General features: G+C 59.0%; 46 protein-coding genes and 2 riboswitches (1 of these 48 running past the window's edge). Of the genes, 25 read left to right on the top strand and 21 right to left on the bottom strand.

The annotated features are described in order from the left end of the window. Nucleotides 1-244: 244 nt before the first annotated feature. Both NML54_RS05010 and NML54_RS05015 read right to left on the bottom strand, forming a co-directional pair. Entirely contained in the window at nt 245-1,669 is a 1,425-nt protein-coding gene (locus NML54_RS05010) for an MFS transporter (RefSeq protein WP_254756288.1), read from the bottom strand. Nucleotides 1,670-1,829: 160 nt separating this feature from the next. Further along, nucleotides 1,830-2,063 (bottom strand): DUF4235 domain-containing protein, encoded by a 234-nt coding sequence (locus NML54_RS05015; RefSeq protein ID WP_254756290.1) that lies wholly within the window; start codon nt 2,061-2,063, stop codon nt 1,830-1,832. Between the two features lie 266 nt (nt 2,064-2,329). Then, nucleotides 2,330-2,430, top strand: a riboswitch (TPP riboswitch). Between the two features lie 58 nt (nt 2,431-2,488). Here NML54_RS05015 and NML54_RS05020 point away from each other — a divergent pair. The 3 genes from NML54_RS05020 to NML54_RS05030 all read left to right on the top strand — a co-directional run bounded on the left by NML54_RS05020 (nt 2,489) and on the right by NML54_RS05030 (nt 5,629). Next, on the top strand, nt 2,489-3,121 hold the full coding sequence (locus tag NML54_RS05020) for an ECF transporter S component (protein WP_254756292.1): 633 nt from the start codon (nt 2,489-2,491) through the stop codon (nt 3,119-3,121). A gap of 88 nt (nt 3,122-3,209) precedes the next feature. Further along, nucleotides 3,210-4,835, top strand: coding sequence for an ABC transporter ATP-binding protein (locus NML54_RS05025; RefSeq protein WP_254756294.1), 1,626 nt, complete (start codon nt 3,210-3,212; stop codon nt 4,833-4,835). Next, complete coding sequence (locus NML54_RS05030) at nt 4,832-5,629, top strand: energy-coupling factor transporter transmembrane component T family protein (RefSeq protein ID WP_254756296.1); 798 nt, start codon at nt 4,832-4,834, stop codon at nt 5,627-5,629. Before NML54_RS05025 ends, NML54_RS05030 begins: the two co-directional genes overlap by 4 nt. A gap of 371 nt (nt 5,630-6,000) precedes the next feature. On the opposite strand, the gene NML54_RS05035 is transcribed toward NML54_RS05030, so the two are convergent. From NML54_RS05035 to NML54_RS05075, 9 genes are all read right to left on the bottom strand, one after another. Beyond that, nucleotides 6,001-6,903, bottom strand: coding sequence for an aminotransferase class IV (locus tag NML54_RS05035; RefSeq protein WP_254756298.1), 903 nt, complete (start codon nt 6,901-6,903; stop codon nt 6,001-6,003). Nucleotides 6,904-7,177: 274 nt separating this feature from the next. After that, complete coding sequence (locus NML54_RS05040; RefSeq protein WP_254756300.1) at nt 7,178-8,446, bottom strand: multidrug effflux MFS transporter; 1,269 nt, start codon at nt 8,444-8,446, stop codon at nt 7,178-7,180. Between the two features lie 888 nt (nt 8,447-9,334). After that, on the bottom strand, nt 9,335-10,003 hold the full coding sequence (locus NML54_RS05045) for a nucleoside/nucleotide kinase family protein (protein ID WP_254756302.1): 669 nt from the start codon (nt 10,001-10,003) through the stop codon (nt 9,335-9,337). Beyond that, a complete protein-coding gene (locus NML54_RS05050) occupies nt 10,000-10,491 on the bottom strand; it encodes a low molecular weight protein-tyrosine-phosphatase (RefSeq protein ID WP_254756304.1) in 492 nt (163 codons plus the stop codon). The genes NML54_RS05045 and NML54_RS05050 overlap by 4 nt, the downstream gene beginning before the upstream one ends. Nucleotides 10,492-10,688: 197 nt before the next feature. Then, nucleotides 10,689-12,362 carry a pentapeptide repeat-containing protein gene (locus tag NML54_RS08985; protein WP_254756306.1) on the bottom strand — a complete coding sequence of 558 codons (1,674 nt, stop codon included), beginning with the start codon at nt 12,360-12,362 and terminating at the stop codon, nt 10,689-10,691. A 130-nt stretch (nt 12,363-12,492) separates the two neighbouring features. After that, nucleotides 12,493-14,316, bottom strand: a complete 1,824-nt coding sequence (locus NML54_RS05060) for a pentapeptide repeat-containing protein (RefSeq protein WP_254756308.1) — start codon at nt 14,314-14,316, stop codon at nt 12,493-12,495. A 31-nt stretch (nt 14,317-14,347) separates the two neighbouring features. Continuing rightward, nucleotides 14,348-14,752 carry a hypothetical protein gene (locus NML54_RS05065; protein WP_254756310.1) on the bottom strand — a complete coding sequence of 135 codons (405 nt, stop codon included), beginning with the start codon at nt 14,750-14,752 and terminating at the stop codon, nt 14,348-14,350. Between the two features lie 255 nt (nt 14,753-15,007). Then, the gene (locus NML54_RS05070) at nt 15,008-16,165 is read right to left on the bottom strand and encodes a pentapeptide repeat-containing protein (protein WP_254756312.1); all 1,158 of its coding nucleotides are present in this window, start codon (nt 16,163-16,165) and stop codon (nt 15,008-15,010) included. A gap of 60 nt (nt 16,166-16,225) precedes the next feature. Beyond that, complete coding sequence (locus NML54_RS05075) at nt 16,226-16,825, bottom strand: hypothetical protein (RefSeq protein ID WP_254756314.1); 600 nt, start codon at nt 16,823-16,825, stop codon at nt 16,226-16,228. 842 nt (nt 16,826-17,667) lie between these two features. Here NML54_RS05075 and dnaK point away from each other — a divergent pair. The 4 genes from dnaK (at nt 17,668) to NML54_RS05095 (ending at nt 21,939) form a co-directional block, all read left to right on the top strand. Then, the gene (gene dnaK, locus NML54_RS05080; RefSeq protein WP_254756316.1) at nt 17,668-19,500 is read left to right on the top strand and encodes a molecular chaperone DnaK; all 1,833 of its coding nucleotides are present in this window, start codon (nt 17,668-17,670) and stop codon (nt 19,498-19,500) included. A gap of 2 nt (nt 19,501-19,502) precedes the next feature. Continuing rightward, on the top strand, nt 19,503-20,081 hold the full coding sequence (locus NML54_RS05085; RefSeq protein WP_254756318.1) for a nucleotide exchange factor GrpE: 579 nt from the start codon (nt 19,503-19,505) through the stop codon (nt 20,079-20,081). 355 nt (nt 20,082-20,436) lie between these two features. Then, nucleotides 20,437-21,429 carry a DnaJ domain-containing protein gene (locus NML54_RS05090; RefSeq protein ID WP_254756320.1) on the top strand — a complete coding sequence of 331 codons (993 nt, stop codon included), beginning with the start codon at nt 20,437-20,439 and terminating at the stop codon, nt 21,427-21,429. A gap of 3 nt (nt 21,430-21,432) precedes the next feature. Further along, a complete protein-coding gene (locus NML54_RS05095; protein ID WP_256500239.1) occupies nt 21,433-21,939 on the top strand; it encodes a heat shock protein transcriptional repressor HspR in 507 nt (168 codons plus the stop codon). Between the two features lie 356 nt (nt 21,940-22,295). Here NML54_RS05095 and trmB read toward each other — a convergent pair whose 3' ends face one another. Both trmB and NML54_RS05105 read right to left on the bottom strand, forming a co-directional pair. Beyond that, nucleotides 22,296-23,102: a tRNA (guanosine(46)-N7)-methyltransferase TrmB gene (trmB, locus tag NML54_RS05100; protein ID WP_254756322.1), complete on the bottom strand. Its 807-nt coding sequence runs from the start codon at nt 23,100-23,102 to the stop codon at nt 22,296-22,298. Between the two features lie 206 nt (nt 23,103-23,308). Further along, nucleotides 23,309-23,707 carry a hypothetical protein gene (locus NML54_RS05105; protein WP_254756324.1) on the bottom strand — a complete coding sequence of 133 codons (399 nt, stop codon included), beginning with the start codon at nt 23,705-23,707 and terminating at the stop codon, nt 23,309-23,311. A gap of 502 nt (nt 23,708-24,209) precedes the next feature. On the opposite strand from NML54_RS05105, the gene NML54_RS05110 reads away from it, so the two are divergent. Both NML54_RS05110 and NML54_RS05115 read left to right on the top strand, forming a co-directional pair. Further along, nucleotides 24,210-25,688: an amino acid permease gene (locus tag NML54_RS05110; protein ID WP_254756405.1), complete on the top strand. Its 1,479-nt coding sequence runs from the start codon at nt 24,210-24,212 to the stop codon at nt 25,686-25,688. Nucleotides 25,689-26,136: 448 nt separating this feature from the next. After that, on the top strand, nt 26,137-27,612 hold the full coding sequence (locus NML54_RS05115; protein ID WP_254756325.1) for an amino acid permease: 1,476 nt from the start codon (nt 26,137-26,139) through the stop codon (nt 27,610-27,612). 149 nt (nt 27,613-27,761) lie between these two features. Here NML54_RS05115 and NML54_RS05120 read toward each other — a convergent pair whose 3' ends face one another. After that, nucleotides 27,762-29,444, bottom strand: a complete 1,683-nt coding sequence (locus tag NML54_RS05120) for a dehydrogenase (RefSeq protein WP_254756327.1) — start codon at nt 29,442-29,444, stop codon at nt 27,762-27,764. Between the two features lie 338 nt (nt 29,445-29,782). On the opposite strand from NML54_RS05120, the gene NML54_RS05125 reads away from it, so the two are divergent. Further along, nucleotides 29,783-32,317 carry a helix-hairpin-helix domain-containing protein gene (locus NML54_RS05125; protein ID WP_254756329.1) on the top strand — a complete coding sequence of 845 codons (2,535 nt, stop codon included), beginning with the start codon at nt 29,783-29,785 and terminating at the stop codon, nt 32,315-32,317. 244 nt (nt 32,318-32,561) lie between these two features. On the opposite strand, the gene NML54_RS05130 is transcribed toward NML54_RS05125, so the two are convergent. Both NML54_RS05130 and NML54_RS05135 read right to left on the bottom strand, forming a co-directional pair. Next, complete coding sequence (locus NML54_RS05130) at nt 32,562-33,398, bottom strand: aldo/keto reductase (RefSeq protein WP_254756331.1); 837 nt, start codon at nt 33,396-33,398, stop codon at nt 32,562-32,564. A 199-nt stretch (nt 33,399-33,597) separates the two neighbouring features. Beyond that, nucleotides 33,598-37,836, bottom strand: coding sequence for a DEAD/DEAH box helicase (locus tag NML54_RS05135; protein ID WP_254756407.1), 4,239 nt, complete (start codon nt 37,834-37,836; stop codon nt 33,598-33,600). 242 nt (nt 37,837-38,078) lie between these two features. Further along, nucleotides 38,079-38,213: riboswitch (SAM riboswitch) on the top strand. Nucleotides 38,214-38,248: 35 nt separating this feature from the next. Here NML54_RS05135 and NML54_RS05140 point away from each other — a divergent pair. The 3 genes from NML54_RS05140 (at nt 38,249) to NML54_RS05150 (ending at nt 41,525) form a co-directional block, all read left to right on the top strand. Continuing rightward, a complete protein-coding gene (locus NML54_RS05140; protein ID WP_254756333.1) occupies nt 38,249-38,476 on the top strand; it encodes a nuclease PIN in 228 nt (75 codons plus the stop codon). 10 nt (nt 38,477-38,486) lie between these two features. Then, entirely contained in the window at nt 38,487-38,921 is a 435-nt protein-coding gene (locus NML54_RS05145; RefSeq protein ID WP_254756335.1) for a PIN domain-containing protein, read from the top strand. 129 nt (nt 38,922-39,050) lie between these two features. Then, a complete protein-coding gene (locus tag NML54_RS05150) occupies nt 39,051-41,525 on the top strand; it encodes a cell division protein PerM (RefSeq protein ID WP_254756337.1) in 2,475 nt (824 codons plus the stop codon). Here NML54_RS05150 and NML54_RS05155 read toward each other — a convergent pair. Next, nucleotides 41,522-42,097: a 4-hydroxyphenylpyruvate dioxygenase gene (locus tag NML54_RS05155; protein ID WP_254756339.1), complete on the bottom strand. Its 576-nt coding sequence runs from the start codon at nt 42,095-42,097 to the stop codon at nt 41,522-41,524. The genes NML54_RS05150 and NML54_RS05155 overlap by 4 nt on opposite strands. Before the next feature lie 254 nt (nt 42,098-42,351). Between NML54_RS05155 and purN the strand changes: the two genes are divergently transcribed. From purN to NML54_RS05180, 5 genes are all read left to right on the top strand, one after another. Further along, nucleotides 42,352-42,918 carry a phosphoribosylglycinamide formyltransferase gene (gene purN / locus NML54_RS05160; protein ID WP_254756409.1) on the top strand — a complete coding sequence of 189 codons (567 nt, stop codon included), beginning with the start codon at nt 42,352-42,354 and terminating at the stop codon, nt 42,916-42,918. 214 nt (nt 42,919-43,132) lie between these two features. Then, nucleotides 43,133-44,743 (top strand): bifunctional phosphoribosylaminoimidazolecarboxamide formyltransferase/IMP cyclohydrolase, encoded by a 1,611-nt coding sequence (gene purH / locus NML54_RS05165; protein ID WP_254756341.1) that lies wholly within the window; start codon nt 43,133-43,135, stop codon nt 44,741-44,743. A 296-nt stretch (nt 44,744-45,039) separates the two neighbouring features. Continuing rightward, nucleotides 45,040-45,621, top strand: coding sequence for a TetR/AcrR family transcriptional regulator (locus NML54_RS05170; protein WP_005506809.1), 582 nt, complete (start codon nt 45,040-45,042; stop codon nt 45,619-45,621). Between the two features lie 292 nt (nt 45,622-45,913). Further along, nucleotides 45,914-47,188: a serine hydroxymethyltransferase gene (glyA, locus tag NML54_RS05175; protein ID WP_254756343.1), complete on the top strand. Its 1,275-nt coding sequence runs from the start codon at nt 45,914-45,916 to the stop codon at nt 47,186-47,188. A gap of 207 nt (nt 47,189-47,395) precedes the next feature. Then, nucleotides 47,396-48,274: a bifunctional methylenetetrahydrofolate dehydrogenase/methenyltetrahydrofolate cyclohydrolase gene (locus tag NML54_RS05180; protein WP_254756345.1), complete on the top strand. Its 879-nt coding sequence runs from the start codon at nt 47,396-47,398 to the stop codon at nt 48,272-48,274. Nucleotides 48,275-48,378: 104 nt separating this feature from the next. Here NML54_RS05180 and NML54_RS05185 read toward each other — a convergent pair whose 3' ends face one another. Then, nucleotides 48,379-48,912: a GntR family transcriptional regulator gene (locus NML54_RS05185; protein ID WP_371925792.1), complete on the bottom strand. Its 534-nt coding sequence runs from the start codon at nt 48,910-48,912 to the stop codon at nt 48,379-48,381. A 19-nt stretch (nt 48,913-48,931) separates the two neighbouring features. Next, nucleotides 48,932-49,201, bottom strand: a complete 270-nt coding sequence (locus NML54_RS08990; RefSeq protein WP_371925793.1) for a winged helix-turn-helix domain-containing protein — start codon at nt 49,199-49,201, stop codon at nt 48,932-48,934. An 88-nt stretch (nt 49,202-49,289) separates the two neighbouring features. Here NML54_RS08990 and NML54_RS05195 point away from each other — a divergent pair, with 88 nt between their 5' ends. The 3 genes from NML54_RS05195 to NML54_RS05205 all read left to right on the top strand — a co-directional run bounded on the left by NML54_RS05195 (nt 49,290) and on the right by NML54_RS05205 (nt 51,946). Further along, nucleotides 49,290-50,165, top strand: coding sequence for an exodeoxyribonuclease III (locus NML54_RS05195; protein ID WP_254756347.1), 876 nt, complete (start codon nt 49,290-49,292; stop codon nt 50,163-50,165). An 86-nt stretch (nt 50,166-50,251) separates the two neighbouring features. Next, nucleotides 50,252-51,316: a tryptophan--tRNA ligase gene (gene trpS / locus NML54_RS05200; protein ID WP_254756349.1), complete on the top strand. Its 1,065-nt coding sequence runs from the start codon at nt 50,252-50,254 to the stop codon at nt 51,314-51,316. A 51-nt stretch (nt 51,317-51,367) separates the two neighbouring features. Then, on the top strand, nt 51,368-51,946 hold the full coding sequence (locus tag NML54_RS05205) for a 2'-5' RNA ligase family protein (RefSeq protein WP_254756351.1): 579 nt from the start codon (nt 51,368-51,370) through the stop codon (nt 51,944-51,946). A gap of 104 nt (nt 51,947-52,050) precedes the next feature. Here NML54_RS05205 and NML54_RS05210 read toward each other — a convergent pair whose 3' ends face one another. Then, nucleotides 52,051-52,545, bottom strand: coding sequence for a hypothetical protein (locus tag NML54_RS05210; protein WP_254756353.1), 495 nt, complete (start codon nt 52,543-52,545; stop codon nt 52,051-52,053). A 316-nt stretch (nt 52,546-52,861) separates the two neighbouring features. Beyond that, nucleotides 52,862-53,971, bottom strand: a complete 1,110-nt coding sequence (locus NML54_RS05215; RefSeq protein WP_254756355.1) for a mannose-1-phosphate guanylyltransferase — start codon at nt 53,969-53,971, stop codon at nt 52,862-52,864. Between the two features lie 346 nt (nt 53,972-54,317). On the opposite strand from NML54_RS05215, the gene sdhC reads away from it, so the two are divergent. The 4 genes in view from sdhC to NML54_RS05235 are tightly spaced (at most 51 nt apart) and all read left to right on the top strand, a layout consistent with a single transcriptional unit that may run on beyond the window. Continuing rightward, nucleotides 54,318-54,776: a succinate dehydrogenase, cytochrome b556 subunit gene (gene sdhC, locus NML54_RS05220; RefSeq protein WP_005506819.1), complete on the top strand. Its 459-nt coding sequence runs from the start codon at nt 54,318-54,320 to the stop codon at nt 54,774-54,776. Between the two features lie 3 nt (nt 54,777-54,779). Beyond that, nucleotides 54,780-55,265, top strand: a complete 486-nt coding sequence (locus tag NML54_RS05225; protein ID WP_254756357.1) for a succinate dehydrogenase hydrophobic membrane anchor subunit — start codon at nt 54,780-54,782, stop codon at nt 55,263-55,265. A 51-nt stretch (nt 55,266-55,316) separates the two neighbouring features. Further along, nucleotides 55,317-57,080 carry a succinate dehydrogenase flavoprotein subunit gene (sdhA, locus tag NML54_RS05230; protein ID WP_070614699.1) on the top strand — a complete coding sequence of 588 codons (1,764 nt, stop codon included), beginning with the start codon at nt 55,317-55,319 and terminating at the stop codon, nt 57,078-57,080. A gap of 1 nt (nt 57,081) precedes the next feature. After that, nucleotides 57,082-57,671: the 5' portion of a succinate dehydrogenase iron-sulfur subunit gene (locus NML54_RS05235; RefSeq protein ID WP_005508960.1), read on the top strand. 199 nt of this gene lie beyond the right edge of the window; 590 of the gene's 789 nt are visible here — the first part of the coding sequence; its start codon is at nt 57,082-57,084; its stop codon lies off the right edge, out of view.

Consider the following 57,671-nt stretch of genomic DNA (forward strand, 5'->3'; position numbering starts at 1 on the left):
GACGGGGCCTTACCCCCCCGGGGTTTCACCCCCCGCGCGCGGGGGGGGGGCCCCCCCCCCCCCGTAAATCCCCCCCGGCTCCACCCCCCTTTATAACCCACCGGGGGGGGGGGGGCCCAACAACATTCTTAACCCCGCCCCTCCCTTGTGTATTTGCAAGGTTCCATTCGCGCGGTTGCGTTTGCAGGATTGTGTATGCGGGGTCTGCAGGATTCTTAGCCCCACAACGCCTTACCGGGCAGCCTTACTGGGCGGCCTTGTCGCGGCGCTTCTGCTCGCGGCGAGCCGCACGCACACGTAGCGGACCGGGCGCCTTCACCGGCAGTAGCAGGAGCAGGCCCGCCACCACAACGATTAGAATACCGAGCACACCCCAAATCTGTGCGCCCATGATGCTCACGAACAGGCCGAACAGCATCGGTGCCAGGAAGCTGGTGGCACGACCGGTGGTCGAGTACAGGCCGAACAGTTCACCCTCAGTCCCGGGCTCGGCCAGGCGAGCCAAGAAGGTGCGTGACGCCGACTGTGCCGGGCCCACGAATAGGCACAGCAGCAGGGCGCATATCCAGAACACGCCCGGTTCGGGGAAGAACAGCAACGGGGTAGCCGCCAAGATAATACCGACCAGCGAGATAACAATAATCGCCTTCGGGCCCAGATAGTCATCCAGGTAGCCGCCCAGGATCGCGCCAACCGCAGCGACAGCGCTACCGGCAATACCGAACAGGATCACCTCGGAAGTGCTGAAACCGAACGTGCCCGCCGCAAGAATACCGCCGAACGTAAAAATACCGGACAGACCATCACGGAACACCGCCGAAGCAATCAGGAACCACAGGGTCTGCGAGGACGTCATCTTCAGGCGACGAATCGTGCGCCACAGCGCCTTGTAGGAAGCGAGCAGGCCGCCCTGACGAGCCGGGGAGAGACGCTCCATACCGAGCTCCAGGAAACGTAGCTCGCGGGTGGGCAGCACCTCCGGCAGGAAGCGCTCGCGGGTGCGCATACGCACCAGCAGCGGCAGGCAGAAGATCAAACACCAAGCGGCGGCGAACAGCGCGACCGCACGGATATTCAGGGCGTTATCGGTGGTTAGGCCGAGTACTTCGGGGGTAAGCACAAAACCCCACAGCACCACAGCCAGCGCCAGGATACCGCCAATGTAGCCGGCAGCCCATCCGGCGCCCGAAATCTTACCGATATTCTCCGGGTGGGAGATGCGCGGCAGCACGGCGTTGTAGTTCACGTACGCGAACTCGCTGAACACGCTTGCCGCAGAAATCAGGGTGACACCCAGCCACAGGTACTGCGGGGTGGGCCCCACGAAGAAGCACGCCGCCATCGAACCAACCAACAGTATGGTGTTCACACCGAGCCAGAAGATGCCGCGACCGGACTTGTCGTTACGCTGACCGGTGACCGGCGCCAGGATTGCAATGAGGAAACCGGCAATGGTCAGACCCAATGACAGCGCCGATGAGGTCTCTTCGGGAGAGCCAAAGTAGCTGCTGGTCAGGTACACGGTGAAGATGAAGGTCGTCATAATCGAGTCGAAGCTTGACGAACCAACATCCCACATGACCCAGGACGCGACCGAGCGGCGGCTGTTCGCGTGGTCAACAACCCTACGCGGAGCCTTCGTCTTACGGCGGGGAGAAGAAATAGTCATAGTTGTGCTTTCGGATGCCGAGGTGGCGCTTCAGCGTAGCAGCGGCATGAAACCGGCTGAAGTAGAGCGGGCGTGCTGAAGAAGGAACACCAGGCGGTACGTACCGAGTGGAGATACGTACCGCCTAGTTCATGAACTTTCGCGCGGAAAGCGCAAAGTCTTAGTTGAAGAAACGACGCTGCAGGCGAGCAATACCGAAGCTCACCACAGCACCCACGACGGAGGTCAGAACGGTCCAGAGGATGACCTGACGCAGGGTATCTTCAGACTCGTGGGAAATGGCGGGAGGCTGGTTACCGGTAGCCTTGGCCCAGGCTGCGCCCAGACCCTTACCAACCAGGGCTGCAGCGCCCATGTTGATACCCGCAATAGCAAGCTTAGCGACGGGGTTCATGTGTATCTCCTTAGCTGTATACGATGCGGCGTCCTGCCCGTGAACCCCTTCGGGGTTGGGCGAGAAAAGAGCGCCACTCCCTAGCGTATAGGGTTTAAGGCGTTCGTGCCGCCTTGGAGCCGCTCCGTCCCAAAATTGTACACCGTGCAATTTTGTAATGAGGGCAGAAGAAGAAAACAAAAAGCCGCAAATTGGCGCGAACAGCCAGACACGTCTACAATCGAACCTGGGTTCCCACCCGCACCACAACGGCACGGACAAAGAACCCCAAACGACAGGGGAGCGCCACCGGGGCGCTGAGAGTGCTATGCAGACCCTCGAACCTGATCCGGTTAGTACCGGTGTAGGGAGTCGAATTTCTTCTCAATGCCCTCGTCCAATCAGAGGGCGAGGACATTCCCCTTCCAACGACGGAAGGACCACCAATGTCACAGAACGCAACCCCCGCCTCCCAGGCATCTACCCAGGCAGAAGCGAAGAAGCCGAACCTGCGCTGGCGAGTCAACGAAATCGTTATCGCCGCAGTTATCGCAGTAGCCTGCGCCGTCATCTTCTGGATCTGGGACATCGCAGTCAGCCCCGCCACCAAAACCGCCCTCGTTGCAGCGCCCGAACTCCGCCCCCTCATCGGCGGCGCATGGCTGCTCGGCGGCACCCTCGGCGGCCTGCTCATCCGAAAGCCCGGTGCCGCACTCTTCTGCGAAATCGTCGCTGCCTTCATCTCCGTACTCTTCACCGGCGGTGCATGGAGCGGCGAAATCCTGCTCGCAGGCCTCATCCAGGGTATCGGCGCTGAAGTTGCCTTCGCAATCTTCCGCTACCGCCGCTGGAACGCAACCGTTGCCATCTTCGCTGGTGCACTCTGCGGCCTGTTCATGGGCGGTAACGAAATCTTCATCTACTACCCCGACATGGAACCGGTCAAGGCAATCATCTACGTAGCATGCTCCGTCATCTCCGGCGCAGTCATCGCAGGCTTCCTCGCATGGATTCTCGTGCAGAACCTCGCCAAGACCGGTGTGCTCTCCTCGCTGGCATCCGGCAAGACCCGCCGCTAACCACCAGCAACTAGCTACCAACTAGTCACTCACCACGAGTCACCACTCGGTACACTACAGCAGCCACACAAAAGGCTAAGGAACCATCATGGAAGCAACACCGCGCGGGGCGCGCATCGAGCTCAACAACTTCAGCTGGCACCACCCCGGACGCCCAGAACCCGTCATCAGCGGACTCAACCTCACCATCAACCCCGGTGAAAAAGTACTGCTACTGGGAACCTCCGGCGCCGGCAAATCAACGCTCCTGCACGCCATCGCCGGTGTGCTCCACGATGACGACGGCGAATCCGCCGGCGGCACCATCACCATCAACGGGCAAGCACCCGCCGAAGCACGCGGCACCGCAGGCATGATGCAGCAGGACCCCGAATCCTCCATCGTCATGGCAACCGTCGGCAACGACGTAGCCTTCGGCCCCGAAAACCTGCGCGTACCCCGCGAAGAAATCTGGGGCCGCGTCACCGAAGCCCTCACCGCCGTAGGGCTCAACCACCTGCCCCTCGACCACCCCAGTAGCGCACTGTCCGGCGGACAAAAACAGCGCCTCGGCCTGGCGGGCATCCTCTCGATGCACCCCGGCGCCATGATCCTCGACGAACCCACCGCCAACCTTGACCCCGCCGGCGTGCAGGAAGTACGCGACAGTATTCTTACCGCCGCGCAAGCCACCGGCGCGACCCTGCTCGTCGTAGAACACCGGGTGAGCATCTGGGCACCGCACATGGACCGTATTATCGTGCTCGGCGAAGGCGGCACCATCACCCACGACGGCGCACCCGACACCGTACTCACCGAAGCCCGCCAAGAACTCATCGACGCAGGCGTGTGGATACCCAACTACGTGCCGCGTGTACCGCAGAACGACAGCGATAGCGAACACGGCGAAGCGCTACTGCGCGCCGAAAACCTCAGCATCACCCGCGCACAACCCACCCCCAAACAACGACGCGCACGCCGACGCACCATCAAACGCCTCGGCGACACCCCCGCACCCGCACCCACCGACCTGCCCATACTGCGCAGCGGCATCAACCTCACCCTGCACGCCGGCGAACACCTCAGCGTGCTCGGACCCAACGGCGCCGGCAAATCAACCCTAGCCCTCACCCTTGCAGGGCTACTCACCGCACCCAACGGCACCCTCACCGCCACCGATGCACTGCGCGACCACAACGGCAACAACCACGATAGCGACCAGAGCAGCGGTGGCGAGCGCGCCCACTGGGACATCCCCACCTGGACCCCCGCCCAAATGCTCAGCCGCATCGGCTACGTCTTCCAAGAACCCGAATACCAATTCATCCGCGGAACCGTACGCGAAGAACTCGAACTCGGCCTCCGCCGACACGCCGCACTCATCCGCAACCCCCTCAACGAAGACACCCTCGCAGCCCGCACCAACGAACTCGCAACCCGCCTACGCCTCACCCACCTACTCGACGCCAACCCCTTCACCCTCTCCGGCGGCGAAAAACGCAGGCTCTCCGTCGCCTCCGCACTCGCCACCGCACCCAAAATCCTCATCCTCGACGAACCCACCTTCGGCCAAGACGCACGAACCTGGGCAGAACTCGTCGACCTCATCCGCGAACTCCTCGCAGGCGGCACCGCCGTCATCTCCATCACCCACGACGAAGACTACACCGCCGCACTCGGCGGCAACCATATCACCCTCGAAGCCACCGCAACCCCCGGAAAGGAGAACGCATGAACACCGACTTCTTCGGCACCATCGACCGAACCAGCTACTTCAGCAACCTCAACGCCGGCGTAAAACTCATCGTCTCCTTCACCCTCATCATCGCCGCACTCATCGTGCGTGACCCCCTCACCTCCGGAATCCTCTTCGCCCTCGAACTGCTCGGATTTATCCTCGTCGGATTCCGGCCCGTTAACGTCCTCGCCCGCTTCTGGCCCATCCTCATCGCCGTCATCACCACCGGCTGGTCCGTCGCCATGCTCAGCGCCAAAAGCGGCACCACCATCCTCGACCTCGGCTTCAACAGCATCACCACCGACTCCGCCGCCGTCGGCGCGGCCATGATGATCCGCTCCCTCGCCATGGTCCTACCCACCCTCGCATTCGTACTCACCACCGACCCGACGGACCTGGGTGACTCTCTCGCACAAACCTTCAAACTGCCCTCCCGGTTCGTGCTCGCCACCGTCGCCGCCCTGCGCCTCGTCGGTATTCTCTTCGCCGAATGGAACGCCCTCGGCCAGGCACGACGTGCCCGCGGACTCGGTGCAGGCCAATCCCTCGCCGGACGCGCCCAAACCTTCGGCGGTCAGAGCTTCGCCCTGCTTGTGCAGGCTATCCGCCGCGGCTCCCGTCTCGCCATCACCATGGAGGCGCGCGGCTTCGGCGCAGGCGAACGCACCTGGGCTCGTGTGCCGTCCTATTCGTCGCGTGACATGCACGTGAGCATTGCTGCCGCCGTCATTATCGCTGTTGCGTACGGTGTATCTATTGCGGCGGGTACGATTCAGTTCCTCTGGGGCTAGACCGTTCCGACAGTAGCTTGCGGTTCCGCTTTCGTGGCTCCGCTTGGGAGACGATATTCGCCCTCGTTCCTACAGGGCACCCGCCCTCGCAGAGCTCGGGCACCCTGATGTCACTACGGGCGATACCGTCTTCCCGCGCTGGGATACGTCGCGGGTGCCGCATATTTCCTCCGCGCCTAGCTCCACTTGGGACATGAGTAGGGAGGTGCCCGCACACTTCCTTCGCTCCTACAGGGGCACCCGCCCTCGCAGAGCTCGGGCACCCTGATGTCGCTTCAGGAAGGTAAACGCACCTCCTGCCCTTGACCGTAGACAGCACAAAGGGACGGTATTATCCTCGCTCGGATAATACTGTCCCTTTTTGTACGCGTTTAGCTCTGCTGCGCCAGGTAGTTCAACAGCGTCGCGGTCAGCTCCGGGTCATGTGCCAGCGCCGTGCCGTTCAGGTGAGTCACCGGCGCAATCAGACGCACCGACGAGGCCAACCACACGCCGTCCGACTCAAACAAATCCTGCGGGTAGAGCGGACCGAAGCCCAGCTCCCAGCCAGCCTGGCGTGCCGCCTCGAACACCGCACCCTGCGTGGTGCCGGGCAGGATGCCGTGGCTCGGCTCGGGCGTGTACAGTACCTTCTTGCCGTCCTCAATCTTGGCAACCAGCACCGAGGAGGTGGCGCCCTCCAGCACGCGACGCTCGTCGGTGATGAAGATAGCGTCGTCCGCGCCGCGCTCCTGCACGTACCGTAGGACCGCCATGTTCACCGCGTAGGAGAGGGTCTTCGCACCCGCCAGCAGCCACGGGTAGGCACTGTTGTCCATCGGCTCATGGCCGCGCGGTAGCAGCATCGCCTTCACACCCTCGGTGCGGCGCTTCACAATGGAGGCGGGCACCGGCGACGCCATAATCAGCGTGTACGGGCCCGGCTGCATGGATGTCACCGCCTGCGTGGGGCCGCGCGAAATAATGATCTTCACGATGTGCTCTTCACCCAGCGCAGTCTCGGCACCGGCGGTCGCCTCACGCATGAGGCGCCCCACCGCCGAACGCAGAATCTCGGGTTCCGGGTCGGGCAAATCCAGCATACGCGCCGACGACTCGAGGCGGGACAGGTGCATGCCGAGCTTACGCACGCGGCGGTTGACGGACAGCATGGTCTCGAAGACGCCGTCGCCGCGGGTGAAACCCTGATCATCAACGCTGATGAGGGGCACGGACGGGTCAACGAAGATGCCCTGCGGGTTCTGCTCGTTCAGAAGAATAACGGTACTAGACATAGTCTTATTGTACGTTCGCATCCAGAACCAGCGCGGGATGACGGTACTCGCCCTCGTTCCTACAGCGGCAGATGGACGAGACATGCAGAAGGGGCAGTGCTATCCACGCTCCTACAGAGGCACCCGTCCTCGCTTCGCTTCGGACACCCTGAGGGCGCATCAGGAAAACATGGCAGCCCCTACGCTTCATATACGGGCGCAGCAAAGCCCCGGAAGCACAACCCTTAGCAGGTTGCCCATCCGGGGCTATAGCTACACAAAAATTAGCAACAGGCTAGTGGCCCGCCGCCGGAGCACCCTGACCTTCACCAGCGCCGTGGCTCTCACCGTCTGCCGAGTAATCCGAATCCTTACGCGGCGTAGTCCACAGCACCAGCGCCGTCAGGATTGCGAAACCAAAAATGGAGAAGCCCATCGGCAGGTACTCATGCTCACCGGCAAACGACACCAGCGGCGCCGCCAACGCGCCCAGCAGAGCCTGAACCGTACCCATCACCGCCGAAGCACTACCCGCCATATGGCGCACCTCATTCAGCGCCAACGCCGAAGCATTACCAAAAATCAGGCCGCACGAGCTGGTCAGCAGGAACAGCAGAACCAGGGTCGGCACCAGCGAAATACCGACAAGGAAGCTAACCAACAGCAGCGAAGACACCACCAGCAGGCTCACCACGCCAACATTCACGATGCGGCGCTGCGCCACACGACCAACCAGCTTCGTCGCAATCGCGCTGAACAGCACAATGCCAATCGAGTTCACACCGAACACGATCGTGAACTCAGTCTCGGACAAGCCCATAATCTTCTGCAACACAAACGTCGAACCGGAAATGTACGAGAACAGCGCACCAAACGCGAAGCACATCGTCAGCATGAAACCCAGGTAGCGGCGAATCTTGAAGACCTTCGGCAGCTCCGAGTACACGCTCAGGGCGGTGCCCTGGTAGCGTTCCTCAACCGGCAGGGTCTCCTTAATCACGAAGATCACGCCGAGCATCATGATCGCGGTAATCACACCAAGCACATGGAAAATATGGCGCCAGTTACCCCACGACAGCACCCAGCCACCAAACAGCGGCGCAAGCACCGGCGCGAAGCCGTTAATCATCACCATGATGCCTATGAGCTTAGCGGTCGCCAGACCCTCAGTCGTATCAGCCACGATAGAACGCGCCAACACCGCACCAATCGAACCGGTGAAGCCCATCATGAAACGCGCAAAAATCAGCAGCTCAATATTCGGAGCGAAACCACACGCCACCGTCGCAATAAAGCAGATGACCGCACCGATCAGCAGCGGCTTGCGGCGGCCCGTCTTATCCGACAGCGGACCCACGACCAGCTGGCCGAGCGCCATACCCACCATGAACGCACTCAACGTCAGCGATGCGTTCGTGCTGGTGGTATTCAGGTTCTCAGCGACTGAAGGCAGCGCCGCCAGGTACATGTCCGTAGCGAGCGGTGCGATAGCGGTTAGCAGCGCCAGAACTACGATAAAAATGGGCGATAGCCCGAATGAGGTCTTAGCCGACTTCGAAGACATATGTCTTAGTTTTTCTTTCTGTGTGATGCGCGTGCAACGGCGCCTGCGGCTCTACAAAACATGGATGCGGCGGTACCGCTCCGGGGGTGAGTATGCGCAGGCTAGAAGTACAACTTGTTCACCGTAGCAGAATTGGGCGTGGCTTCGTAAGTTAAATGTTTGATATTTTTTGAGCTGGGTTGGGATGGAGACGGGCTCGCAGATGGTGCGCAGAAGGGGGGTGTTATCCATGCTCCTACAAGGGTTAGGGGAGGGTACGCCACATATTTCCTCCGCGCCTACGCAGGGGCACCCGTCGCACAGACGCTCCGCCTCTCCTTGCTTTGCTACGGAGAGCGTCTGTACGACACCCTGAGGGCGCTTCCGGAAAACGTGGCTACACCCTACGCGTACTGGAGCAAAAGGGCGGTGTTATCCACGCTCCGTTGGAGAGATAACACCGCCCCTTGAGCAGTTTGCTTTAGTTTGCCAATCAGCAACCCCCAGCCCATGTAGAAATATTTGAAAAATATTCTTGAGAAGCATTGCTCGGTGCGACCGCATAACTTACATTGGTCATATCACGCGATACGACCGGAGGGAGCACCTCAGATGCGCAACCACTATTACAAATATTTGCTATGCATCCTGCTGCTCATAGCTTGCGTCTTGCTCGTAATCCTTGCTGTGCTTTCTAACAACAACCCGGGTAACGAAAAAGACGGCACTGCCTCCACACACGCGCCGAGCAATACCTCAACCTACTGGGATAAAGACCGCATGGAATCCGCTAGCCCGGCTCCCATGCCCGAGTAAAACAGCGCCTGAATAAAACTGCCTCTAAATAGCGTAGGGCCCAATGCTTCCAGATACACAAAGCATTGGGCCCTACTGTATTGTAGGCGGCTACTACTGCGCCGCACTGTCGTAGATGAAGTCCACGGTCGCGTAGTCCTCCGGGATTTCGGCGAGTAGCGCCTCCTCCTGCTCCGCCCAGCGTTCCCAATGCGGGCGGAACGTGTCACCGTCACGAGCCATGGCGCGTTCGTAACGCACCTCGTCTGGGACAATGGCGAGAATACGCACCTCGCAGGCGCCCGCAATCGCGCCGACACCCTCACAGATGATGACCTGCGTAGCCGCCGGGTCGACGGTGCGCGCCTCACCGGGGGCGCCCGCCTCCCAATCCCACGGGGTGTAGGTCCCGGCAATACCTTCGGTCAGCTGCACGGACAGCGCGTCCCAAGCCTCCACACCGTCGAAGAGGCCGTCCCAGCCGGGGTAGAAGTCGTCCAGGTGCAGCACGTGCACGCTGTGCCCGGCGGCGGTGAGCTCCTGCTCAAGCTGCGCGGCGAGGCTGGTTTTGCCGGTGCCGCTGCGGCCGTCAATGCCGATGATTAGCGGGATCTGCGCGAAGTCCGCGAGGAACTGCTCACGGAATTCGGTGAATTCGGCGGTGTCCATGTCAAAGTCGTTGCCGATGCCGTGCTCCAGGCGCAACATGTCTTTGCAGAGCTCCAGGATTTCGGTGGTGCCGGTGACGCGGCGGTTCTGGTTCAGGGGGATACGCTGACTCACTGGGCGTCGCCTTCCTGCTTGAGGTGGTTGATGAGGCCGCGTGCGGCGGCGTCAATGAGGCCGGTGGTGTACACGAAGTCGCGTTCGCTACCGTACCAGGGGTCGTAGATGCCGAGCTGGTCCAGGTGGGTGGTGGTGACCTTCGGGTCGAAGCTGCGCATCATGCGGATCTTGGCTTTGTCCTCGTCGTTGCGGGCGAGGGCTTTGAGGCGCAGGTAGTGGGGTGCGTCCATGGCGAGGATGAGGTCGTTGCGGTCGAAGTCCTCGACGGTGAAAACGCTGGCGCGGTGCGCGGATGAGTCGATACCGCGGGTGGTGAGCTGCGCGGCGGCGCGCGGGTCGATGCGGTTGCCTTCTTCTTCGTTGCTGATGCCGCTGGAGGTGACGGTGACGGGCACGCCGGCTTCTTGGGCGTGCTGGCGGATGAGGTATTCGCCGACGGGGGAGCGGCAGATGTTGCCGGTGCAGACAGTCATGATTCGGTACATGGTTCTAGTGTATCGGTGGGGTAAAGGGTGGTTGGGCGCTGGTGGGTGATTGGGGTGGCTTTGTGGGCGGCGCCGTGACGGGTGGGCGGATGACGGGCGGATGCGCTCGCCGCCTGGGGGTGGAGAGAGAAGAACGCTACCGGACCCGGACGCGAAGAGGCCCCGCCGGCAAGGGGCCGGCGGGGCCTCTTAAATATTTAGGGAAATATTGTATTCATATTTCCTAGCATCTTGTGGGAGGGGCTGATATCTCTGGCCGGGTTGCTGTATATTTTAGTTTTTCCTTTAATGATATATGCTTGTGAGCCAATCGGGTAATACATATTTTCAGCTTTGAAATTTTTATCCTTGGGAATGTATCCAATATGAATAAAATCAAATTGATGCCTAGATGAGTATATGAATTTTGCCCAAAGGAATGTATCGTCTTTAAAGTTTCCGGCAGCGTAAACGAAATATGCCAATTGGCTAAATGATGATTGCTGAAAGTTGACGCTCCAATGGAGACGTGAGTTTTTAAAATCTGCTGAGGTGAATTCAACTCGCTCGAAATTTGAACCTTGCATAAATTTGGAATCTCTGAAGAGTGCATCTGTCTCAAAATGAGTTCCACGGAAATCTGTGAACCCAAAGAACCGAGTATCCCGAAAATCTGCAATTATGTTGCTTTCAGCTTTTTTGAATCGGGAATTCCAGAATTTTGTATAATCGTTCGATACCCAATTGATTTCTTCTGTTTCTCGACCCATCATGTCCATATGGAAATATGAGCCGGTAAAGAGCGCGTTCAAATGGAATTCAGCGGTGGAAAAATCTGATACGCCATGGATTCGAAGGTGCTCGGCTTTCATGGAATCATAGAAATGAGCTCCGTAAAACGACAGTGTTTTATCAAAAACACTCTTTGAGAAATTTGTAAATCCATGAAATTTAGATTTTTCAAAGTTAATGTCGGAATGAAAAGTGCAGTTTTCAATCTTCGCATTAATCCATTTTGAGTTTTTAAATGATGTATTGGGGTAGAAATTCGCATGACTAAAATCTGCGTTTGGAAAATGCATGCCATCGAGTGGGTAAAATACTGGAGCATTTGTGAAATTGAAGTTGAAAACTCCCCAAGATTGCTCTAGAATTTCATCGTTGTTTTTGCATTCTGTATAGTTTTTCATGTATTTGGTTCTTGTTTTAATTTCGCCAAATAGAAGTTGTCGGACATTAGCTTCGTCTCTAGGCGCCTTGTTTGATTTGAGAGCGTATTCTGTGCATTTTTCCGGCATTGATTGAATATATGCACAGATATTATTGATAATTGTTTGACCTTCTTCTTTACGTTTTTCTAAGTCGCTAATAGATTCATCTGTAAGCCATTCATCGACCAAGGTAACAAGAGTATAGATACTCCCCAGGCGGATTGATGCTTTAGTATCTGCGAGCTGCTCAATAGCCTTGGCGTAGCGACTGCGGCGCTCTGCATGAACCTCGCGGATATGGTCGTTCTTGTTTTTCTCCTTCTCCTGGTTGTTCTTTCGGTGAGTCTCGCCAAGGGTGATGACACCCAAGACACCACCAGTGGTGTAGAGAATGAGCTGCCGAAGAACCCGACCGTCATCATCCTTACCGAACCCGGAATTGAAGGCAACAGGGAGGAGGAAGGCAAAGATACCTCCGAGGACAGCGACAGCTGCAATCGACGCATAAAACGGCTTAACCTTTTTAACTTTAGGAAGGTAGTCAAAAACAAAAAGTATAACTGCAACTGTGCAGGCTATAAGTATGCCTATCGCTACCCACTGGGCGACAACGTCCCATGTTGCGTCTCCTGGGCTTGGAATAATGAGCTGCGTGGGAGATGGGCTAGATTCTGGTGTCACTTATGTTTCTCCTGTCTTCTCTGATAGGAACGGTCGCCTTTCAGTTTAGTGCAAATCTGTCTGACCGTTGCTTTCAACAGCCACATACAGAGACCCCACCACACATTCAACGTGGCGGGGTCTTCGGATATTACTTCGCAGGTTCACTGAAGCGGGTGTACTCCTGCTTATCTTCATCCCACGAAGACGGATCGAAGAGCACCGTACCGACCGGGATGTGGTAGCCCACACCGTTCAGTTCGGCTGTGCCTAGCGGAATAGGTTGGCTGTCCTCGTACACCACGAAGTTATGCGTCTCCTGACCAGTAAACAGGGTAGCGAATCGCGCCTGGTACATCTCACCCGACTCTTTGTTCTTGTCGATGAAGATTGGTGTGCACTTTGTGAAAGATACATCGAGGAAATCCACATTATGCATAAAAGTTGACCTAAGGAAATTAGCTTTTGCATTAAAAGTTGTTTTGCAGAACCATGCACATTTAGTGAAAGTTGAACCGTTGAAACTTACATTTTGGATGAAAGCAGCTTCATCAAAGTCTACAATCTGGGAGAAAATCGTCTGATTGAAATCTGCATTCTGTGTGAAGGTCGTATTATTGAAAATTGCGTCTTGGAAGAAAATCACCCTTGTGAAATCTGCATCCTGAACGAATGTTGTCCAACTGAACTCAGCATCCTGGGCAAAAGTTGCCCCACTGAAGTCAGCATTTTGGGTAAAAGATACCCCGATAAAGGTTGCTCTTTGGCTAAATGTTGCACAGCCAAAATCAACATTTTGGGTGAAAATTACCTGGCTAAAGTAGGCATCTTGTTTGAAATCGGTTCCCCTGAAATTTGTGTTTTGATTAAAAGTTGCGTCAATAAAGTCTGAGTTTTGGATAAAGGACACTCCCACAAAGTTTGCATTTTGAATATAAACTGATTTACTGAAGTCTGCATCTTGGTTGAAGGTTGTGTAGCTGAAGTCTGCATTTTGGCCGAAGGTTACTCTGCTGAATCCTGCTTCTTGGGCAAAAAATGTGTAGTTGAAGTTTGCTTCTTTTTCAAAGGTAACACTGTCGAAATCTGCTTTCTGAATAAAAGTTGTCTCACTGAAGTTCACATCACCATGGAAGCTAACAGAAATGAAGTCGGCTTTTTCAATCGTGAGTTTATTTAGGGGATAGAAGATAGGGGCTCGGCTGAAATCGACATCGAAATCACTCCACGTCCCCGGAATAATTTTGAGTAACTTTCCAACATCATCCAAAATGATGGTGCTGCTACGTTTGCTCATTTCATCAAAAATAGCTCGGCGTACATCCTGTTCTTCACGGAGTGCTACCTGATCCGAAATGAAGTTGCCTATATAGTCGGCAGGTGCTGTATCAGCCTGAAGTTCTTCTATCTTTATAGCTAAGGGAAAGGGTGAACGAATGTAGGAGCAAAGGTTATTGATAATAACCTGACCCTCCTTCTGCCGTTCTTCAGAATTGAGGGCATCATCAGAAAGCCACTCATCGACTAGTCCAACAAGAGTATAGATACCACCCAGACGGACAGTCGCTTTCTCATCAGCTAGCTGCTCGACAGCCTTGGTATAGCGGCTGCGGCGCTCTGCATGAACCTGGCGGATATGGTCGCGCTCGTTCTTCTCCGCATCCTGCTCATTCTTCTTGATGTCAGCATCAATTTTGAGACGGTCACCCTGGTTCTTCCAATTAGTCTGCAGAAGAGTCAGAACCGCAATAATGCCACCAGTGATGTACAGAAGATGCAAGCGCAACTGATCTGAACTGCCAGAGCTCATGTCGCAGAGCATCCACAGCATCCAAGGCAGAAGAATCGCAACCGCGCCGCCGCCCAGACCAAAGCCAATGAGGAGCTTAATAAAGTGCTGGATATACCAAGGCCTCTCCTGAGCTTTCGGGATTACCGGGTTTTCTGGAGCGGATGATGTGTTATCGCTGGGCACTAGGTTCTCCTGTCCTCTCTGATAGGAACGTTCACCTTCCAGCATAAGGTAAAGCTAGTTGCCATGGGCTGCGCCTGGTCATCAACGAGGGATTAGCCTGCTTGAGAGAGACAAGCGGAGTTTCTCTGCAACTGTGGTAGGCGGCGAGGCGGCGGCTGAACTCCATGAAGACCGTGCGGCGCACTAGCTGCTCTTCGCGTAGTGCCTCCTGATCGCGCGTAAAGTCGCCTTCGTACTCTTCGAGGGCTTCGCCTGATTCTAGGAGTTGTCGTTTCTGTGCGAGAGGGTAGGGCGTGCGGATGCACCCGGTCAGCGCGTCGATGATGGTCTGGGCTTCTTCGCGGCGTACCTGCTCGGGGAGGGATGCGTCGGTGAGCCATTCGTCTGCGAGGTCTACGAGCGTGTACGCCCCGCTGAGGCGTACGGCGGGTTGCACGTCGAGAAATTGTTCGAGGGCGTGCGTGTAGCGTTCGTGCCGCCCGGCCTGTAGGTTGCGTGCCGGGGTGTTTTTGCGTTGCCGCAGCGCAGTTAAGAGTTTGTTGAGGTTCATGGCGGTGTGCCCTTCCTGCTCCGGTGCTGGCTTATAACCAGCATAGGGGAGGATCCCACCCCTGCGCGCTCGCGCTGGTTAAAGAAGAAACCCCGCCTGCACGAGAGGTGCAGACGGGATCTTTTCCTATTTTCGAGGAATCTATTTTTTAGCAGGTTGACTTTTGTCTATGTAGTCATTTTGACTTTTATCCCAAGAATCTGGGCCAAACACTATTGTGCCTTCTGGAATTTCGTAATCATTATTTTTGAAATTTACTTTTCCGAGGTTAATCTCGAAATTAGATGATGTAAAATTGTGTTCCTTGGAATCTATTTTATATGAAAAAGCGGCAGGATTATGTGAAATATAACCACCAGGAAAATCATTAGATACTATATATTCATATCCTGCAAAGTCTGGATCCTCTGAAAATTTTACTTCTTTAAAACTTACGGGACCTTCGAAGAGTGAGGATGCAAATTTGATTGAACTGATAAACTCGGCGTTTTCAAATGTGACCTCTTCTTTAAATACGGAAAGAAATGAAGTAGGGCCATGAAAATTTGCCCATTGAAAACTTGTTTTTCCGATAAAGAACGTTTCATTAAAATCTGCTGGTCCATAAAATATTACATCTGTAAAATCTGTAGTGCCGAAGAAATGCGACTTGTCGAAAAATGCTTTTCCGTAAAATCTTGCCGCCTGGAAAGACGAGTTGACATAGGTATAATATTGAAGGATATAGAAGAATGGGACAGCAAAGAAATCAAAGGTAAATTCACTCCAAGTGCCAGATGCATTTCTTTTATTAATATTGCTTTCATCTATTTCAACTGTGAGTCTTTTATTTATCTCCCTAAATATAGATTTGCGTATATTAGACTCTTCAAGGAATTCTTCTCGATCACTCGTGAAGTTTCCGTCATAATTATCAGGTGGGGTATCTGACTCAAGGATGTCCCGTTTGTCTGCAAGATGGAAAGGTGAACGAATATATGCGCAAAGGCTATCGATGACAATCTGACCCTCCTTGCGGCGGTCCTCAGGGTCCTCAATGTTTTTGTCAGCCAGCCATTCATCAATAAGGCTGATAAGAGTGTATATTCCACCTAGCCGAACAGCTGATTTATCATTTCCGATGTGTTCAATTGCTTTAGCATAGCGGCTACGACGATTTTCATGTATCTGACGGGCATAATCTTTGGTATTTTTATCAGCTTGAATCTTGAGGCTATTGTTGAACTGTTTCTTTTGCTCGTTAAGTGCAAAGGTCTGCTGCTTGAGATTTTTTTCAAATTGATATTTTTGTTGCCTCATGCTTTTTTGGAACTGTTTCTTTTCGCTTCGGCGAGTAGATTCTTGTCGTTTAATTTCTTTTTATTTATCTGCTATAGATTTTGCATATTTCTCTCTCTCGAGTTTGAGGTTTTCTTCGTCAAGAAGATTTTTTTGGTGGGTTTTAATAATGCCGAATACGGCAATTATTCCACCAGTAATGCCGAGCATTGCTGTTGTTAAAGGCGCACTGTCGCCAATTAGCTTAAAAACATTTAATATTGCTGGAATGGTCAGCGCCGACATTCCGCCTAGAGCAATAATGAAAGTAAAAAATTGAAGCGGGTTCGATTTGAAAGAGTTGAGTATAAGCGTGTTATTTTGATATGCGGTGTATGAAACTCTGGCTAGATAGAGAGTAAACGCCAGCACGAGGAGAATTCTAATTAATTCTGGAATAAAAGGAGTATTGAAACTATAAAGAATTAAATGGGATATTGCGAAGGTAACAGATAGTGCAAGAAGCCATAAATCGCTGTTTGTTGGTTTAAATATTGATATCAGTAATTCGATTGGGCTTTTATTGCTCTTGCTTGTATTAGTAGATGCTGAATATTCTTGTACTACATATTTATGTGCTATTTTACATATCCAACTTTTGGGAGTATTTATTATATCTTTGAAGGTATGGGGGCGTTTCATGGGATAACTTTATCCTTTCTGGGGAATTAGGGTCTCTTGGTTATTCTAGAGAGGTACTTTGTTCTGAATACTGGGAGCTCCTGTCTACTTTGAGAGGATATGGTCGTAACCAGGATACGGTAGGCGGGTAGCCTCAATCCACAGGTGAAGGTTAGAGAATTGCGGGTCGGACAAGCAGAGATACCTCCATAGAGTGAGCGATGGAGCTTGCAGGTAGGTAGGTCTTCTATATATAAGAGGAACGAATCTCTGAGATCTCATGCCAGGTGCCCGTAGGTGAGGCGCCCGCACGAAGCGCACCCCTAACAACGCTGCTAGAGGCCTAGTCTCCAAACCTAAAAATCGCGCCTAAAGATTACCTCGCACACCCTATAGAGGGTGCCCCTGCACCACCTCCCAGCGCCTCTCGCACCCCAATTTTCCGGGTTTTCACCCCTTTTTAAAGATTTTTAAAAATTTTTTCGCCCAACCACCCCACCTATATCCGCCGTGCGCTGAATCGCCGCACCGCGCCCTCGCGTCACCCAAAAACCCCGGAATTCCGCGGTAAAACCGCTCATTCGCGCCTCGCCACCACCCCGATTTTCCCCGCAAAACACTGCCCCGGAGCCCCAAAATACCCATCCCTCACGCCACTCCACACAAAAAAGTTGAGTAAAGTTCGCTCAACTCTATTGACAGCCCCTTCGGGAGGGTGCATACTTGAGTACATGAGGCTCAAGGAGCCGCGCAGACCGTCCCACACGGGGCGGCACGCGTAGCACCGACCGCCTCCGAAAATTTCAAACTATCCCGCCTCGCATTAGAAGAAGCGGGGCACTGATCACAAGGAGTGAATATATATGGCACGTGCAGTAGGTATTGACCTCGGTACCACCAACTCTGTCGTTTCGGTTCTCGAAGGCGGCGACCCCGTAGTTATCGCCAACGCAGAGGGCACCCGCACCACCCCCTCCGTTGTCGCATTCTCCAAGGATGGCGAGGTTCTGGTCGGTAGCGTCGCAAAGCGTCAGGCAGTGACCAACGTCGACCGCACCATCTCCTCCGTCAAGCGCCACATGGGCACCGACTGGACCACCGAGATCGACGGCAAGAAGTACACCCCGCAGGAAATCTCCGCACGAACCCTCATGAAGCTGAAGGGTGACGCAGAGGCATTCCTGAACGACACCGTCACCGACGCTGTCATCACCGTCCCGGCATACTTCAACGACGCTGAGCGTCAGGCAACCAAGGAAGCCGGCGAGATTGCAGGCCTGAACGTCCTGCGTATCGTCAACGAGCCCACCGCCGCAGCACTCGCATACGGCCTGGACAAGGGCAAGGAAGACGAGCTCATCCTGGTCTTCGACCTCGGTGGCGGTACCTTCGACGTCTCCCTGCTGGAAGTCGGCAAGGACGAAGACGGCTTCTCCACCATTCAGGTTCGCGCAACCAGCGGTGACAACCGCCTCGGTGGTGACGACTGGGACCACCGCGTCGTCGAGTGGCTGCTCGCACAGGTGAAGGCAAACACCGGCGCAGACCTGTCCAAGGACAAGATTGCTCTGCAGCGTCTGCAGGAAGCAGCTGAGCAGGCTAAGAAGGAACTGTCCAGCGCAACCAGCACCAACATCTCCCTGCAGTACCTGTCCGTCACCCCCGAAGGCCCCATCCACCTGGATGAGAAGCTGACCCGCGCAAAGTTCGAGGAACTGACCCGCGACCTGCTCGAGCGCACCAAGAAGCCCGTTCAGGACGTCATCAAGGAAGCCGGCGTGTCCGTCTCCGAGATCTCCGAGGTTGTTCTGGTCGGTGGCTCCACCCGTATGCCCGCCGTTGCTGAGCTCGTCAAGGAAGTAACCGGTCGCGAGCCCAACAAGGGCGTGAACCCCGACGAGGTCGTGGCAATGGGTGCAGCACTGCAGGCAGGCGTTCTGAAGGGCGACCGTAAGGACGTTCTGCTGATCGACGTCACCCCCCTCTCCCTCGGTATCGAGACCAAGGGCGGCGTGATGACCAAGCTGATCGAGCGCAACACCGCAATCCCGACCAAGCGTTCCGAGACCTTCACCACCGCAGAGGACAACCAGCCCTCCGTGACCATTCAGGTCTTCCAGGGTGAGCGTGAGTTCACTCGCGACAATAAGAACCTGGGTACCTTTGAGCTGACCGGCATCGCCCCCGCACCCCGCGGCGTGCCCCAGATTGAGGTCACCTTCGACATCGACGCAAACGGCATCGTCCACGTCTCCGCAAAGGACAAGGGCACCGGCGTTGAGCAGTCCATGACCATCACCGGCGGTTCCTCCCTCTCCAAGGACGACATCGACCGCATGGTCAAGGACGCAGAAGCACACGCAGAGCAGGACAAGGCACGCCGCGAGGCTGCTGACACCCGCAACGCAGCCGAGTCCGTCGCATACTCCGTCGAGAAGCTCCTGAAGGAGAACGGCGACAAGCTGCCCGAGGACGTCAAGACCGAGGTTCAGGGCGATGTTGACGAGCTGAAGAAGGCACTCGAGGGTGACGATGATGCAGCAGTGAAGTCCGCACTCGAGAAGCTGCAGGCTTCCCAGTCCAAGCTGGGCGAGGCACTCTACGCAGCAGCACAGGCTGAGGCATCCGAGTCCAAGCCCGCCGCTGATGAGGACGTTGTCGACGCCGAGGTTATCGACGAAGACGAGAAGAAGTAATCATGGCTGAGCAGGAAAACACCACCCCCGACCCGCTGGAGGAGGCATTCAACGCCCCCGCAGCGGAAGGCCACCCCGAAGCTGAATCGGTCGAAAGCCCCGAGGAAGCTGCGGAAGCCGTCGAGGCTGAGCTCCAGGATGCCGTAGAAGCAGAATCTGCGGATGCAGCACTCGCAGCAGAGCGCCTGGACTCCCTGCTTCGCCTGCAGGCCGAGTTCACCAACTACAAGAACCGCACCGCCCGCGAAAAGGAGCAGCTGCGAAGCTTCGTAATCGGTGACCTGGTCGGCGCACTGCTGCCGGTATTCGACGACATCGACGCCGCACGTAAGCACGGCGACCTGCAGGACGGCCCCTTCGCTTCCATCGCTGCGAAGCTCGAAGAGCTGCTCAGCAAGCAGGGTGTGGAGCGTTTCGGTGAAGTAGGCGATGCCTTCGACCCGAACATCCACGAAGCTGTACTGCAGCAGCCCACCGACGAGGTGGCCGAGGATCATGTCTCCATGGTTCTGCGTTACGGCTACCGCGTGAACGACCGCGTGGTTCGTACCGCTCAGGTGGCTGTGGCTGTCGCACCGTAAGGCGGTCGGCTAAGCATTGGCTGAATAACTAACGACGGGCGGGTGCTCTCCCTGATGGGGGAGTGCCCGCCCTGTTGTTTGCCTGAGCTGTTCTGCCTGAGCTATTTGCCCGCGCTGTTCTGTCCGGTGCGCCTGTTTTGCCCGGGATGCTATGCCCGGTGTTGGCGCGGGTTTCGGTGAGCTGTGGCGGTGGTTAAAAGGCTTGTAGGGGTGCTATTTTTTGGGCTAGCCCTTTCGAAATTGAGTCAAGTAGACTAAACTTTTATATAGAGTATTAAGACAAGCACGCGGTGCCCCTGCAAGCCGTCCCGTAACCGAGGAGGGCGGCGCATCACCGCAGAAGGAGAAACACAACATGGCAAGTGAAAACTGGCTAACCGACGACTTTTATAAGGCGCTGGGTGTCAGCGAAGACGCAAGTGAAAGCGACATCAAGAAGGCGTACCGCAAGCTCTCCCGCAAGTACCACCCGGATCTGAACCCCGGCGACGCCGCAGCAGAGAAGAAATTCAAGGAAATCTCGGAAGCATACGACGTGCTCTCCGATAAGAAGCAGCGCGAAGAGTACGACCAGATCCGCCGCTACGGCGCATCTGGCATGGGCGGATTCGGCGGAGGTGGCTTCGGCGGTGGCAGCTACACCGGCTACCCCGGCGCGGACGCATTCGGCGGCTTCAGCAACGGCGGCGCAGGCATCAACATTGACGACCTGCTCGGCGGCCTCTTCGGCGGTAGCGCAGGCGGCTCCCGACGCTCCGCAGGCTTCACCAGCGCCGACTTCGGCGGCATGGGCGGCGGCGGTTTCGGCGGCGCACAGCACGCGGCACCCGAAGAAAGCACTACCAGCACCCGCATCAGCCTCGCCCAGGCATACACCGGCGCGACCGTGACCGTGTTCCTGCCGGACGGCTCCCACACCGAGGCACGCATCCCCGCAGGCGTTAAGGACGGTCAGAAGGTCCGCCTGCGCGGCAAGGGTCTGCGCGGCGGCGACCTGAAGGTCACCGTGCGCGTCTCCGATGACTCCGTGTACTCCCGCGAGGGCAACAACCTGATTTTGCGTGCGCCCGTCACCCTCGCCGAGGCTGTCGACGGCGCAGTGATTGAGGTGCCCCTGCCCGACGCATCCACCGTGAAGCTGCGCCTGGCACCCGGCCAGGTCGGCCGCCGACTGCGCGCTAAGGGCCGCGGCTTCAAGGCTAAGGGCGGCGACGGCGACCTGCTGGTCATCCCGGAGATTGTGCTGCCCGCCGAGTTGAGCGCAGAGGCGCAGGAAGCATTCGATAAGTTCGTAAAACTGGCACCGCAGGAGAACCCGCGTAAGGATCTGTTGAAGAAGGCTAAGTAAACCATGGCATCTCGAGAATCATCATCTAAGTCCCGTAGCGGCAAGCCATTGCACAGCGTGGACCTGCCGGTTTTCGTGATTTCTGTGGCGGCTGAGCTGGCGGGCATGCACCCGCAGACCCTGCGTCAGTACGACCGCATCGGCCTGGTCCAGCCTTCGCGTGCGCCCGGTAAGGCGCGCCGCTATTCACAGCGTGACGTGAACCGTCTGCAGCAGATTCAGCAGCTCTCGCAGGAGGGCGTCTCCCTGGAGGGTATTCGCCGCATTATTGAGCTAGAGTCCCTCGTGGAGGAGCAGCAGGAGCAGATTGCGGCGCTGCAGCGTCAGATTGAGGAGGCGAAGGTGAAGTTGGGCTTGGCGGAGCGCGTGTTCGCTGCCGGTACCAGTGGCGATGTGGTGCATATTGCCCGCGGTACCCGCCCGGCGCCTCGTCAGCGTTCTTCGGCTGTGGTGCTGTACCGGCAGTATCACCAGCCGGCTACGGCGGATGATACCAAGCCGCAGCGCTAAACCGGCTAAACCCGCTACACTGGGATAAACGGTTCGGCTGTTCTAGCTCATTTGCGCTAGTCAGCCCCCCATATAAGCTTGTGCGTCTTAGCGCCGCGCGAGCGAGGTAGGGTAGACCCCCGCCCGCACGCACTTGGACTCGCACACAAGGAGGTGGGGGGGGGCGCCCGCCGCCGGCGGCCCCGCCCACCCCACACCCACCCCCCCCCCCCCCCCCCCCCCGGGCCCCCCCCACACACGGGGTGGCGCCCCCCCCACCCCCGGGGCCCCCCCACCTCCTTAACATATATTCGCGCTAACCCGCGCTAAGCTGCGCCAACTGATGCCGGAGCTGCCTCGCTTACTTTCGGTGGTGCTTACTTGCGGCGGTAAGTCAGATCGTGCGCGCGGCGGCCCGCCTCCTGAGCCTTACGCTCAAAGCTGGTGAGGGTACGACCCTCCCAACGCGGAGCCCAACCACCCAGCGGATCCTCCTCGGTCGCACCGGCGCCAGGGTTCACGTTCTCAAAGTCGGGGTGCGCCTCCAGAACCTCACGCATGACCAGGGCGTACTCCTCCCAGTCAGTCGCCAGACGCCAAATGCCGCCGGGCTTAAGCACGCGCGCAACCTTATCAGCGAACGCCGGGGACACCAGGCGGCGCTTGTGGTGGCGGGACTTATGCCAGGGATCCGGGAAGAACACCCACAGCTCGTCCACGGAGTTCTCCTCAAGCATGTTGTCGAGCAGTTCGGGTGCGTTCGCCTGAGCCACACGCACGTTCTCTACGCCGGCGTTGCCCATCTTCAGCAGCAGGTCCGCGATGCCGGGGGTGTACACCTCAACGGCGAGGAAGTTCGCCTCGGGCACCTCAGCTGCGCGGTGCACAATCGCCTCGCCCAGACCGGAACCGATCTCTACGACCTGGTACGCCTCGCGGCCGTAAATCTTAACCGGGTCGAAGGTCGCCTCGGGCGCGACGGAGGTGTCGGTACGCAGGCGCGGGATGTCCAGCACGTGGGTGGGGGAGTAGGTGTCCCACGCCTTCTGGCGGCGCGCGGTGAGGCGGTCGCCGCGGCGGACGAATGAGTAGGGCTGGCGGAAGAATTCCTCGGGAACCGGTTTCTTGGTCTTTTCTTCGGTGGATTCGGGTGCCTGGCTAGGCTGCGTGTTCTCAGTAGACATACCTAAAAGAATAGCGTAGCGCCGCTACACCGTGCGGTTTCACGGCGCGCGGGGCTGGCGTGACGCTGAACTAGCCGGGCGTGAGGTGGGTGCGGTATACATCCGGCGGGCGTAGAAATTTAGCGCACATACAAAAGTGCGGCGGGAACGAACACTGTTCTCGCCGCACTTTCGTGAGGTCGTCTGAGTGAGTTAGCGTGTGGGGCTTACTTCTTGGAGCCCAGCAGTGCCAGGCCTGCGCCGAGCAACACGATGTTGTTTGCGAGCTGCTGGCCGTCCTGGGTGGGGCGGAAGGTGGCGTCGTGCATGTCCGGGTTGCGGAAGTACATGGTCATCAGGTTTGCCGCGAATGCGGTCAGGCCTGCGCCTGCCAGGCGTGCGGGGATGAAGGGGGTCAGCAGGGTTGCGCCGAGTGCGGTTTCTGCGCCGGAGATGAGCTTGCCGAAGGTTGCTGCGTCCAGCTTGGAGACTGCGGGAACACCGGTTGCCGCCATCTGCTGCAGGAAGGCGTAGGTGCCTTCGTCTGCCTTGAGCTTCTTGACGCCTGCGTCGAGGATGAGTGCGCCGGCGGTGATGCGCAGTGCTGCGTTGGAGAACTTGCCCATTGTTGTGTCCTTCTGTTCTGTAGTTGGTTGGTTAGGTTTTTGTTGAACGGTTTCTACTCTAGACTCGGTTCCATGCTTTGTAAAGCTTTACATATAAAGTTTCTACATATTTTTTAAAAACCCGGCAGAAGCTTGCAGAGAAGGGGTGCGATTTAAAGGCGGTGCGGGGCGTTTTTCGGGTGAAGGCTGAGAGATGCCGCAGGCTTGCCCCGTCTCAAAAATCTGGTGATGTTGTATTCCTTGTACTTGTGTGGGTATGAGGGGGTAAAATTTGAAATTATGCATTCTCTGCATAACCCTTTATTGGTGATGCAAGAAATCGGAAGCCCCGCAAAATCGGAGCCCACAAGCCCAAGTCCCCCGCGCAAGCTATGGATGCGGGATTTTCTCCTCCATGCACGCCGTTCAGGATTATGCATGAATACCAACCACCCGGACTCGCCCCCGAGTGAAATTTAGGGCGAATCGACGCAGGAAAGAGAAATACGTGACACAGCAGCCAATGCAGCACAACTCCGTCACCGGCCTAGACTCCGAAGCTGAGCACTCCAAGCTTCAGCGTGGACTAAGCTATCGACATATCCAGCTGATCGCTATTGGCGGCGCCATCGGCACCGGCCTTTTCCTTGGTTCGGCAAAGACCATCGCCCTGACCGGCCCCTCCATCGTCTTTGTTTACGCCATTATCGGTAGCGTCATCTACTTTGTTCTGCGCGCCATGGGCGAGATTCTGCTCTCCAATCCCAAGTACAAGTCCTTTACCGACTTCATCACCGACATCCTCGGTCTGCGCGCCGGCTTCTTCGTCGGCTGGTCGTACTGGTTCTTCTGGGTCGTCACAGGTATCGCGGATGTCATCGCGATTACCGGCTACATCAAATACTGGTGGCCGGAAATCCCAGCATTCATCCCGGCGCTGACCGTTATCGTGGCTCTGCTGCTGCTGAACCTGCCTTCGGTGAAGAACTTCGGTGAAATCGAATTCTGGTTCGCAGTCATTAAAATCGTCGCGATTATCGCCCTCATTATTGTTGGTGCGCTCATGGTTGCCTTCAGCTTCACCGCGCCCGACGGTACCGTCGCCTCTGTGGCAAACCTCTGGGGTCACCCCGGCCCCTCCGGTAGCGGTATCTTTACCCAGGGCCTGACGGGCTTCCTGGGTGCCTTCCAGATTGCGCTCTTCGCCTTCGTGGGTGCTGAGCTGGTCGGTACCGCCGTGGCGGAAACCGAACACCCCGAACGCACCCTGCCCAAGGCAATTAATGCGGTACCCTTCCGTATTGGCCTCTTCTACGCCCTGCCGCTGCTGGCCATCCTCGCCGTCACCCCCTGGGACAAGTTGGATAAGTCCATGAGCCCCTTCGTGGGTATGTTCTCCCTGGCTGGCATTGGTGTCGCCGCCTCCCTGGTGAACTTTGTGGTGCTGACCTCCGCGGCGTCCTCGGCGAACTCCGGTATTTTCTCGACCTCCCGCATGGTCTACGGTCTGGCGCACGACGGTGCTGCCCCCTCCGCACTGGGTAAGCTCACCAAGAACGGTGTGCCCGCCAACGCCCTATACCTGACCACTGTGATACTGCTGTTTAGTCTGGTCATGCTGTACGCCGGTAGTGGCATTATGGAGGCGTTCACCGTGGTGACCTCCGTGGCGTCGATGATGGGTATCTTCACCTGGAGCATGATCCTGATTGCGTACCTGGTCTACCGTAAGAAGTTCCCCGAACGTCACGAGGCGTCCGCGTACAAGATGCCCTGGGGTATTGGCATGAGCTGGTTTGGTCTGGTCTTCTTCGCCGTGATGGTCTACGCCCTGAGCCTGTACCCGGATACCGCAATCGGCCTGGCGCTGACCCCCATCTGGTTCATTGCTCTGGCTATTGGCTACGAGATTCTGACCCGCCGACACGCTGCTAAGCGTGCTCGTGCGCTGGCTGCTGGCAATGTTGTTGACAAGGCTGCTGACCAGGCTGGTCAGAAGTAGTTTCTGTTCTTTCTGCGGCGCTCCGGTAGTGCTGTGTGCAAGCCCCGTTTCTGCATTCTTTTAGGATGCGGAGGTGGGGCTTTCGCGTACCCTTGGCCTGCCTGTTTACGTTCCGGGGCGGCATTTTTTACGCCGCTTGATATGACGTAAATAATAGAAATATGTCACATTTTTGCCGTAAATCCTGTTTTCTTGTCCTTACCACCTGTAGAATAACTATACAAGTAGCCGTAAGAGCTCTAAGAAAAACTCCGCGTCAATCGATAGCGTGACACTTCCGAATACCGCGTAGTATTTGATAGAGCCCCAGTCTCGCCCCGAAATCCGGGGACGCCCCGCAAAGCAATGGCCGCATATTCATACATTAGCTATACCTCCTGAATTTTAATGATTCTCATTACAGCAGGGGGTATATGCGGTACGGGGTGCAACGTAGAAAGAGGACGCTGTGACTGAGCAGAACAACGTCACCCTGAATCCTAAAGCTCCCGAACAGGGAGAGCGACTGCACCGCGGTCTAAGCAACCGCCACATCCAGCTCATCGCAATCGGCGGTGCCATCGGTACCGGTCTGTTCATGGGCTCCGGTCGCGCCATCTCCCTGGCGGGTCCCTCAGTTATTTTCGTGTACATGCTCATTGGCGCCGTCATCTTCCTGGTGCTGCGAGCTATGGGCGAGGTTCTGCTCTCCAACCTGAAGTACAAGTCCTTCTCTGACTTCACCACCGACCTGGTTGGTCCCATGGCGGGCTTCTTCCTCGGTTGGTCCTACTGGTTCATGTGGGTGGTCACCGCCGTCGCGGACATCATCGCAACCGTCGGCTACCTGCACATGTGGTGGCCCGATCTGCAGGCATGGATCCCGGCACTCGCCGTCATCGGTGTTCTGCTGACCCTGAACCTGGTCTCCGTGAAGAACTTCGGCGAAATCGAATTCTGGTTCTCCATGATTAAGATCGTGGCCATCGTCGCCCTGATTATCGTTGGCGGCGGCATGATTGCCGTCGGATTCACCTCGCCCAGTGGTGCGCAGGCATCCGTCGCAAACCTCTGGAACGACGGCGGAATGTTCCCCAACCACCTGATTGGCTTCCTCGGTGCACTCCAGATTGCCGTCTTCGCATTCATGGGCTCAGAACTGGTCGGTACCACCGCAGCAGAAACCCAGGACCCCGAAAAGACCCTGCCCAAGGCACTCAACGCCGTACCGGTACGTATTATGGTCTTCTACGTGGGCGCACTCGCCGTCATCCTGATGGTCACCCCCTGGCGCCTGGTCAGCCCCGATAAGAGCCCCTTCGTCGCCATGTTCACCATGGCGGGTCTGGGCATCGCCGCGCATATCATCAACTTCGTGGTGATTACCAGCGCAACCTCCTCGGCGAACTCCGGTATTTTCTCCACCTCGCGTATGGCATTCGGCCTGGCACGCGAGCGCAGCGCACCACAGTTCCTGGGCAAGATCTCCAAGAACGGTGTGCCGCGTAACGCGCTGTTCCTCTCGGCCGTGATGCTGCTGTCCTCGATTGTGCTGCTCTACGCGGGCGACTCGATCTCTCGCGCGTTCAACTTGGTCACCACCGTGGCTGCGGTGCTCGTGATTTTTGCGTGGGCCATGATTATGGTCAGCTACCTGATGTACCGCAAGAAGTTCCCCTCGCGCCACAAGAAGTCGAAGTTCCGTCTGCCCGGCGGCCGTTTCTCCGCGTGGCTGGCTCTGGCGTTCTTCGCTTTCACCATTGGTGTGCTGACCATGAACGAGGAAACTCTCATGGGTCTGCTCGCGATGCCCGTCTGGTTCGTGATTCTGGGTATCGGCTGGGTCTTCAAGCGCCGCGCTGATGCCCGTCGCCACGAAGCAATCTCGACCCGCACCGCGCAGATTGCGATTGTGGAGGCATCCGAGATTTTCTCGGCACGCTAAGCACCCCACGCTAAGCCATACTGGTTGCCAGTACCGGCTATCAGCGCATGCGTAAAGCCCGCGTCACCTGCTCCTCTTGCGGAGTGAGGGACGCGGGCTTTCGCTGCCTCCAAGGATGAACCCGACAAGAAGCTAGCGGGAGTGCGCGCTTAGAGGGGCGCCACCTCAGCCTCTTCGGCAAGCGGGTCGTCGTCATCGGTGCGGTAGAAATCCCAGCGTTCACAACCGCAACCGGAACGCATCGCATCAATGACGGCGGCAGCGGCCTCCAGCGGGTCGAGCGCGTGCAGATTCCACAGCGCATGCACCGGTACCGGGTGCCTCCAGCCGTGCTCCTGTAGGAACTCCGGGTCGAAGGCGGGTAGCGCCTCGACGGTGGGCTCAAGCTCGCAGAGGAAGCCGGTGGGGGAGCGGAAAACCGTCACCACGGGGGCCGGGTCGGCGTCTTCAAGGCAGGCTCCGTCGAAGAAGTAATAGGTGCTCAGACGGCGGTTCCAGGCAAGCTGCGCGAGGCGTTCGCTGAAGACTTCCACCGTCTGCTCCCACTGGGTGCGGTGGTACGCCGCCAGGTCGGTGTGGGCGGTCTGCACCACGCCGATGCCCTGCTCGGTGAGTTCGCGGGCGCTCAGACGCGCGGGCTCTGCCGGTTCTGCGGGCTCTGCCGGTTCTGCCGGTTCTGCGGGCTCTGCCGGTTCTGCGGGTTCTGCCGGTTCCGGGGGAGCGCCCGCAGGGGGACCGCCGTCCGGGGAATCCGGCTCTGCTAGTTCTGTTTCGGTGAGCTCAGCGTTAGTCAGCTTATTGTCGGGGAGCTCAGTGTTAGTCAGCTCAGTGTCGAGGAGCTCAAGCTCCTCAGCGGCACTCGACTCAGCAGCGCTCGCCTCAGCGGCACCCGCCTCCACGGCAGTTGCGTTTACGTCTTTCTTCGTCCACAGGCGCAGCTTGCGGGCGATCTGCGTGCGTCCGCGGTGCAGAGTCGTCTGCCAGGAGCCGAACTTGGCTCGTACCGCACCCAGAGGCGGCACCTGCTCAATGAGCGTGGGAATGGTAGACCAGTAGCCGTAGTTCAGTGCCGTCGGATCGCGATCGTAGCGGGCGCAATAGCTCAAAAAGAGGCTCAGAGTCTTCTGTGCAAAATCCTCGGGTACCGCCGCGGCATCGATATACCACTCGTTCTCGAGTGCCTCAGCCGGGCAGATACCGGTGCGGAGCATTCCCAAGGACCAGTCGCCGTCGCCGAGGTAGTCGTTGACTGTCTGTGCGGGGGCAGGCCACGCGGATTCGCCCTCCATGCTGGAGGCGAGAAGGGTGCACAGGCTACCGCCCTCGGTGCCGATTTCTTTTACGCCGCGCTGCCGGATGTCCTCGAGGGTCTGCGCGTAGGCTTCTTCCTCCAGTTGGGAGTAGGGGTGTGCGGCAAGGTACTTGAGCGTTGCGCCAATCTTCGCCAGAACGTGCGCAATGTCTTCATCGGTAAAGTGACGTGCCTCCAGCGCAGGTGGCAGGTCCTGAATAATATCGCAATCAAGAATGAGCGCCGCGTACTCGGGCTCCGGGGGTAGATCGTAGGCTTCCGCGAAAACGTACCAGAGGCCGCATGCGAGTACCGTGTAGCTCGGGGCGTCTGCCGTGACCGGGCCAAACTGCCAGATGCCGGAGTTCAGCGCATAGTTCAGGTGTTTCTTGTTGATGTGCGGGTACAGAAAATTGAGGCGGCGGAGAACCTGGGTAGGGGTGAACCCCAGCGCGGCGAGTTCGGCGATGAGTTCCGCGTACTCGTCGTGAAAATCTAAGTAGCCCTCCGGAGCGTTTGATAGCGCGGCTTGTTCGCGCATGGGTCCCTCTTTCATCTGCGGGATGTGGCGGCACCATGTCGTACCGTGCCGCCGAAACCCTGAATGTGTGCACGCAGACAAGGGCGTATGCGTGGTGTGAGGCCACCCCTTATCTACATGAATAAGCGATATTTTTTCAAAAAATATGCTCTTTTATCTAAATTTATCGCTGAAACTAAGCACTATTCAAATACGTGAACCCCTAACACGGTTTCTTACGAAAAGATGACAATCTTAAGCGTACTCGCACAGTCGAGCAAACTACGCCCCGCGCTGACTCTTTTCCCAGCATTACCGGTCAACCCATGAGCCGCGGCGAAATATGCGAAACTGGAAGGATGAGCGAACACCCCCTCCCGAGCAGTATCCGCCCGCGCGCGAACCGAGCTGCAGACCCCGCGCCCAGCAGCGCCGCCGGTAACGAACCCAGCAGCGCCGCACACCGCGAAAAACACGAAACCGGCGGTAAGACTGAGCAGCCCGCCGAGCACCTCATCAACGCGCTCGCCGTAGAAACAGGCATCGCGCCGCACCGCATCCGTGCAGCCATGGCGCTACTCGACGCCGACAACTCCGTACCCTTCATCGCCCGCTACCGCAAAGAAGCAACGGGCGCACTCACCGACACCCAGCTGCGCACCATCCAGTCGCGCCTAGGCCAGCTCCGCGCCCTCGAAGAGCGCCGCAACCGCGTGCTCGAAGTGCTCACCGAACGCGCCGACGAAGGCCTCATTGACCCGCTCACCCTGCTGCAGCTGCGTTCCTCGCTCATGAACGCCGCCACCATCGCAGACGTGAATGCCATCTACGCCCCGTACCGCAGCGAGCGTGTGACCCGCGCCCAGATGGCGCGTGCCGCCGGGCTTGATTCCCTTGTCGAAGACCTGCTGGAGGTGCCCCTCGCCGAGGCGCACGCCATCGCCGCCGCGTACATTACCGACGGCAGCGAAGACAACGAGGACGAGAGCATTGAGGTTGCAGAGGCGGACGAAGCCCTGCAGATTCACAGTGCCGAAGAGGCCCTCGACGGTGCCCGCGCAATCCTGGTTGACCGCGCTCTCACCGACCCGGTGCTGAGCGAAAAGCTCCTCAAGCGCCTGCGTGAAGGCGGCGTGATCGAGTCCCGCGTGATTACCGGTCAGGAAAGCCTTGGCGCGAAGTTCTCCGACTATTTCGCCTTCTCGGACCGTATTCGTTCCATTCCGCCGCACCGCGTGCTGGCGCTGCATCGCGCCAAAGACGCCGGCGTGGTGCGCCTCAAGGTGGATGTGGCACCCGCCCCCGTGGCGCTCAGCCGCCTGCGTGGTGCCGCCCGCGCCGAAGCTGAGGCTGCCGCCGAAAATTACGAGAACGTCCGTTCTGCATACGAGCGTGAAGTCGCCGCCGCGCTACGCATCCCCGTGCAGGTGCTCAACACCGTCGACGACGAAGACCGCGTACTCGGCTGGCTCGCCGCCACCGTGCGCACCGCATGGCGCAGCCACCTGCGCCCGCGCCTTGCCGAACGCATCCGCCACCAGCTACTCGACGCCGCCGCACAGCACGCGACTGAGGTGTTCGCCTCCAACCTGCGCGATATTCTGCTCGCCGCACCCGCCGGACACAAGACCACCCTCGGCCTGGACCCGGGCCTACGCCACGGCGTGAAATACGCCGTGGTCGACGGCACCGGTGAGCCGCTACGCGTAGGCACCGTCTACCCGCACGCCCCGCGCAACCAGTGGGTAGAAGCACTGCGCGAGCTCGCCGCCGCCTGCCGTGAGCACAGCGTGGAACTTATCGCCATTGGCAACGGCACCGCAAGCCGCGAAACCGACAAGCTCGCCAGCGAACTGATCCGCACCCTGCGCGAGGAAGGCGTAGAAGCCCCCCAAAAAGTGACCGTCTCGGAGGCGGGCGCCTCCGTCTACTCGGCCTCCGCCCTCGCCGCCGCCGAGCTGCCCGATTACGACGTGACCGTACGCGGCGCCGTCTCCATTGCCCGCCGCCTACAGGACCCGCTCGCCGAGCTCGTCAAAATCGACCCGCAGTCCATCGGGGTGGGCCAGTACCAGCACGACGTGCCGCCCGCCGCCCTGCGCCGCGCCCTCAACGACACCGTCGAAGACTGCGTGAACGCCGTGGGCGTGAACCTTAATAGCGCCTCCGTGCAGCTACTCGCGCACGTGGCGGGCGTTGGCACCACAACCGCCGAACGCATCGTCGCCTACCGCACCGAACACGGCGCCTTCGCGAACCGTCAGCAGCTGCTGAACGTGCCGCGACTGGGCACAAAAACCTTCCGCCAGGCAGCAGGATTTATCCGCATCCGCGGCGGTGAAGAGCCGCTGGATGCCTCCGCGGTGCACCCGGAAGCGTACCCGCTCGCGCGCCGCATTATTACCGACGCGCAGGCACGCAACGGCGCCCACTGGGTTGCCGGCACCCTGGGTACCTCGGATGGAACCGACCCGCTCGCCGGGCTGAACCCCGCCGACTACGTGCAGGGCAGTTGCGAGCAGGACAGTACGGAAGAAGGCACCGCCGGCGTGTACACGGTCGAGGACATCTTCACCGAGCTGCGCCGCCCCGGCCTGGACCCGCGCGGTAGCTTCCGCACCGCCCGCTTCTCCGAGTTCGTCTCGCACTTCGAGGACGTGCGCCCCGGCATGGTACTCGAGGGTACCGTCTCGAACGTGGCGGCATTCGGTGCGTTCGTGGATATTGGTGTTCACCAGGACGGCCTCGTGCACATCTCGCAGATGAGCCGCGGCTACGTGGCGAACCCGCACGACATTGTGCGTAGCGGTGACATCGTGCAGGTCCGCGTTGTGGAGGTTGACCCGGCGCGCCGCCGCATCTCCCTCTCCCTGCTGGTAGAGGATGAGAACTAGGGGGCGAAAGATGGCTGCGGAGCGCTCGCTAAGGATAGCTACTGAAAAAGCTCTCCAATCCGAGATTATCCAATCCGAGATCATCCATCCGAGAACGTACGTTCGCTATAAACTTAACCCGGAGAACACAATAAAGCCCCGACAAGCACTATCTGTACCTGTCGGGGCTTTACCCTGTCTTATCTCCGCCTAGCTTCGAGCCCCTAAACGCGGGACTCTAGGCTCCAGAGTTCCATACTCCAGCTTAGAAATCAATGTTCGCCGGGTCAGCGCCAATACGACCCTCGGGGCTGGAAAGTGCATCCACAGCCGCGATGTCCTCGGCGGTCAGCTTCACATTCACCGACGCCAGGTTCTCCTCAATGCGGGAGGGGGTAACAGACTTCGGGATAGCCACGGTGCCCTTAGCCAGGTGCCACGCCAGCACCACCTGCGCGGGGGTTGCGCCGTGGCGCTCCGCAATCTCAGCCAGCACGGCGTTCTGCAACAGGTCACTACCGTTACCCAGCGGGCTCCACGCCTGAGTCACGATGCCGTACTCGGCGTGAACGGCGCGCAGCGCCTCCTGCGAGAAGTAGGGGTGCAGCTCAATCTGGTGGATGACCGGAACCACGCCGGTCTCCTCGATAATCTCGCGCAGCTGCTCCTCGGGGAAGTTCGAAACACCAATGGAACGAACCTTACCCTGCTTCTGCAGCTCAATCAGCGCACGCCAGGACTCCAGGTACAGGCCCTGCTGCGGCTTAGCCCAGTGAATCAGGTATAGGTCAACGTAGTCGGTGCCCAGCTTCTCCAGGGACGCCTCGAACGCCTCAAAAGCGCTCTCGTAGCCCTGGTCGGAGTTCCACAGCTTGGTGGTGAGGAAGATATCCTCACGAGCCACGCTGGAGTTAGTGATAGCACGGCCTACGCCCGCCTCATTGCCGTAGATAGCTGCAGTGTCGATGTGGCGGTAGCCGGTCTCCAGGGCGGTGCCCACAACCTTCTCAGCGACCTCGTCCTCAACCTGCCACACGCCGTAGCCCAGCTGCGGAATGGATTGGCCGTCGTTGAACTTTACGTTGGGTACGTTGTAGCTCATGATGCTCCTTTGGAATCTATGGGGAGGCGGCGCCTCCGTAAGTAGTCCTTCAAGGCTACGCCCCAGAACCCCCGTTGAGAAGAGCCGGGCCAGAATCGGGCGTGAATCTAGCCTGGGGCGTAACCAAATGACAAAAAATGACGGGGGCCAGACACCTCTCTCATGCCGGAGGGCGGCTACCGCTCAGGCTCGAAGGCGGCTATCGCTCGACAGCCGGCGCAAACAGCTCGCGCACATCCTCAGCCGTCACCGCTGCGGAGGCGAACTCGCCCTCACCGACCACCGCGTCGAAGAGCGCGGCCTTCGACTCCTTGAGCTGCATGACCTTCTCCTCAATCGTGCCCTCGGCAACCAGACGGTAGACGTGTACCTCCTTGTCCTGGCCGATGCGGTGAATACGGTCCACCGCCTGCTGCTCGGCGGCGGGGTTCCACCACGGATCCATAATGAACACGTGATCCGCCTCGGTCAGATTCAGACCGAAACCGCCAGCCTTGAGCGAAATGAGGAACACCGGCTCCTGGCCGCTCGTGAAGGCCTCGATGACCTCGGCGCGGTTGCGGGTCGAACCGTCCAAGTACAGGTGGCCGATGCCCTCCTCCGCCAGGCGCGCCGAAATGCTCTTGAGGTAGCCGGTGAACTGGCTGAACACCAGCACGCGGTGGCCCTTCTCGAGCAGGTCGGGCAGCTGCTGAACCAGGTAGTCGCGCTTGACCGACGACACCCCGGTATAGGCTTCCGGATCAATCAGCACGGCATCAAGCGCCAGACGGCGCAGCAGGGTCAGCGACTGGAAAATCGTGAATCGGTTCTTGTCCATATCCTCCAGCAGACCCAGCACCTTCTGGCGTTCACGCTGCAAGTGAGTGTCATAGATGCGGCGGTGGCCGGGAGCGAGCGGCAGGTTCACGCGTGTATCGTTCTTCGCCGGAAGATCTGCCGCCACCAGCTCCTTGGTGCGGCGCAGCATGAGCGGGCGGATGCGCCGGCGCAGACGAGCAGCCGTTGCCGCGGCGTGCGCCGGGTCCTCGCCGGATTCCGCCGGGCGAGCGTACAGGTCACGGAACGCACGGGCGGAGGGGAACAGGCCGTCCGCCACAATTGCCAGCAGCGCCCACAGTTCCATGAGGTTGTTCTCAATGGGCGTGCCGGTCATCGCAATCTTGGTGCGTGCGGGCATCGCGCGGGCGATGGACCAGGCGCGGGTGCCGGTGTTTTTGACGAATTGCGCCTCGTCCAGCAGGAGCGCACCCCAGCCTTCGGGGACGGACTGCTCGCCTGTGGAATCGCCAGCGCGCTCGTCAACGGTGTGCTTGTCAACAGCGCGGCCCAGCGTGCGGGCGTAGCCGGTGTAGGCCTCCTCGTCCATGCGTAGCAGTGTGTAGCTGGTGAGCACCAGGTGAGCCCCGGCGATGCGCTCAGCCAGCGGGGTCTTACCGGCGGTGGTTTCGGTGATGGTTACGACCTTCGCCTCGGGCAGGAAACGTTCCGCCTCTGCCGCCCAGTTCGTGATGACGGAGGTCGGTGCAACCACGAGGAAAGGCGCGAACGGTTCAACGCTCTCACCGCGCTTGGCGGCACGTTCGGAGGCGGCACGGTGCTCCTCAATCGCGTGGGCGAGCAGGGCGAGAGCCTGCACGGTCTTACCCAGACCCATATCGTCGGCGAGAATACCGCCCAGACGCTGCTCGTACAGGAAGGACAACCACTGGAAACCCTCCACCTGGTAGGGGCGCAGGGTCGCCCGCAGACCGGCGGGTACCGGATGCTGAACGATAACCCGACGGGAAGCCTTCTGGGGCGCGGGAAAACTCTGAGTTTCCTTGTCAGGTGCTTTTGCAATGCCCTTTTTGGGGTTCTCTTTGGTGCTCTCTTCGGCGCTTTCCTCGGCATCCTCCAGACCCTCAACCAGCTCCAGCAGTGAACGCACCTGAGCATCCCACCGTGCGGTCGTATGCACGCTCGCCGCCAGCGACTCCAGCTCAGAGAACAGCCCCGCCTGGTGACGGTTAATGCGCAGCTCACCGCCCGCATCGTCGAGTTCGCGAGCCTCCGAGATGAGGGTGCGCAGGGTCTTAAACTCGGGTCGACGCAGCGAGAAATAGGTGCCGTTACCGAGCAGAATACGGTCCGCCCCGCGGTCGAGCGCCTCAAAAATCTGGGCGAACGGCACGGTCCAATTGTTAACCTTCACTGCAATGCCCAGGCCGAACCAGTCGCGAGAATTGCCCTCGCTCACGGTGATTTCAATCAGCGCGTCGGTTGCCTCCACAAACTCCGGTGGGGTGCCGTTAAAACGCACCTGAACAGCGGAAACACGGCGAAGCTTCGGCAGAATCGCGCTGAGCAGCTCACGGGTTTCCCAGCCTTCGATGCGGCGCTCCTCCAACCCGGAAAGCGCCGGGTGGGCGGCAAGAATTGCGCGAACCGAACGCAGTACGCGTGCCTCAAAACGCTCGTCGCGAACCTCGCCACCCTCTTCACCGGGGTAGCCGAAAACGGGCAGAGAGTACACCTCGGAGCCGGTCGCAGGATTCTGTGTGCCCGCCTCCTGTGCGCTCGCATCCTCTGCGCTGTCCTCCGCGAAGGGGTCCAGCGGGTACTCCCAACGCCAGCTCAGCTGTGCGTCGTGGCGTACCTGCTCTTCAAAGCTGATGTCAAGCACTAGATGCGGCGGCTTCACGCGCGGAAGCGCCAGCGCCGGATCGGGGGTCAGCGAGGGAATGGAACGGCTGAGCGCAGGCAGGTACTCCTTCTGGAACGTGGCGCGTTCCGCGGCGGGAATGTGTACGGTTCCGGCGCTAATGAGCGATTCGGAGGCGGCATCGAGCGGCTCGACCAGGGGGATGAGTGCCAGCTCTACGCCCTCGGGCAGTTCGGGCACGGCGGGGGAGTAGCGCACCCACTTACCCTGCGCGTGGTTATTCTGTGCCGGGTTAATGGTCAGGGTAGTGAGTTCAGTAGGCGCCTCCTGCGCGTTCTTTTGGGCAGTCTTTTGCACGAAGGACTCGCGGCCCACTTCCTCCAGTGCACCGGGGCGCACGGTCTTCCAGTGCACCGCCTTTGCCGCCTGCTCGTACTCCTGCTGGGCGAGCCCGCCCAGTGCAAAGAAGCCGGTACGTGGGGTGCCGATGGGGTGGCAGTAGGCGGCGGGTAGCCAGAGCTGGCGTAGCAGTTCGCCTTCGCGTCCTTCCCAGCTGAGTGCGGCTTGAAGCTGCAGCCCGGCGCCTTCCGCGTGCTTCTCATCGCTGGCGGCGGCGTGCAGGCGCACCTGTGCGGGGCTCAGCACGGCGTAGTTCACTTCGCGGCCGTTGACGAGCAGGGGCAGGCCAATATCCTCCGCGCGGGCGAGTACATCCCAGAGCAGAGTGGAGGCAGAAGCGCTGATTGAGATCCAGTCGCGGTGCGAGGAGTACATGTTCTGCCAGGGGCGGGCAATCGAGTAGAGCTCGGTGAAGAATCGTTCGTGTTGGGGGTAGATTTCGTGCCGCCCGACGGGGCCACCCACGCTGGATGCGAAGGTTTCCCAGCTGAGTCCGCCCTTGATCCAGCGCCCGGTTTTGGACGCCATGAGCGGGCGGGCGAGCAGGTTAATGCTGGGGGTTGCGCCGGGCATATTGCGCCCGCGCGCGTAGGAGCCGGAGACGCTCAGGGAGAAATCCAGGGCACCGCTCACACGCATCGAATCAATGCCCGAAAGGTCCTGACGTGCGGAAAGAACGGAGGAGAGGTCGCGTCGCCATGCCGAGATTTTGGTAGCGGATGCCTTTGCCTGCAGGCTCGGGGAGGTGCCTAGCTCGTTGAGCGCAAAGCTTCCCTGTGGGTTTTCGGGCTCGGCAGTCTCTGTATCGGGTGCGGGCAGTTTTGCCGCGATGGTGAGCGCACCGGAGGCGCGCAGCGCCGCGAGCGGGTCGGCGGCTTTCTTCGCCTCCGCAACGTCCGCGCTTTTTGACTCTGCGGATCCCTTTGCAGTTGATACCTTTGCATCTGTCGCACCCTTCGCAGCGGTAGCCTTCGTTACGGCACTGGGTACGCCGACCGGTCCGGGGTGTTCGCTGAGTGCCTTTTTCGCTACGGAGGCGCGGTCGAGCGCGGTGAGCATGAGCGCTACGGCGTGCTTGCAGTCGGTGAGCACGGGGCAGGTACAGCGGGCGGTAAAGGTTGCGGAGCCGCTGACGGCGGGGAAGAAGCGAATAGTCACTTCGTAGGGGATGATGGTGCTTCCGTTGACGAGCCCGGTGAGGGTTCGCTCGTCTTCGTCGTAGCTGTAGCGGATGACTTCGCGGTTGCGCTGGTAGGCGATACCGCGCTGGTAGGTGCGGTGCCCGGCCTGGCGAATAATCTGCGGTACAGTGACGGGAATTTCGGGGAAGGGGTTGTTGGCGCTCACCAGCTCATTATCGCGTATTGTGCGGGTATGTGCTTTGTCGCCGGTTATTTGCTGGCGGTTGCCGGGCTGGTTGTTGGGGCGACTATTGAGCGGTGGTTTGGGGAGTATTTCGTATTTTTGGTGGGAGAGTTTTTAAGGCATAAAAACACCGGTATTCACATAAGATATTCCGCGCAGTATCAAAAATTCATGCCATCTAAAATGCTCTTACAAGCTAAAATGCTAATAATCTAAATCTCTTTCATAAAACACTTTACTTAACTTGAGAAAATGCTGTAAGCTAAACCCAGCTTCAAGAGTTTCGACTGATAAGCTCCGACTATGGTCGAACGCCAACCCCATGTTCACGGGTGGCTCGGATGACGAAGCGGTTTGTATTCACCACCGGAATAACCGGTGGTAATTGGTACAGGCAAGAGCAACGCGAAAGGATCGCGCCACTCACGGCGCAGGTTGTCATATGTACAACGGCTCTGCAACCGAAGCAGCAATCTCTCTGAACCCCTCCCACTCCTACCAGGAAAGCCTGCGTGCCGCAGCTGTCCCCGCGCGAGGCGGATACACCGCAGTCAGCATTGACGATTACTCCCGCATTTCTTCTAAGCGCGACGAGTTCCTGAACTTCCTTCTTCTGCCCAACCCCGAGGGTATCCCCGCTATTGAGTACGCCGGCCTTCGCGTAGCGTAGCATTAGGGGTATGAATTTCTCCGGTATGCTCCTGGGCTCCGACGTTCTTGCGGAGATCCGTAAGGCGGATCCTGACCCCGCCGTGGTCGCTTTTCTGCGCCGCCGCTCGTTCCGACACATGTACATTTCTGTGCTGAGTATTGGTGAGCTGAAGGGCCTGTACCCCTACCCGGAAACTGATCGCTGGATTGCCGAACTTCTTGAGCGCTTTGGTGACCACGTTATTAATGTGGATGCGCGTGTGAGTCTCGAGTGGGCGGGCCGTCAGGCGCCGCGCGGCGTACATGCCGTGGGTCGTGATGATGCCGGTCCGCTGCCTACCGCCGCCCTGGAGGGCCTGATGGCGGCGAGTGCGAGTGCCTATGATTTGGAGCTGATTTCTTCTAAGGCGCAGGTGTACCGCACCTGGGGCGTTCAGGCTTCCAACCCGTGGACTGAGAATTAAAACTTTGCCGGATGCGCGTCCTCGCGTGCGTGTCTGTATGAATACCTGTGTGAATAGTTGTGAAAACCCGCTTTCGAGAGTTAATCGGAGGCGGGTTTCGTCGTTAATTCGTGGCATGATTGAAGGACGATGAAAAGCATCTCACCTATCTTGCGTTATTCCATGCCCATGCCGCTGTGGCTTCAGGGTGTTGTTGAGCTAATTGTTACTGCCCTGTTCTCTGCGCTTGCAGTGTTTGCGGCGATGTCTGCCGTGTGGGCGACCAAGGGCTTTGGCGACATGGAGTTCTCCTCCGTGGCCGCTATGTCGGCGCACCTGTGGCTTCTGATTCACGGTGTTCCTTTGGATCTTGCGGCTGCTTTTGGTGCTTCTGCCGGCACGATGACGCTGGTGCCGCTGGGCTTGAGTATTCTGCCTCTGCTGCTCTGTTACCGTTCGGGCCGTCGCCTGGCGCGCGCCTCGTATGAGGGTGAGTTTTTGATTCCAGTGCTGTCCGGTTCGGTGACTTACGCGCTGATTAGTTTGGCAATGTACGGTTGGGCGAGCCCGCATCCGCAGCCTCTTCAGGCGTTGAATGCTGCCCTGGTGCCTTTGGGTATTGTGGTGGCTGGTCTGATGTGGGGTGGCTACTGTGAGGCGCGTTCGCTCTCGCGCATGGTGGGGGTTGATACTGCGGAGCAGATTTCGCAGATGAGTCAGTATTCGCGTTGGGCGGGTTCGTACGCTTGGGCTGTGGTGCGTGCAGCGGTGGTTGCTTTTGTGGCGCTGATTGGTCTGGGCGCGGTGCTTTTGGGTATCGGTATTTTGGCGGGCTGGTCGCAGATTGTTGCCACTTACCAGGAGCTGCATGCGGGCGCTGTGGGTGATACTGCGGTGACTTTGTTGCAGCTGGGTTTCTTGCCGAACCTGGTGATTTATGCGATTGCGTGGTCGACCGGTGCCGGTTTCTCCTTTGGTGCGGGTACCTCGGTTGGTTTGACCAGTAGTGATGCTGGTACTTTGCCGATGCTTCCGATTCTGGGTGCTGTGCCCGAGTCGATGGGCACAGTCGGTCTAGTGGGTCTGCTGGTGCCGCTGGGTGCCGGTGTGATTGCTGGTTGGTGGTTCTTGCGTGAGGGTGAGGATCACCTGGATGAGTGGGTTGCTCTGAAGGTTCCGTTCCGCCCCCTGTCTGCGCTGATTTCTGCGGTGGCGCTGGGCGTGATGACCGGTATTCTGATGTCGTTTGGTGCCCTGTGGCTGGGCTGGATTTCGTACGGCTCTCTGGGTATTGGTCGTTTTACGGAGGTTGGTGCTGAGCCGCTGACTTTTGCGGCGCATACCGCGTTGACGGTGGGAGCCGGCGTGACTTTCGGTATGCTGCTGAGCCGCGCCCTGGTGCCGGATAGCAGCCGTGAGCTGCCTCGTTTTGCGGATGAGCGCCCGAACTTGGGTGAGCGTCTGATGAGTTTTACTGCCTGGATCTGTGAGCGTTTTGCACAGGGCCGTGAGCGTTTTGCACAGGAGCGTGCGCAGCGTCGTGAGCAACGTGCGCAGGAGCGTGCGCGGCGTGAGGCTGAGGAAGCTGCGGAGCGTGAGGCCGCTGAGCGTGAAGCTGAGAAGGCGGCACACGCGGAGGCCTCCGAGTACGTTGTTGAGCCCGGACAGTCTGTGGTATCTGGGCAGTCTGTGGTATCTGGGCAGTCTGTTGTGTCTGAGGTGGTGACCGGTCATGTTCCGGTGCATCCGCAGGAGCCGGTGGTTGCCGTCCCCGTGGAGGCGACTGAGCAGCTGGCGCAGCGTGCGGCGGCGGACGCTTTTGCTGAGATTGTTGCAGAGCGCGAAGAGGGGGCTGAAGAGCCCGCCTCCGAAGAGGCTAGTGCTGAAGAGAACCCCGCTGAGAAGTACGAGCCGATTGAGGCCGTTCAGCAGGTCGATTACCTGCACTCTGCCCACGCTGACTCTGCGCAGGCTGAGGATTACGAGAGTATTGAAGCATCTGTTGAGCCTGCCTCCAACGAGTACACTGCTGACGAAAACGGCACCTATGACCCCGCCGTGTACGCTCATAACCCCTCCGATGAGCAGACTTGCGAGCTGATCCAGGAGCCCGTCTACGAGGCTGCTGAACCTGTAGCGGCTGAGCGTGAGAACGCTATTGAAGAGCCCGCAGAGCAAGCGCCGCGTTCAAAGGGCCGCGCGAGCCGCATTATGGCGTACTTCGGTTTTGGCCTTGATCAGCCCGCTGCTATGCAGGATGAATCAGTGCAGGATAACTCGGCTGATGCCGCCCGCGCTGAATCCGCCGTGCAGGACCGCGCCGGCGATGATCGTACCAGCGACCGCGCGCTTGAGCGTGCCCAGAAGCGCGAGGCGAAGAAGGCGGCTAAGGCGGCACGCAAGAAGCAGAAGAACGACCTAGAGCGTGATTTTGTCGATCGCGAGCTGGATGTCCTCTCTGCCGATCAGGCGATGAGCCGTATCTTTGAGGTTCGTAGCCAGACCGGCATCCTTCCGCTGGTGACCGATGAGCCGTCTACCGTGGAGTTGCCCCCGCTGGATGTCAGCTCCTCGAAGTCCCAGAGCTCTAATGCCCAGGGTTCTAGCGCCCGCAAGAAGAACTAGCGAGCGGAAGAGCTAGAGCTGGATGCGCCGGTGAGCTTGTCTATCGTGCCCTGGAACTTCTGGTCGCAGGTGTACATGTCGGTCTGGGTCAGCGCGGCGGCGCGGCACTCGCGGTACTCCTGCGCGCCGGGCATGAGGGCAAGACCAATGCCGCCGAGCAGGGTTATCGCGCCGTAGATAATGCTGACGCCCGCGGCAATGTAGAAGAACCAGGGGCCGCGGTAGACGGCGGTGCGCACGATTGCAATAATGCTCAGGGTAATGCCGGCGAGCGCGAAGATGAAGAGCGCCAAGAAAAGCGGCATCGTGGAGAGCACGAAGGAAGACGCCGAAAAAATCACCAGCGCGGCAACAACCATCATGAGCGAGGTGCGAATATTCGCTTTCTGCTGTTCGATGGTGTCAATGGGTTTGCGCGGCTTCTTGCGCTGAGGTCCTCGAGGCTGCGGAATCATGTTCTGCGGCGCCTGCTGCGGTGCTCGTGGTGGAACCTGCTGGTTCTGCGGCGTGCCGTTGTTCGGGGTGGGCTGCTGCGGTGCGTTGTTCGGGGTGTTCTGCGGGGGAGTAGACATACCTATAAGGGTACCGTCCCGTGCGCCCGTGACCTATTGAGTTCGCGACCTGTTGAGTTTGCGCCCAGTAAACCCCGGTGAAGCCCCATGAACCCCCATGAACCCCCATGAACCCCAGTGAACCCCGGTGAGGATTCATCCCGCCGGATTTTCTTTGTGCTCTTCTTTGGGCTTTGGGTCTGTTGTGAACCTCTTACCCCCCCCTTGGATAAGGGTGTGAGATGGGTTATACTAGTCGGGTGCGAATTGTGGTTATGGTATCCGGCTCCGGAACGAATCTTCAGTCCATCCTCGACGCTGTAGCAGCGGGCGAGCTTCCCCTCGACATCGCGGCAGTGGGCGCCGACAAGCCCTGTCTGGGTATTGAACGTGCCCAGGCGGCGGGTGTACCCACCTTCCTGGTGCAGCCCGGCGACTACGCGGACCGCCCCTCCTGGAACCGCGCGCTGGAAGAAAAGATCGCTTCCTACGACCCCGATTACATTGTGTTCGCTGGCTTCATGCGCATTGTTGACGCGCAGCTGGTCGAGCGTTTCAGCAACCGCATTATTAACACCCACCCCGCCCTACTGCCCTCCTTCCCGGGTGCGCACGGCGTGCGTGACGCCCTGGCGCACGGTGTGAAGATTACCGGCCTGACCGTCCACTTTGTGGATGCGGGCGTTGATACCGGCCCCATTCTCGCCCAGGCGGCAGTGCCCGTTCTGGATGACGATACCGAAGAGACCCTGCACGAACGCATTAAGGTGCAGGAGCGCCGCCTACTCGTGCAGACTATTGCTTCTCTCGCTGAATCCCACGGCGCTGCATCTGACAGCTAATTCCGCCCACTAAATTTTTCGCGGCGGAATGAGCCGAGCTCAAACCCCGCTGCCCACACACGTTCCGTTGTGCCCATTCGACGCGGTCACCTTAGCGTCACGCACAGCGGCGGGGAATACCCCCACACATATCCTGTCTATCCGGGCAGGCTACGTCCATCCACTAGCTGTGCCGTCGAGAACCGGCGTGCACGTCTAAAGCATCGGAGTATTTGTGTCTCTCATTGAGCTCGATCGCGTGCCCCTGCGCCGCGCCCTCATTTCCGTCTACGATAAGACCGGTCTGGAGGAGTTCGCCCGCGGCCTGCACGAGGCAGGCGTCGCGCTGGTCTCCACCGGCTCTACCGCATCCACCATCGCGGCAGCAGGCGTACCCGTCACCGAGGTCACCGAAGTGACCGGTTTCCCCGAGTGCCTCGAAGGCCGCGTGAAGACCCTGCATCCGCGCATCCACGCCGGTATTCTGGCTGACCGCCGCAAGCAGGAGCACATCGACACCCTCGACGAGCTGGACGTTGAGGCGTTCGACCTGGTGGTTGTGAACCTGTACCCCTTCGTTGAGACCGTTGCATCCGGTGCCGGTCAGGACGCCATCATCGAGAAGATCGACATTGGTGGCCCCTCCATGGTTCGCGCTGCCGCGAAGAACCACGATGCCGTCGCTATTGTGGTGGACCCCGCCGACTACGCGCGCACCGTTGAGGCCGCTAAGAATGGTGGCTTCTCCCTGGACGAGCGCCGCCGCCTTGCCGCTGGCGCATTCGCCCACACCGCCGCATACGACACCGCTGTGGCTACCTGGACCGCATCCCAGTTCCTGCAGGATGAGGACGCTAACTTCTGGCCCCCGTACGCTGGCCTGGGCTTTGAGCGCAGCGAGACCCTGCGTTACGGCGAGAACCCGCACCAGCGTGCCGCCCTGTACGTTGACCCCGCCGCTGCCCCCGGTATTGCTCAGGCGGAGCAGCTGCACGGTAAGGCGATGAGCTACAACAACTACGTTGATGCTGACGCCGCTCTGCGTGCCGCTTACGACTTCGACGAGCCGGCTGTTGCTGTTATCAAGCACAACAACCCCTGCGGTATTGCTGTGGCAACCCCCGGCGCAGCTGACCCGATTGCGGACGCTCACGCGAAGGCGCACGCTTGCGACCCGCTGTCCGCATACGGTGGCGTGATTGCTGCTAACCGCCCGGTGACCGCCGCTATGGCTCAGACCGTCAAGGGCATCTTCACCGAGGTGATTGTGGCTCCCGGCTTCGAGCCCGAGGCGCTGGAGATTCTGCGTGAGAAGAAGAACCTGCGCCTGCTGGTTCTGCCTGAGGACTTTGCCCGCGAGGCTATTGAGTACCGCCCCATTTCCGGTGGCGCACTCTTCCAGGAGGCTGACCGCCTGCAGGCTGAGGGCGACGACCCGAAGAACTGGACCCTGGTTGCCGGTGAGGTAGCTGACGAGGCAACCCTGCGCGACCTTGAGTTTGCCTGGCGTGCACTGCGTTCGCCCAAGTCCAACGCTATTCTGCTTGCCGATAACGGCGCCGCCGTGGGCATCGGCATGGGTCAGGTGAACCGCGTGGATTCCTGCAAGCTCTCGGTGGAGCGCGCGAACACTCTCGGCGGTGAAGGTAACGAGCGTGCCCGCGGTGCGGTTGCCGCATCCGACGCGTTCTTCCCCTTCGCTGACGGCCTGCAGGTGCTGCTGGACGCCGGTGTGCGTGCCGTTGTACACCCGGGCGGTTCGATTCGCGACGAGGAAGTTATCGAGGCGGCTAAGGCTGCTGGTGTGACCATGTACCTGACCGGTACCCGCCACTTCTTCCACTAAACATGTGTAGCGGGCTCAGTACGCGCTGAGCTACCTGCTGTGAGCGGGGCATTTCCGGGGTGAACCTTCTGGTGAGCCTGGGATGCCCCGCTTTTTCGTGCTATCGACCTGAGACGTATGCATGGGGACCTCTGTGCTGGGACATCTATGCTGGGACAGTCGCGTTGGGGCATCCGTATTGTGGGCAGTCGTATTTATAGAATTTTTGCTCTATTTGCGCCGGATTTGCGCATGAGGGCGCGTCAACGACCACCGGGATGCGCACAGATTGGCTAAAAGTTCGCTAGGATTAGGGTGTGCCTAAAGTCAGCGAAGAATACAAAAAGAACAGGCGTTCTCAGATTGTAGAGACCGCCCGCGAATGCTTCATCAAGCACGGTTATCAGAAGGCTTCGATGAGCGACATTATTGCGGCCACCGGCCTGTCTGCTGGAGCGATTTATAACCACTTCTCCTCCAAGGATGAGATTATCCTGGCGGCAGCCCGCATGGATATGGCGCCCTTCGACCGCATCCGCGCCGAGCAGCCCTGGGACTACGTGTTCGGGTGCCTGAAGGTGCTGGATACCCCCAAGATTCGCCGTCACCTGCTCGTTACCTGGGGCGAGGCTGTGGCAATGCCGCAGCTGGCGACCGTCGTTTCTGAGCAGCTGAGCTACCTGCGTGATCAGTCCCTGGAACGCTACCGAGCCTGGGGTGCCGCTGAGCTGGATTTCACCGAAGAGGAGCTTGAGGAGTGGCTGACCGTTATCGGTGCCGCGGTGCTGTCGGTGCTGACCGGTTACGTGGTTCAGACCCAGCTGGTGGCTGGCGGTAAGAAGGAGAGTGCTCGCGAGGCGTACCTGGAGTATGCTTCCGCTATCCTGCGTCAGGCGTAGGGTGCGTAGACCCGCTTAACTGTCGCCGATCAGCCTGCCGGGGTGTGTTCTATGCCCCTCGCTGGTGTCACGCCGACGCCGTAAAAACTTCATCGTGATGCTTTGTAAAGCCCGTTTTCCTTCTCGAAGGAACGCGGGCTTTACGGTATTATGAGGTGTAGCTCATATTTTTTCATTCAGGGTTTGCAACTGGATGCGCCCGCCGCCTCCTGTAGATCGCCCGGCGTGTGCCGCGGCAGCCCCGATGATGAGCGACCGAAGATAACGCAAAAAAAACACTCCCAGGAGCATAATGTCCGAGCAGAAGATCCTCGAGATGCCCCTCGCCGACCTCGACCCCGAGGTTGCAGAAGCCATTGAGCTGGAGCGCAAGCGCCAGCAGAACACCCTCGAGATGATTGCATCTGAGAACTTCGTCCCCCGTGCCGTCCTTGAAAGCCAGGGCTCGGTACTGACCAACAAGTACGCTGAGGGTTACCCCGGCCGCCGCTACTATGGCGGCTGCGAATTTGTTGACATCGTTGAGTCCCTCGCTATTTCCCGTGTGAAGGAACTCTTCGGTGCTGAGCACGCCAACGTTCAGCCCCACTCCGGTGCGCAGGCGAACAACGCTGTCATGCACGCATTGCTGAACCCCGGCGACACCATCATGGGTCTGTCCCTGGCACACGGCGGCCACCTGACCCACGGTATGAAGCTGAACGTCTCCGGCAAGCTGTACAACGTTGTCGCGTACGGTGTGGATGAGTCCGGCCGCGTTGACATGGAGCAGGTGCGTGAACTGGCTCTGGCTGAGCGTCCCAAGCTGATTATTGCCGGCTGGTCCGCGTACCCCCGTCAGCTGGACTTCGCTGCGTTCCGCGCGATTGCTGACGAGATCGGCGCGTACCTGTGGGTGGACATGGCTCACTTCGCGGGCCTGGTGGCTGCGGGTCTGCACCCGAACCCCGTCCCGCACGCACACGTGGTCTCCTCCACCGTACACAAGACCCTGGGCGGCCCCCGCTCCGGCTTCATCCTCTGCACCGAAGAGCTGAAGAAGAAGATTGACTCCGCAGTGTTCCCCGGCCAGCAGGGCGGCCCGCTCATGCACGTGATCGCTGCGAAAGCTACCGCGTTCAAGGTTGCCGCATCTGACGCGTTCAAGGACCGTCAGAAGCGCACTGTTGAGGGCGCACAGATTCTCGCGAACCGCCTGCTGCAGCAGGACGTGAAGGATGCTGGCGTGTCGATCGCTTCCGACGGTACCGACGTTCACCTGGTGCTCGTTGACCTGCGTGACCACGCCCTCAACGGCAAGGAAGCAGAGGACCTGCTGCACGCCGCTGGCATTACCGTCAACCGTAACGCCGTGCCGAACGACCCGCGCCCGCCGATGGTGACCTCCGGTCTGCGTATCGGTACCCCCGCGCTGGCGACCCGCGGCTTCGATGCTGAGGGCTTCACCGAGGTAGCCGACATTATCGCTTCCGTACTGCTGCCGAACCCGGACATCGCTGCGTTGCGTGCCCGCGTTGAGGCACTGTGCACCAAGTACCCCCTCTACCAGGGTAGTGAGAACTGGTAGACCCATGAATGACCCCGTTCGCTCAACATCCCTTCGTGGGTGCTGAGCGAACGGGGTTATTTCGCCCTCTTACTTTTACCGCCCTGCCCGCTACATCCGTGGAGGCACATAGTGGGGGGAGTGGTATCTCCTAGACACACACCCTAGGACCTAACACACAGACCGTCCGTTTCGGCGAACCCGCCGTAATCTATGGAAGGAAAAACAATGCCCCAGATTCTAGACGGTAACGCAACCGCCGCAGCCATCAAGGAAGAGCTGAAGGAGCGCGTCGAGGCGCTCAAGGCTAAGGGTATTACCCCCGGCCTGGGGACCGTGCTGGTCGGTGACGACCCCGCATCCCGCTCGTACGTGGGCGCTAAGCACCGCGACTGCGCAGAGATCGGTATTAACTCCATCCGTGTGGACCTGCCCGGTGACATCACTCAGGAAGAGCTCGACGCAGAGATCGACAAGCTGAACAACGACCCGGCGTGCACCAGCTACATTGTGCAGCTGCCCCTGCCCAAGCACCTGGATACCAACCGCGTGCTGGAGCGCATCGCCCCCGAGAAGGACGCTGACGGCCTGCACCCGACCAATCTCGGCAAGCTCGTGCTGAACGTTTCTGAGCTGTTGGACTCCCCGCTGCCTTGCACCCCCAACGGTGTCATTGAGCTGGTCAAGCGCCACGGCATCGATTGGAACGGTAAGAACGTTGTGGTGCTCGGCCGCGGCATTACCGTGGGCCGTCCGCTGGGTCTGCTGCTGACTCGCCGGGAGGTGAACGCGACCGCAACCCTGGCGCACACCGGTACCGAGAACCTGGACGAGGTGCTGCGCGAGGCTGACGTCATTGTTGCCGCTGTGGGTGTTCCGCACGTGCTGAAGGCTCACCAGGTCAAGGACGGCGCAATCCTGCTGGACGTTGGTGTTTCCCGCGCTGAGGACCCGGAAACCGGCAAGAAGAAGCTCTTCGGCGATGTCTCTCCGGAGGCTGCGCAGAAGGCGTCCTGGGTTTCCCCGAACCCCGGCGGTGTGGGCCCGATGACTCGCGCGGAGCTGCTGGTGAACGTGGTTGAGACTGCGGAGCGTCAGGCGGCGTAAGGCTCGCAACATTTCAGGGCTGATAACTCAAAAGGGCTGTGCCCCGGTAGAACAATCTACCGGGGCACAGCCCTTCACACTATCGTCACAAGAAAAGGCAGATGCTAGAGAATCATCTCGTAGAAGTAGGCATCAGCAAGGTACAGGGTCTCTGAGTACTCGACGGGGCTACCTTCTTCGGTGTAGCCGGTCGCGCAGACCTTGAACGCCGCCTCGCCCACGGGAACCTGGTGGTTGAACGCCTCGGCGTCGGTGAAGAGCGCCGCGCTGGTGCGTACGCGGGCGTGCTTAATGGCGTTGGGGGTGTCGGCAAGCTGGTCGAAGGAGCTTGAAGCGCCGGATATTTCCGCCATCATGGCGTCCAGGATGCGGCTTGCGGTGGCTTTCACAAAGTAGGAATGCTCAAAGTCGATGACTTCGTGGTTGGCAAGACGCAGGCGGCGCACGAATAGCACCTGCTCACCCACCGGCACGGATAGGTGGGTGGAGATCTCTTCGGCGGCGTTCACCCAGCGGGTTGCAATCATGCGGGTGGAGCCCTCAAAACCGCGGCGGCGCATATCGTCAACGAAGGTGCCCACGCGCGGAATGTAGGTGGCGTCGGTACGCTCGGCAACATAGGTGCCGGAGCCCTGCACGTTGTAGAGCAGGCCGCGTTTAATTCAGAACCTTCAGGGCGCTACGAACCGTCTGGCGGCTCACCCCAAATTTCTGCTGAATTATGCGTTCGGTGGGCAACTTATCGCCGGGCTTACCGGGAATAATGTAGCGCTGCTCAATGTAGTGGATAACCTGCTCGTACTTCGGGCCGGGAATCGGGGGTAGCTCGTAGCGGCTCTCAGCGTTGTGAGCGGTACTTTCGGATGCGGTGGTGCCCGCAGAATGTGATGGGGCACCGTGGTCGGTGGTCTGTGAAGGAGTGTGAATTCATCACCCAATAGTTTATCGTTCAGCCAGAGAAAAAAACGCGCACGAGTGAAAATTTCTCTTCCCTCAAACTGGCATAATTAAGACTATGCATTTTTCTAACACCCCTGCACCGCGCCCGAGCGGTCTGCTTCGCGTGGCAAGCGTGAATGTGAACGGTATCCGAGCCGCCTACAAGAAGGATATGGCGGCATGGTTGGCGAGCCGTGACATCGATATTCTCTGCCTGCAGGAGGTGCGTGCCCCCGACGCTATCGTGCGTGAGCTGCTTGACGAATCCCAGTGGCATATTCTGCATGCGGAGGCTGCCGCGAAGGGCCGTGCGGGCGTGCTGGTGGCGACCCGCCGTACCCCGAACTCGGCTGGTGAAATCCTGGAGAACCAGCCGGTAGCGACCCGCTCGAATATTGGCGAAGAGTACTTTGACGATTCGGGCCGCTGGGTTGAGGCGGACTATGTTCTGCCCAACGGCAAGACCCTGACTGTGGTCAGCGCCTACGTTCACTCCGGTGAGGTCGGCACCCAGAAGCAGGACGATAAGTACCGCTTCCTGGAGCGCATGCTGGTGCGCATGCCGGAGCTGGCAAAGTGTTCGGACCACGTGCTCATCGTGGGCGATTTGAACGTGGGCCACACCGAGCTCGACATTAAGAACTGGAAGGCTAACCAGAAGCGTGCCGGCTTCCTGCCGGAAGAACGCGCCTACTTTGACCGCTTCTTCGGCAATATCGGCTACCGCGATGTGGCTCGTGAGCTGGCGGGTCAGGTGCCGGGTCCCTACACCTGGTGGTCTTACCGCGGTAAGGCGTTCGATAATGACGCAGGCTGGCGTATCGACTACCACATGGCGACCCCGGCGCTCGCCGAAAGCGCCGTGGAAGCGGTCGTGGACCGTGCGGCAAGCTACGATGAGCGTTTCAGTGATCACGCGCCGCTCGTGGTTGACTACCGCATCGGTGAGTAAGACGCGGACCCACCTACAGATAAGTTTTTGAAGATGTGCTGCACCGTCCGCAGCATCGCACAGGAAGAACTGCACAGGAAATAACTATGGCAGACGAAAAGAAGCAGGATAAGTCCCTCATCCCTAACGCCTCTCAGCAGAAGGCACGTATCTACTCGGGTGCGCAGCCGTCGGCTGATTCGATGCACCTGGGTAACTACATTGGTGCTGTCAACAACTGGGTGGCGTTGCAGGACGACCCGAATAACGAATGCTTGTTCTTTATCCCGGATATGCACGCCATCACCGTTCCTCAGAACCCCGAGGAGCTGCGTGAGCGTACCCGCCTGACCGCGGCGCAGTACATCGCCTCCGGCATTGATCCGACCCGCACCCCGCTGTTCGTGCAGTCGCACGTGCCCGAGCACGCCCAGCTGGCGTGGGTTCTGAACTGCTTCACCGGCTTCGGTGAGGCGTCCCGTATGACCCAGTTCAAGGACAAGTCCCAGAAGCAGGGTGCAGAGAACGCCTCCGTGGGCCTGTTCACCTACCCGATTCTGATGGCTGCCGACATCCTGCTCTACCAGGTGGACGGCGTGCCCGTGGGCGAGGATCAGCGTCAGCACCTGGAGCTGACCCGTAACCTGGCTCAGCGTTTCAACTCCCGTTTCGGTGAGACCTTCGTGGTGCCCGAGCCGGTGATTCTGAAGGAAACCGCTAAGATTTACGACCTGCAGGACCCGACCTCGAAGATGTCCAAGTCTGCAGCCACCGACAAGGGCCTAATCAAGCTTCTGGACACCCCCAAGGCAACCCAGAAGAAGATTAAGTCCGCCGTGACCGATGACGGTTCCGTCGTCGCCTACGACCGCGAGGCTAAGCCCGGCGTCTCCAACCTGCTCTCCATCTACTCGGCGATGACCGGCGAGAGCATCGACGAGATTGTGGCACGCTACGAGGGCAAGATGTACGGCCATCTGAAGGTTGACCTTGCTGATATCGTGGTGGAGCGCCTCAACCCGGTGCGCGAGCGTACCCTCGAGCTGATGGACGACCCTGCCGAGCTGGACCGCCTGCTGGCTGTGGGTGCATCCGCTGCCCGCGAGATCGCTACGGCCACCATTGAGAACGTGTACAAGAAGGTTGGCTTCCTGCCTGCCGCCGCAATCTAGCCCGCTGTTCAGCCAAATTGGCTGAGACGCCGCATTACCTGCACGATTGAGATGACAGTACAAGAGAACTCTTCGAGCCCCACGACGGCTCCTGCATCCCCGACCCTGAAACCCGGTCACCGCTACCTGAGCGTTATTGCGCACGTGAGCGGTGAGAATGTTCAGCGCCTGGAAGAGTGGAAGCGTTCGGTAGTTGGTGGTGCTGTGGCGCCTACCAGCACCCACGTGACCGTGTACCTGATGGAGCTGAACGAGTCTCTATTGGCTGAGGTGCAGTCCCCGCAGTTCCGCGAGGCGCTGGACACGCCGCGTTTTGAGGCGCGCTGGGGTTCGGTGCACTCCTTCCGCCCGGTAACCGAGGTGGAGTACCTGAACCTGGAGGCGGGCAAGACCGAGTTCGAGCAGATTCACCAGAAGCTGGTTGAGCTATTCGGTACCGGTGCGGCGTCCTTCCCCTATGTGCCGCACGTGACCCTGGGCCATGGGCTTACGGAAGAGCAGGTGGCGAACGCCCGTGAGGTGTTTGACGCTCTGCCCGTAGAGCAGCGTACCTTCACCGTGGATCACCTGCACTGCTACTCCTACGACGGGCAGAACTGGGAAGAGATGAGGGTTCTGCCGCTGCGTTAGTAGCTGGCGTATAAACCTGGAATACGTATAGAGAGATGCGACCGATCGCTAATCGGTAGCATCTCTCTATACGTATTCGCGAGGTTTATCTCAGCGTGAGAGCCCTAGTGGGAGTGGCCCTCATGAGCCTCTCCGGATTCGTGTGCCTCAGCCTCAACCGGTGCAACGTTCGAGGAGGAGACACCCAGAATCTCGTTCGGGATCTTCGGAAGTTCCACGCTCATCAGCTCCTTTGGAGCCGCCGGGCTCGACAGGGACACCGCAATGAGCTTCTTGGTCGCCGGGTCGGTCACGTAGGCGGTCTTACCGTCCACCCACAGCGCCGGACGCTCGTCCTGCCACGTCTCAGACTCGGTCCACGCCTCCATGAGCTGTACGGAGCCCAGCTCCGCGCCGGTTGCCGAATTGAAGATACACAGCTTGCCGTCGGTGATGGGTACGAGGGTTGCGCTCGCGGAGGTGGAGGCGCTGGGGCTGGTCTGTGTATTCTGGCCGATCTGGGTGTTCTGGGAGCCGCATGCGGTCAGGGCGAGTGCAGCTACTGCGCCGAGTGCGCCGGCGCGGGTGAGGAAAACCTGCGGGTCATGTGCATGCACCAAGACTAACAGGAGAATGGTTCTCAATAGTGGTTGATCCTTCGCTCGTATCAGACTCTGGAAGTGCATCCCACGCCGGGTGCGTAAGGCATTCAGACTCCTGATCCAGCCGCAGGGAGCATCCTTCCACGTCCCACTAGGCAAAAGCCTTGAAACCGCCCGCGAAATAACCCATTAGGGCAAAAGAAAACCGGCTCCCTTCCGCAAAGAAGAGAGCCGGTTTCTAGAGGTATCTTTTGCTCGAGCAGAGTTCAAGCACCTGCGCGGGGCTAGCCACTCAGAGGTGCCTGCTCAGTACTACCTGCTCAGGGTCAAAAATTTAGAGGAGGTTGTTTAAGCCTCGCGCCTTGACCTCACCCACAGCATCCTTGACGGTCTGTGCCTTGGAGCGCGGAGCGACCAAGAGGGCATCGGGGGTGTCCACCACAATGATGTCGTCGAGGCCAATGATAGAGATCTTACGCTCGGTGTTTGCAACAACGATGCCGGAGCAACCGTGGTTAATGACGTTATCCTTCTCGCCGAGAATGGTCAGCTCTTCGCCGTTCTTCTCGGTGTTCAGGCGCGCCACAGCGTCGAAGTCTCCCACGTCGTCCCAGCTGAAGGAGCCGGGAACCATTGCGACGTCACCCGCGGCCGCTGCGGGCTCAGCCACAGCGTAGTCGATAGCGGTCTTCGGCAGGGTCTCCCACACGCGGTCCACAACAGCCTCACGCTCGGGGGTGTCCCAAGCGTTAGCAATTTCCATGATGCCTGCATACAGCTCGGGCTCGTTCGCCTCGAGGTGCTTGAGCATCAGGGCTGCCGGTGCCACGAACATACCTGCGTTCCAGGTGTACTCACCGGAATCCAGGTACTTCTGTGCGGTAGCGGTGTCCGGCTTTTCCACGAAGGTGTCCACGGCGTGAGCATTGGGAGCACCCTCGATGCCCAGGGACTCGCTGGCGTGAATGTAACCAAACGCACTGGAGGGCTCGGTGGGGGTAATGCCGATGGTGACAATCTTGCCGGTTGCCGCGGTGATGACAGCTTCGGTCACCACGCGGTGGAACTCATCCACTGGGCTGATTACGTGGTCAGCTGCGAAGGAACCGATGATGGCGTCCGGTTCGCGGCGGTGGATGATAGCGCAAGCCAGGCCGATAGCTGCAGCCGAATCCTTGGGGGAGGGCTCCAGCACCAGGTCAGCGGCACGCAGTTCAGGAATCTGCTGGGTGACCGTATTGGCGTGCGAAATGCCGGTAACTACCATGACGGAACCGTTGCTGAGATTGATAAGACGGTCGTAGGTGTCACGCAACAGGGAATGCCCCGACGAGGTGAGGTCGAGCAGGAATTTCGGGGCATGCGCGCGGGATAGCGGCCACAAACGCGAGCCAACACCGCCGGCGGGAATGAGCGGGCGGAATCGAGTAAGTGCAGTATTCATCGATTCAAGAATAGCTTGTGAATTTGTCATATATCGAATTCTTTTACGTTTTGGCAGAAAGTGTCAGCGGACTCTCAGCATTGTGATGTTTGAGGTTAGGTTAAGGTAAGTTCCCCACAAACACAGGGGAGTAGGCGGTATGGTAAGAAAAATATGCCCTAATTCACTTTTAGAAGCTGTAAAAAAACCCCGAACAGGGTGTCAATAAGCTGTGAATTTACCTGATATCTTGGAAGTAACAGACGAACAAAAGCAGTCGGCGAGCACACGGCTGTGCCTGGAAGCTGGAGCCTAAAAATGCGGTACCAGAACCCAGACGCTCGCCGTCGCAGCAGGAGGTTATTCAGTGTTGAATGGTTCTAAAGGAACCCTCTATCGCGGCCGCTGGGGCATGTGGTCCTGGGTTGCTCATCGCATTACCGGTATCGCGATTTTCTTCTTCCTTCTTGTACACATCCTGGATACTGCCGTCGTGCGTATCTCTCCGGAGGCCTACAATGGCGTACTGAGCCTGTACAAGAACCCCATCATGGGTCTGGGCGAGACCGCGCTTGTCGCTGCCATCGTCTACCACGCGTTTAACGGTATTCGCATTATCCTCATTGACTTCTGGGGTAAGGCAACCAACTCGCACGTAGAGCACATTCAGGCGAAGAACAAGGACGGCAACGTCGAAATCAGCCAGAAGGCAACCTACACGCACATCAAGATTCTTTGGGTTGTGCTTTTCCTCTGGGCAATTACCGTTGCTGGCTTCGCCGCACGTCACCTGCCGATCGTTTTCTCGCACATGGGAGGTCACTAAACAATGGCTACTCCGCTCAAGCCCCGCACCTATGTACCCCGTCTGCGTGATAACCGCATCGACGGCGTAAAGTACAACCGCTCCTCCTCCAAGCGCAACAACTTTGAGATGTTCGCTTGGCTTGGTATGCGCCTGTCCGGCGTTGTACTCGTCGTGCTGATTTTCGGCCACCTTTTCTCCAACCTCATGGTCGGCGACGGCATCCACGCCATCGACTTCGGCTTCGTGGGGGGCAAATGGGCTAACCCCTTCTGGCAGGTCTGGGATTTGCTGCTGCTCTGGCTGGCTATGTTGCACGGTGCTAACGGCATCCGCGTCATCATCGACGACTACGCTGAGAAGGACCGCCTGCGCGTTTGGCTGAAGGTCATCCTCTTCGCAGCATGCGCATTCGTCCTGCTGGTTGGTACTCTCACCATCTTCGCGTTCGACCCCTGCCCCTCCGGCGCAGCGGCTGAACTGCTCCCCAGCTTCTGTTCGGCACACTAACGGCGACGTATCCGAGACAAACGAAAACATCTAAAACACAGAAAGAACATCATGCAGGTACATAAGTACGATGTAGTGATTGTCGGTGCCGGTGGTGCAGGTATGCGTGCCGCCATTGAGGCTGGCCAGCGAGTTCGCACCGCGGTACTGACCAAGCTATACCCCACCCGCTCCCACACCGGCGCAGCACAGGGTGGCATGTGCGCCGCTCTGGCTAACGTTGAAGAGGACAACTGGGAGTGGCACACCTTTGACACCGTCAAGGGTGGCGACTACCTGGTTGACCAGGACGCAGCAGAAATCATGGCTAAAGAAGCTATTGACGCTGTGCTCGACCTGGAAAAGATGGGTCTTCCCTTCAACCGAACCCCCGAAGGCCGCATTGACCAGCGCCGCTTCGGCGGTCACACCCGTGACCACGGTAAGGCTGCTGTGCGCCGCGCATGCTACGCAGCTGACCGTACCGGCCATATGATTCTGCAGACCCTCTACCAGAACTGCGTTCGTCACAATGTGGAGTTCTACAACGAGTTCTACGTTCTCGACCTGATCCTGGTCAAGGACGAAGAGGGCAAGCCCCGCCCCGCCGGCGTTGTCTCCTACGATCTGGCAACCGGCGAGGTCCACGTCTTCCAGGCTAAGTCCGTAATCTTCGCATCCGGCGGCTGCGGCAAGATCTTCAAGACCACCTCCAACGCACACACCCTCACCGGTGACGGCATGGCTATCGCACTGCGTGCAGGTCTGCCCCTGGAGGACATGGAATTCGTTCAGTTCCACCCGACCGGCCTGGCCGGCCTGGGCATCCTCGTCACCGAGGGTGCTCGTGGTGAGGGTGGTATTCTCCGTAACGCTGACGGTGAGCGCTTCATGGAGCGCTACGCCCCCACCATTAAGGACCTCGCACCCCGCGATATCGTGGCACGTGCAATGGCAAACGAGGTGCGTGAAGGCCGCGGCTGCGGTCCCCACAAGGACTACGTGCTGCTGGACCTGACCCACCTGGAGCCCTCCCACATCGACGAGAAGCTGCCCGATATTACCGAGTTCGCTCGTACCTACCTGGCAGTGGAACCGCACCACCAGCCCATCCCGGTGTTCCCCACCGCTCACTACGCAATGGGCGGTATCCCCACCAACAACGAGACCGAGGTCTACCGCAACAGCGAAGAGACCATCCCCGGCCTCTACGCAGCTGGTGAGGTTGCTTGCGTGTCCGTCCACGGTGCAAACCGTCTGGGCACCAACTCCCTTCTGGACATCAACGTGTTCGGTAAGCGTGCAGGCCGCAAGGCTGCAGAGTACGCAGCATCCGCTGAGTTCGTGCCGGTTCCGGACGACGCAGCAGATCGCGTTCTCAACATGCTCAACGGCATCCTCGAAGGCAAGGGCACCGAGAAGGTCGGCGCTATCCGCGCAGACCTGCAGAAGGCTATGGAAGCCGACATGCAGGTGTTCCGTACCGACGAGACCATCCGCGCAGCACTGGCAACTATTGCTGAACTGGAAGAGCGCTACAAAAACATCGCCATCCAGGACAAGGGCAAGCGCTTCAACCTCGACCTCCTCGAGGCTGTTGAGCTCGGCTTCCTGATTGAGCTGGCAAAGGTCATGTCCGTTGGCGCGTTGCACCGTAAGGAATCCCGTGGTGGTCACTACCGCGAGGACTTCCCCAAGCGTGACGACGTTAACTTCATGAAGCACTCGATGGTCTATCTCGACCCCGAATCCGAGTTTGAGGGTGTCAAGGGCCTGCGATTTGATACCAAGCCCGTTGTCTACACCCGCTACGAGCCGAAGGAGCGTAAGTACTAAAATGGCTGAAAACGAACTCCCCGAACCGGAATCCGTCAAGCTGTTTGAGGGTATGACCGGCGGCGACTCCGACTCCATCCCCACCTACGATGTGGTCATCAAGATTCGTCGCTACAACCCGGAAGTTTCCTCCGAGGCGTACTGGGACGAATTCCCGCTGACCATGTACCGCACCGACCGCGTGCTCGACGCTCTGCACAAGATCAAGTGGGAAGTAGACGGCTCCGTCTCCTTCCGCCGCTCCTGCGCACACGGCATCTGCGGCTCAGACGCGATGCGCATCAACGGCCGTAACCGCCTGGCTTGCAAGACCCTGCTGAAGGACCTTGACCTGACCAAGCCGATTACCGTTGAGCCTATCAAGGGTCTGCCCTGCGAAAAGGACCTCATCGTTGACATGGAGCCCTTCTTCCAGGCATACCGCGAAATCATGCCGTTCTTCATCAACGACTCGAACGAGCCTGAGCGTGAGCGCCTGCAGACCATTGAGGACCGCGCACGTTTCGATGACACCACCAAGTGCATCCTTTGTGCAGCATGTACCTCGTCCTGCCCGGTCTTCTGGACCGACGGTCAGTACTTCGGCCCCTC

It is taken from the genome of Rothia gullae, from assembly GCF_024294905.1.
Lineage (GTDB): Bacteria > Actinomycetota > Actinomycetes > Actinomycetales > Micrococcaceae > Rothia.

What these genes read in the sequence shown, in the direction of transcription:
- NML54_RS05020 (WP_254756292.1), top strand. Translation starts at nt 2,489, where the DNA reads ATGTCACAGAACGCAACCCCCGCCTCCCAGGCATCTACCCAGGCAGAA.
- NML54_RS05215 (WP_254756355.1), bottom strand. Translation starts at nt 53,971, where the DNA reads ATGAATACTGCACTTACTCGATTCCGCCCGCTCATTCCCGCCGGCGGT.
- NML54_RS05110 (WP_254756405.1), top strand. Translation starts at nt 24,210, where the DNA reads ATGCAGCACAACTCCGTCACCGGCCTAGACTCCGAAGCTGAGCACTCC.
- sdhA (WP_070614699.1), top strand. Translation starts at nt 55,317, where the DNA reads ATGCAGGTACATAAGTACGATGTAGTGATTGTCGGTGCCGGTGGTGCA.
- NML54_RS05035 (WP_254756298.1), bottom strand. Translation starts at nt 6,903, where the DNA reads ATGTCTAGTACCGTTATTCTTCTGAACGAGCAGAACCCGCAGGGCATC.
- NML54_RS05120 (WP_254756327.1), bottom strand. Translation starts at nt 29,444, where the DNA reads ATGCGCGAACAAGCCGCGCTATCAAACGCTCCGGAGGGCTACTTAGAT.
- NML54_RS05085 (WP_254756318.1), top strand. Translation starts at nt 19,503, where the DNA reads ATGGCTGAGCAGGAAAACACCACCCCCGACCCGCTGGAGGAGGCATTC.
- NML54_RS05090 (WP_254756320.1), top strand. Translation starts at nt 20,437, where the DNA reads ATGGCAAGTGAAAACTGGCTAACCGACGACTTTTATAAGGCGCTGGGT.
- NML54_RS05225 (WP_254756357.1), top strand. Translation starts at nt 54,780, where the DNA reads ATGGCTACTCCGCTCAAGCCCCGCACCTATGTACCCCGTCTGCGTGAT.
- NML54_RS05140 (WP_254756333.1), top strand. Translation starts at nt 38,249, where the DNA reads ATGTACAACGGCTCTGCAACCGAAGCAGCAATCTCTCTGAACCCCTCC.
- NML54_RS05180 (WP_254756345.1), top strand. Translation starts at nt 47,396, where the DNA reads ATGCCCCAGATTCTAGACGGTAACGCAACCGCCGCAGCCATCAAGGAA.
- NML54_RS05195 (WP_254756347.1), top strand. Translation starts at nt 49,290, where the DNA reads ATGCATTTTTCTAACACCCCTGCACCGCGCCCGAGCGGTCTGCTTCGC.
- purN (WP_254756409.1), top strand. Translation starts at nt 42,352, where the DNA reads ATGGTATCCGGCTCCGGAACGAATCTTCAGTCCATCCTCGACGCTGTA.
- NML54_RS05010 (WP_254756288.1), bottom strand. Translation starts at nt 1,669, where the DNA reads ATGACTATTTCTTCTCCCCGCCGTAAGACGAAGGCTCCGCGTAGGGTT.
- NML54_RS05145 (WP_254756335.1), top strand. Translation starts at nt 38,487, where the DNA reads ATGAATTTCTCCGGTATGCTCCTGGGCTCCGACGTTCTTGCGGAGATC.
- NML54_RS05125 (WP_254756329.1), top strand. Translation starts at nt 29,783, where the DNA reads ATGAGCGAACACCCCCTCCCGAGCAGTATCCGCCCGCGCGCGAACCGA.
- NML54_RS05050 (WP_254756304.1), bottom strand. Translation starts at nt 10,491, where the DNA reads ATGTACCGAATCATGACTGTCTGCACCGGCAACATCTGCCGCTCCCCC.
- NML54_RS05070 (WP_254756312.1), bottom strand. Translation starts at nt 16,165, where the DNA reads ATGAGGCAACAAAAATATCAATTTGAAAAAAATCTCAAGCAGCAGACC.
- trpS (WP_254756349.1), top strand. Translation starts at nt 50,252, where the DNA reads ATGGCAGACGAAAAGAAGCAGGATAAGTCCCTCATCCCTAACGCCTCT.
- NML54_RS05155 (WP_254756339.1), bottom strand. Translation starts at nt 42,097, where the DNA reads ATGTCTACTCCCCCGCAGAACACCCCGAACAACGCACCGCAGCAGCCC.
- NML54_RS05105 (WP_254756324.1), bottom strand. Translation starts at nt 23,707, where the DNA reads ATGGGCAAGTTCTCCAACGCAGCACTGCGCATCACCGCCGGCGCACTC.
- NML54_RS05150 (WP_254756337.1), top strand. Translation starts at nt 39,051, where the DNA reads ATGAAAAGCATCTCACCTATCTTGCGTTATTCCATGCCCATGCCGCTG.
- NML54_RS05025 (WP_254756294.1), top strand. Translation starts at nt 3,210, where the DNA reads ATGGAAGCAACACCGCGCGGGGCGCGCATCGAGCTCAACAACTTCAGC.
- glyA (WP_254756343.1), top strand. Translation starts at nt 45,914, where the DNA reads ATGTCCGAGCAGAAGATCCTCGAGATGCCCCTCGCCGACCTCGACCCC.
- dnaK (WP_254756316.1), top strand. Translation starts at nt 17,668, where the DNA reads ATGGCACGTGCAGTAGGTATTGACCTCGGTACCACCAACTCTGTCGTT.
- NML54_RS05095 (WP_256500239.1), top strand. Translation starts at nt 21,433, where the DNA reads ATGGCATCTCGAGAATCATCATCTAAGTCCCGTAGCGGCAAGCCATTG.
- NML54_RS05015 (WP_254756290.1), bottom strand. Translation starts at nt 2,063, where the DNA reads ATGAACCCCGTCGCTAAGCTTGCTATTGCGGGTATCAACATGGGCGCT.
- NML54_RS05040 (WP_254756300.1), bottom strand. Translation starts at nt 8,446, where the DNA reads ATGTCTTCGAAGTCGGCTAAGACCTCATTCGGGCTATCGCCCATTTTT.
- NML54_RS05075 (WP_254756314.1), bottom strand. Translation starts at nt 16,825, where the DNA reads ATGAAACGCCCCCATACCTTCAAAGATATAATAAATACTCCCAAAAGT.
- NML54_RS05030 (WP_254756296.1), top strand. Translation starts at nt 4,832, where the DNA reads ATGAACACCGACTTCTTCGGCACCATCGACCGAACCAGCTACTTCAGC.
- NML54_RS05130 (WP_254756331.1), bottom strand. Translation starts at nt 33,398, where the DNA reads ATGAGCTACAACGTACCCAACGTAAAGTTCAACGACGGCCAATCCATT.
- trmB (WP_254756322.1), bottom strand. Translation starts at nt 23,102, where the DNA reads ATGTCTACTGAGAACACGCAGCCTAGCCAGGCACCCGAATCCACCGAA.
- NML54_RS05205 (WP_254756351.1), top strand. Translation starts at nt 51,368, where the DNA reads ATGACAGTACAAGAGAACTCTTCGAGCCCCACGACGGCTCCTGCATCC.